The following is a 57,671-nucleotide window of genomic DNA, read 5'->3' on the forward strand; positions in this document are numbered from 1 at the left end:
ACTAAAGGGCAGAAATTCAAAATACTGTCAAATATAATATTTTTCAAAATAGGATGTACCCTATCAAAAAGACCCGCTAAATAATTTTAAATTATTCATTGGCTTTCCGCTCTCTTTCAACAAAAATATATTCATTTGGAATTACAATCTGTTTTTCAATATTTTTAACTTTATAAGAGACTAAAGTATTTTTCCCAATACCCTGAAACAATACTTTTATATCCTTAAAAATAAAGATTTGGTACTGACTTAGCTCTTTAGTTGTTGTTTTTGGTAAATCAATTAAATTGGCATAAGGCGCTTTAATATACAATGTTGCTTTTTCTACACTTACACCTGTTTTTTGCATAGTAAAGTCTAAGAATACTTTCCCAATATCTCCAATAAAAAACATGGGCACAAGAGGAACAAGAATAAGAAAAAAAGCTATTTGTAAACTATCTTTAATATGAATTTCTAATCTCTTTAATTTGATACTTGCGAATTTTTTAATATTTTCACTCGCATCAGGATCATCAATGATATCTTTTAAGTTTTCAAATTTGTTATTAAACTCCTTAATCTTCTGCCAATTGATGTAAAAAGCATAAGAAAAAAGGGATATAAAGGCTGAAGTAAGAGCTACATAAAGCCTGATTTTCCAATCTAATAACAGCAGACTACGAATAGTATATAAAAGATAGAGGGATGAGCCTAATGTAAGAATACTAATCTTTGGAAAAGGAAGTTTTTTGCCTATCCTTATATCTGGTGGCAAATACATATCTACAGTACTAAAAATCCAGTAGACCACAGGCCGTAATGATATCCCAAAGAAAAAAAGCACCATGCTTAAACCAGCATAAACAATAGAACAAGCGACAAAAATCAATAAGAAAATAAGTGTATCGCCAAAGCTAATCTCTGAAGGGATATAGCCAATTGTTAAAAGATAGGCAACTAAGCATAATATCCCAATCGCAATAATAGTTTTTATTATTGTCAGCCCGATTTCATGCCACTGACTAAATCTATTTAAAAATCTTGCTATTAAATCATTCATAAATAATTGAACCAAATTTGTTTAATGTTATTTAAATAATTTATTTCTTAAGCCCCACACTCTATCCCCTATTTGAGATAAAAAAACTAGATTTAAAATAAGAAATTCTACTACTTTGATGTAGCAAAATGGACGATTAAAGAAATAAATGAGCAAGAATTAGCTGAATAGGAAATCCAAGACCTATTTGGAGACGAATTTATTCACGAGAAAGAAAATAGAAATCTATCAATTGCAAAGGATGTTCTAAAAGAGTTTCGTAAACTAATTGAAGGTAAAGTTGTCTAAATACAATCAGAAGAAGTGTAGTGTAGATCATACGAAGATGAAGAATATGAAGATCATCAAACATACTAAAAATATTTTTAAATTTTCAAAAATCCATACTGTTACCACTTCTTGAGGTTCTTTCCAAATCTCGCCAGAAGTTATTACAGTATCATCAACTGGAATACAAAAAAGGCTTAAATTTTTTAATTTAAGCCTTTTTTGTTTATAGCCAGTTTAACAATATAATCAGGTTGCTGACTCTAAACGATAATAATGATATTCCACATCTTTCTCTTTATAGACGGCATAGCTGTTTTGGCGAAAATCCGAGATCCACTCTGAACCTGTATAGCCTGCTATATGTCCGTAAGTATGGTTACTGGTCGCATCAATAATATAAATATCGCCTTTCTTTGGTTTATTAAACGCAGGTTTAATTTGCTTATAACCATTTTTCTCTAAGGTACGCCCCCAGTTTGCTGCTGCAATTGGGTGGTTAGATACATTCGCCCCTGCAGTTTGCAAGGCAATACGTACATTACGCGCACATTTTTCCGAACTTCGTCTTGCTGAAATGCTTTCAAGTTTATTAGAAAACTTGGACAGATTAATACTTTGCGCCGTTAAATCTACGTTATGAGCAATATGATGCTTTGTCATTTTAACATGATGTACTTTATGCTGCGGCTGAACATGCTGTGGTTTTTTAGCGGCGCCATGTGCATGTCGAACGTGAACCTGAACAGAATGTGCATGGGTGTCATGCGCGTGAACCGCATGGTGAGCATGGATCATGACAAAAACCTATTTTTTCCATCAAAACTTCAACAGCGTGCCATTGTAGAAGGAAATGTTTTCAGATGTACTACAGGGTTGTAACAAATTTTAGACAGCTCTAGGTTTTACACAGCACTTATTGCATAAGTTGAGTGGCTATATTTTTGATTTAAAAACGATATAACGTATCAATTAGGGTTTTAAACACCTATTTTCAACTGACTACTTTTTAATCAAAGAATTACCCCTAAGGTCTAATTCAAGCTGTTTTTAGATATACTTTATAGAAAAGTATAATATTCATTTTTTAACCACAAAATATACCGTTTATCACAAATTATGCCTATTTTATTGATAAAAATGTTTTTAACCTAATCAGCAATAACGGCATGCCAATATGTTAAAAACTAAAAAGGATGATGACTTGTTATGAAAATATGGCTTAAAAAATATGATCGGATTTTTTTGAGTGCTGGCGTGCTCAAAGTGAGCTTGTTATTGGCGATTGTGCTTTCAGGTGGACACATGCGTCCAGACTTATAAATCGAAAAAGCTGAACCTCTTTGGAGATTCAGCTTTTTTTGTGCTTAAGCCGTAACAGGGTTTGAGGTTACGCGTTGTTTAATCACCGCATAACTAATTCCTGTCACAAAACTACCAATCGCAATCGCCAGCAGGTATTGCAAAGGATGGTTAATGGCATTTGGAATAATCAAGGCAATAATTCCGCCGTGTGGTGTCACCAATTGACATTTAAACATGGCAACCAGTGCCCCTGTCACTGCCCCCCCTGCAATGGTACATGGAATCACTCGAATCGGGTCTTTGGCTGCAAAAGGGATCGCCCCTTCCGAAATAAAACACAAGCCCAAGACAACCGCAGCTTTACCTGCATCTTGCTCAGCTTTCGCAAATTTATTTTTTGCCAAAAAGGTCGCAATCGCCATACCCAAAGGTGGCACCATGCCTGCGGCCATGGTAATTGCCATCGGCTCATAGGTTTGCGAAGTCAACAACCCCACCGTAAATGCATACGCGGCTTTATTGATCGGTCCACCCAAATCGATACACATCATGCTGCCCAAGACCACGCCCATAATCATGGCATTGGTTGTTCCCATATTCGCTAGAAATATTTTTAATAATTCAAAGAGATGAGCAACAGGTTGCCCCACAACATAAATCATGATCAGACCCACTGCCAGACTGGCAAGTAAAGGAATAATCAGAATGGGTTTTAAGGCTTCTAGGCTCGATGGCAGTTTGACTTTTTTGGCAAGGAACAGCGCGATATAACCCGCCAAAAAGCCTGCCACAAGCCCACCTAAAAAGCCTGCCTGTAACTGCGCTGCCAGTAAACCACCAATCAAACCAGGGGTTAAACCTGGGCGATCGGCAATCGAGTAGGCAATATAACCTGCAAGCATCGGAACCATCAGGGTAAATGCAGCCACTCCAATTTGTTTCAGCGATGCGGCAAAACTGCCATCAACAGGATTTAGACCAAAAATAAATGAAATTGCAATGATCAGACCGCCCGCCACGACCATTGGCAACATGTAGGACACACCTGTCAGCAAGTGTTTATAGATCCCAACTTTTTCTTTTTTCTCGGCAGATTCACTCGCGCCTGCCTGTTGTTTTCCTGACTCTAGAACTTTGGCTTCCTGAATCGCACTGGCAAAGGCTTTATCAGTCTGCTTCAATGCAAAGCCTGTACCACAACGATACACGCGCTTGCCGACAAAACGGTCAGTATTGACTTCAATATCGGTGGCTAAAATCACGATATCCGCGTCAGCAATCGCCTCAGGCGACAAAATATTTTTCGCCCCAACCGAACCTTGAGTTTCGACATGAATCTCATAGCCCAGTTTATCAGCGCCATGTTGTAAGGCTTCAGCCGCCATAAAAGTATGGGCAACACCTGTTGGGCAAGCCGTAATCGCCACAAATTTGCGTGCTTCTGTCGAAGTTTGTGTAGGTTGTTGTGACCATTGTGCTGGTGTTTTGGCTGAATCTAGCGCTTGTTGTAAGGCTTGCGCCGTATTCTGTTGTGCTTGTTCTAAAGACAGCAAAGCGACTTTCTGTGCTGCAATACTGTGTAATGCAGGGAGTTTATCACCCAGTACAACCAATAAATCTGTGGAAATGCTGAGTGCTGACTCAAAATTTTCTACAACTTGGACTTGATACCCTGTTTGACCTGCAACCTGTGCGAGTTTTTTTGCCAAAATCAACGCATTGATCGAATGTTCAGGGCTATGCGGAACAAATAAAATCTGGTGAATTTCTGACATCATATTAACTCAATGAATTGATGACGATTTGTTGCTTCAAATCTTCAATAACAGATAAATCTGGTACATGAAAACCAATCTGGGTCACGGCATGGCTGGCAATCGCAGTTGCTGTTTTTAGCGTTTCTTCAGGGCTATTGTTACTCAACAAGCCATGAATCATACCCGCAACCAGTGAATCACCTGCACCTACAGTGCTTTTGACTTGAACGCGTGGCGCTTGGGCATGCAATGGGTGTGTTGGGTGCAACCAGTTCACACCTTGCTCTCCCATTGACACAATAATATGCTGAATCTGCATATGACCCAGTGATTGAAACAATTGCTGCTGTTCAGCAAAACTGTTTGCCGGCAAATGATAAGTTTCTGTTAACTCATCACTGTTGGGCTTGATCAGCCACGGGTTGGCTGCAATTGCAGCGCGCAATGCAGAACCACTGGTATCTACTGCGACTTTTTTACCCTCTCGATTGAGAAACTCAATTAAGGCTCGTAGTTCGCTTGCATCAAAACCTTGTGGCAAACTGCCAGCAATCACAACCATATCAATATCGGCAATCATGGCTTGGATTTTTTCGCGCAACTGCTGCTTAGCGTTGGCATCAATATAAAGACCCTGACCATTAATATCGGTCATGCGACCCGAAGCTTCCGCAATTTTAATATTTTGGCGAGTTTCACCCTGAATATAAACAAACTGGTTTTCAAAGTATTCTTTGGCAAAATGCGCATCAAAAATCTGACGATTCGCCTCACCTAAAAAACCTGTCACCACCACATCATGTCCCAAATCTTTGAGTACTTGTGCGACATTTAAGCCTTTACCCGCAGCATGGGTTTGCACAGCATGATGGCGGTTGACTTCACCTACATGCAGCACGTCAAGTTGCAACGTAACATCAATTGCGGGGTTGAGCGTCACTGTTAAAATTTTTGCCATAGAACTTACTCAACTAAATCACGGACTGCGGTCGCACTGTCACACAACAATGCACGTTGTGCCAATTGCTGACAATCGGCAAAATTTAACTGGCGTATTTGTGCTTTGACTAATGGAATACGCGTGCTTGACATGCTCAGCTCGTCCACTCCAAGTCCCATTAAAACAGGAACAGCTTTCGGATCACCTGCCAATTCACCACAAATGCCGACCCATTTGCCATGCTGATGCGCTGCGCGTACGGTCTGATCAATCAACAATAAAATACTTGGGTGCAAACCATCTGCCTCGGCAGACAACACAGGATGACCACGGTCAATCGCCATGGTGTACTGGGTCAGGTCATTGGTTCCAATACTGAAAAAATCAACTTCCTGCGCCAAAATTGGTGAAAGCAATGCTGCGGCAGGAACTTCGACCATGATGCCCACTTCTAAATGTTCACACGGATGCTGTGCACGCACTTCATCCAAAATGGCTTTGGCTTCGCGCCATTCTTCTACACGCCCAATCATCGGGAACATAATCCGTAATGGGCGGTTATCCGCAGCTTTAAGCAATGCCACCAGTTGCTGACGTAGCAATTCGGGTTGACGTAAGGTCAAACGAATACCACGTAAACCCAAGAACGGGTTTTCTTCAGGTTCCATCGGCAAATACGGCAATGGCTTGTCGCCACCAACATCGAGCGTACGCACCACCAGTGGGCGACCTGCTAGGGCATCAAACACCACACGGTAATCCGCCTCTTGAACGGCTTCATTTGGTGCGCTGTTATGCGACATAAACACCAGTTCAGTTCGCAATAAACCAATCGCTTCCGCGCCTTGTTCTACAGCTTTTGCTGTGGCGTGGACCTTACCAATATTCGCTGCAATCTCGACTGCGTGCTGATCTAGAGTAATCGCAGGTTCCAGACAATGTTGCTCCGCTTGCTCACGAAGTTGACGCTGACGCTCCCGCTCGGCCATTGCCTGTTCAATGCGCTGCGCTTCGGGTTTCACCACAAACTCACCCGTATCGCCATTGATCAACACCACACTATGATTGGGAATATTCAGCACTGCCGCCCCTGCACCGACCACCGCAGGAATGCCCAAGGCACGTGCCACAATCGCGCTATGTGCGCTGGCACCACCCACAGCCGTCAAAATACCTGCAACACGGTCTTTATTTAAGCGTGCCACATCACTTGGTCCAACGTCGTGCATCACTAGAATATAGGGTTCTTGTGGTTCGACAATTTCTGGTGCGCCACATAACACTGCCAATACACGCTCACCAATATCGCGTAAGTCAGCCGCGCGTTCTGCCAACAAACGATCATTTAAAGATTCTTGGGCTTTGGCAGCTGCTTCAATGTGTTCATGCCACGCGGCTGCGGCAGATAAGTTCTGCTTCAACCCACGTTGTACACTCTGGATCAGATCAGGGTCATCCAGCATTTCCAGATGCGCCATAAAAATCTGTTTAATCGCATCAATTGAACTTTGGGCAATAAACTGGCGAATACTGTTTTTGACCTGATGAATGGCGATATCGAACTTTTCGCTTTCGACTTTAACGCTCGAACCAAAACGTTCATATTGGAACTGGCGCGGCTTGACCACATGTGCAGGGCCAAATGCCAGACCTGATGAGGCAGCAATACCCTGACTTTGATCTGGGACAGTCAGCGTTTCCGATAGCATTGGATGTGTAGGTTCAGGTGCAACAACGGTGTCCGCCTCGTCTTGAATAGGTTCAACCTCTTCACCCAAACCTTGTTTCACTGCGGCAATCACTGCACTTAAACCAGCGACGGCATCGGTTTCAGGTTCTGCAATAAAGGTCAGGGTTTGACCACGTTTACACCCCAGCGACAACAGCTTGGTTAAGCTTTTGGCAGATACGAATTGCCCACCATCGACAGACACCTGTATCTCACCTTGAAATGCTTTACAGGTATTGACTAACTGTGTGGCAGGTCGAGCATGCAAACCGTGCGCATTGGCCAGAATCACGCGCTGTGATGCCCAGTCAGGAATCACATCTGCACCAATCAACTGGGCCAGATGTTGCGCATCTTGCTGTTGGCTCAGCGCTTGTAACTGCTCAGGATCAAAGAAAATATCCATAAGTCGGTTAAACTGTGACATGTCCAGCTGCGGATTGCTGGCAATACATAATAATGTACCCAGTTTTTGATCTTGATACTGGATCGGCTGCTCAGCTTTAATGATACTCACCGCAGGGCTGAGTACATGCTGATTGGCGCTGATAGACCAGATATCTTCACCCAGATGAATCATGTTTTTGAGTTGTAACTGGCTGAGAAAACCAGATTCTACCATTTTTTGTTGTTTCAACAATTGGCTGGCTTGCCAGAGAAAATCATCAATATCAGTAACCACGGCTTGTGTTGTAATCAGATTTTCATGCAAATTCAAAGAAGGTGGCTGTGCTTGTAATAATTCAATAATTTGCTGGGCAGATTGCGCATTTTGCACACGCTCAGAAACATCATCGAGCAATGCCCGAGTCAGAATTTGTAAAACTTGTAAATGTTCATCTGACTTTGCAGCAATAACCACTGCTAAATAAATCTTGTTTTCACCATCCCAGACCACACCCTCAGGGAAGTGAGCCAAACGCACACCAGTTTCTAAAATGTACTGGCGTGACTGTGGTGTCCCATGAGGAATCGCAATCCCCTGTCCTAAATAAGTTGCGCTTTGCTGTTCACGCCCAATCAGACCCTGAATATATTCAGGTTGAACCAGTTGATCTTCAACCAAAATATCCACTAGACATTGCAACGCCTGAGCCTTATCGACAGCATGCTGATTCATCCGAACATGTTGTGTATCTAGCGCTAACATAAGAATTCCTTGAAAAACATCATAAGTCGAGTTGAGGCGGTGCCTTTCTAGAAAAAAAAGAAAGGCGGATTCTACTCGGGTTTGCACTGAAAATCAGTTTTTTGATCATCATAACTTGGGTTTTTTGTGGCGCAAAATCATAGCTTTTAAATATTAATTGAGAATTAAGCTATTACGTCTAAAGATTAGACAAATCGGAAACTTACAAATAGCAGAGTCATTGCACATTTATTCAGCAAACCCACAAATATCATCGGCTTCGTACAGCAGTATCATGCCTAAAAAGCTCTTATAATACCTGTTGTATATTTGCATCAGAGATGGATATGACCCCTGCCTGTAAGTTGCTTCAATCGAAAAAAATTTCATTTAGCCTGCATGAATATGAACATGATGCCAATGCCAAAAGTTTCGGACTAGAAGCCGCAGAAAAACTCAATCTGGCTGTACATGAAGTCTTTAAAACCTTATTGGTTACAGATGATAAAAATCATTATGTTGCGGTGCTTCCTGTTAACCATCAGTTAAACCTGAAAAAAGTCGCGACTGCTTTGGGCTGTAAAAAGCTACACATGGCAGACCCGAAAGATGCCGAACGCCTGACAGGTTATCTGGTCGGTGGCATTAGCCCACTAGGGCAAAAAAAACGCCTGAAAACCGTGATTGATGCAAGCGCAGAAACTTTGGCAAAAATCTATGTCAGTGGTGGCAAACGCGGACTGGATGTCGGTTTATCGCCGCAAGATTTGGCACAACTACTCGGTGCTCACTTTGCCGATATCATTGATGTATAAAACCTGATGCTTCAAATAAAAAAAGACCTCACATGGAGGTCTTTTTTTATGCAAATCGGCAGATTAAACGAACTGCAAGAACAGCCAGTAAAGCGATGCTGAAAGTACCATCGCACATGGCAAGGTCAATACCCATGCCATCAAAATGCTTTTCACGGTTGCCCACTGCAACCCTGATTTATTCGCAGTCATGGTACCCGCTACCGCACTATTTAATACATGTGTAGTACTGACAGGTAAACCAAATTTATCTGCGGCAATAATCGTTCCCATTGCAACAAGTTCTGCTGACATACCTTGACCATAAGTCAGATGGGTCTTCCCGATACGCTCACCGACAGTCACGACAATACGCTTCCAGCCGACCATGGTTCCTAAACCCAAAGCCAATGCAACCGCGACTTTAACCCAAGTTGGAATATACTGAGTCGCTTTGTCGAGGTTTTGGCGATAATCGTCTACAGTCGCTTTTTGTGCAGGTGACAACTGTGTTAAATGATTGCCTTTATCCAACTCTTTTAAACTTGCATTGCTCAAGTACATGTCATTACGCAAATTGACGGTAGCTTTTTCAGGTACTTTTGCCATGCTGCCATAACTGGCAACAGCATCACCCAAATGATTGGACAAACTTGCGACTGCTGGCATCACTTGCTGATTGTATTTGTGGGTTTGAATAAACTTCGTTAACACATCGCGTGCTTGTAATTCAGGCATCACTGGCTGATGATCAACCGCCAAGATATGCGCAGTTTTCTCAGACAAGGCTGCAAAAGACTGTACTTGCGCAGGATCCATAGTTTTATTTAAAGAATAAGCCAATGGCACAATCCCGATCAAAATCAGCATGATCAACCCCATACCTTTTTGACCGTCATTTGAACCGTGGGCAAAACTCACCCCTGTACAGGTACAAATCAACAAAGTACGTACCAAAAATGAAGGTGGCTTATTGCCTTCTGGGGCAGCAAACAATTCTTTTTGACGCTTTTTCATCACCAGTTTTAACAACAGGAATGCAGCAGCAGCCAAACCAAAACCAATCAAGGGTGAAAAGAACAAGGCTTTGGCAACTTTTAGAACCTGCCCCATATCCACACCGCTAACCCCATCGGTTGCCGAGTGTAGCAACTGGTTCATGATGCCCACCCCAATAATTGAACCAATCATGGTGTGTGAACTGGATGCGGGAATACCAAAAAACCATGTTCCCAAATTCCAGAGAATCGCCGCAAGTAACAAGGCAAACACCATTGCAAACCCTGCACCACTGTCAACATGTAAAATCAGCTCGACAGGTAATAACGCAATAATGCCGTAAGCTACCGCACCGCTGGCAGTCAGAACACCCAAAAAGTTAAAAAAGCCCGACCACATCACTGCAACAGGGGCAGGCATGGCATTGGTATAAATCACCGTGGCGACAGCATTGGCTGTGTCATGAAAACCGTTCACGAACTCAAACCCCAAAGCGATCACCAATGCCATTCCCAGCATGATGAAAGAAAACGCACTCAGCGGTGGCACTTGTGACAAATCAAAAGTCAGTTGCACGCCAATATAAGTTAAAGATGCCAATACCACTAAGGCAAAGACATATTTAAACCACTGTGGCGCTGGAAGATGAATATTTTTAGAAGAAGAATTTGTTGTGTTTTGGGCAATTGCTGGCGCTGGATGCGCTTCAGTAACAATCGATGCCTGATGATTCATGCGATTTGCGACATATCATAAAATTGTGCAAATTTTGCGACTAATTTATGACAATTATATGACATTTTAAATTTAGGTTCGTTCATCTACGCTTGGCAGTTTTACAGCGTCAAAAACGACTGACCTCAAATATAAATCAGCCGAGTCCTATCAGAATTTTTAAAAAACTGGATACCAGAAATCGCCATCTATAACTATTTGAGTAAAAAAATATTTTAAGATGCTGTTTATGCAATATTTTTATCAAATATAACCTTGAGTCATCGTTTTTATCGGGTTCAGGTTAAACACAAGACTACCTGAAGCTTCTTAATTATTGAGACTTTAAAAACCCTTAACCTTGTTACATAGCACGCTAAAAACAATGAAACATCGTGTCAATCTGCAACCTATCTCTCTATTTTTTAACCCAGTTGATGGAAAAACTAACTTGTTACAATCATCTTGATTGTTTTAGTCAGCCTCTCATTTTTAAATGCTTTAATTGGGTCGATGATGAAGATTTTAATACGCCTTTCTCAGTGCTAAATGATCGATCTCCACCACATTTCCCTATAAACAAACAAAATAAACCAAAAAAAATTTGCTCAAGCATCATGTCAAGAGTCTTTAGATTTCCATTTCGCCTAAAAAGTAAATAAAATTAAATAAACACCATCTTACCTAAAAAAAACTCAATCAGGTTTCATTATGCTCGATAGCAAACAATGCCAAGCGTTTCTCGCTGTCGCGGAAACTGGCAGCTTTGAACATGCCAGTTTACAGTTACATTTAACCGCTTCGGCAGTATCACTTCGTGTACAGGCACTCGAGCGGCAGCTTGGGCAAATGCTATTGATTCGCGGGCGACCTTGCCAGACCACACCCGCAGGTGAGCAATTGCTGCAATATTTGCAGCGGCAGCGCTTTATGGAACAGAATTTTCTACAAAATCTACAGGGCAAACAGGCAAATTCCGAGTTTATTAAAGTAGTGATCGCCAGTAATGCCGACTCACTCGCCACATGGTTACTCCCTAGCCTGCAACATACGGTTATTCAACAACAAATCGCTCTAGAAATTCGCATAGATGACCAGTCTTTGACCCATGCTCTGCTCGAAGCGGGACAGGCTCATGCCTGTATTTCAGTAGAAGCGCAACCTTTACGGGGATGTGCTGCCAAAGCCTTGGGCTATATGCGTTACAAAATGGTAGCAACACCCACTTTTATTGCCCGCTGGTTTAAGCACGGCGTCTCTCGCCAAAGTCTGATGCAGGCACCTGCGGTTATTTTCAATCAAAAAGATCACATGCATCAAAATGTATTGCTGAAACTGCATGGTTTGACTGCAAACAGTTACCCCTATCACTTCATTCCATCGTCCGAAGCCTTTGTACACGCCATTCATCGTAGTTTAGGTTATGGTCTTGTACCTGATTTACAGCTCGGCGCAGCGTTGGAGCTCGGCGAATTAGTTGAAATTTTACCTGAAGCACAAACCGATATTTTGCTGTACTGGCATCATTGGCAACAACAATCTACACCATTACAACAGCTCACCCAGCAGATTTGCCAGAACAGCCAGCGGTTTTTACATCCCGTTTAAAGATCAGTCAAGATGAGCTGTATGGCGCCTTGTACACTATGCAACAAAACATCTCAATACCTTCATTTTTACCGCGTTATCCTATTGTATTGTAGGCGCGGGTCATAAGGAGAGGTCTATGAACAAAGTAAAAGTGATCTTGGGAAGCGTAGCGATTCTTTCAATATTAAGCTTGTCGGGTTGTTGCCTATATGATCCTTTCTGGTGGGGGGATGGCCCTCATCATGAAGGTGGGCACTACGAACGAGGCGGTTATGGCGAAGGTCATGGCGGCCGTCATGGCGGTTGGTAAACCCTTCTCACCTGCAGTCGCTACTAGGTATGCATCACAGCTTACCCAATAGCGACTCATTTTCGACAGCAGTAGAGCCTCGATCTGGTTTTTAGTATTTTTGGATAAAATTTTTAGTATTTTTAAAATGAATTATTGTGAACAATCCTGAAATAAAAAATAATCCACCAAATTATAAATATAAGATATTGAAATATATAAATTTAATTAAATTATAAAATTTAATTTCCCATCCATAAACCCATATTTTTTTTAAGCCTTTAGTGCCAATTTTCACAATAGCTTTGCACATTGGCTCTTTCTCTATATCTAAAAATGGCTCTCGTTTCTTTGCTCTCCAAACGACAAATTAAAGTTACTGGAAGTATGCATACACGACTGCTGCTATTGATGTTGTTGTAACAAAAGCCGATTCGAGTTGAGTTCGACACACGATCAAGCAGCATTTTTGCAGGACATTTGCACATCAAGCTGCATTTGAAAATGCAAAATCCCAAGTCATGAATTAAGGAAAATCGTATGGCAACACATCAGGCTGTTTATGTGCATACCGCTCAAAGCGGTCGCCATTTTAGTGGTCTCAGTCTTCGTGACCCAAAGATCATTTTTTTCAATAAAAGGGGAAATTGGCATCAGCCATGTATCAGGCGGATCCAATACGGCTGTCAGAGCTACTTTTCTTAGCGTATTCAGCACACCTAAAAGCAATCCTTTTCGTCTTACTTGCAGAGTAGCTCGGCTTGTCCTTGCTGCGGAAGGCGCACGCTTTTTTTCAGGCATGGCGCGCTCAATTAGATTCATTTTTTCTTTTTTGTGAAGGTTTTTTATGACGCAGACCCATGAGAGCAACTCCTCCTCTCACGATTTAAAACACGGACTTAAGTCACGTCATCTTACAATGATCTCAATTGCAGGTGTGATTGGAGGGTCATTATTTATAGGTTCAGGAAGTGTTATTTACTCTGCTGGTCCAGCCGCAATTTTAGCGTATGGATTGGGTGGCTTACTGATTCTGTTTATTATGCGTATGCTGGGTGAGATGGCTGTACTCAACCCAGATAGTGGTTCATTTTCCACCTATGCTGACCGTGCAATTGGACGCTGGGCTGGCTTTACCATTGGCTGGTTGTACTGGTGTTCCTGGGCATTACTCATGGGCTGGGAAGCGTATGTTGCGGGTAAAATTTTAAATAGCTGGTTTCCGCTGATTCCAATCTGGATCTATATGCTCGCGGTAATTACGGCGCTAGTCTTGGTGAACCTGCAAAACGTGAAGAATTACGGTGAATTTGAGTTCTGGTTTGCTCTAATCAAAGTGATCGCGATTATTATTTTCCTAGTGATTGGTAGTTTAGCCATTTTACATGTCTGGCCGTGGGCTACACCGTCGGCTCAGGGCTTTACCAACCTGACATCTCAAGGCTTTATGCCAAATGGTTTTTCATCCATCATCACGGCTTTACTTGGGGTGATGTTTGCCTATATCGGTGCGGAAATTGTTACGGTTGCTGCGGCTGAATCAGACAACCCTTCACGAGAAATTCGTAAAGCATCCAATTCGATTGTTTGGCGAATCATGCTGTTTTATGTGGGTTCCATATTCGTTACCGTGTGCCTGATTCCACACAACGATCCACTTTTAAAAGATGCAACTTGGGGAACATACAGTGTGACTTTAACGGCGCTAGGCATCCCTGAAGCACGTCACATTGTGAACTTTGTGGTACTCACTTCGGTATGTAGCTGCTTTAACTCGGCACTCTACACCTGCTCGCGCATGTTGTTCTCTCTGTCAAAACGTGGTGATGCACCAAAAAGCTTTGGTTCAATCAACAGTAAAGGTAGCCCTTGGATGGGTGTCTTAGTCTCTTGTAGCTTTGCCGTCTTCGCTGCCATTTTGACTGCAACAGGCAGTATGGATGTCTATGATATTTTCATGCTGGCAACAGGTACAGCAGCACTGTATGTTTATCTCACCATTGCTTGCTCACAACTTCGCTTACGCAAGAAACTTGAAGCAGAAGGTCAAAAAATTGACTTTAAAATGTGGCTTTTCCCTGGCTTAACCTATGCAGTGATTTTCACCATCATCGGTGCGATTATTGTGATGCTGATTGAAGGTACTTACTTCAAAGAAGTTATCTACACATCAGGTTTGGCGCTGTTTATTGTCGTTCTTGGTTTATGTGCTCAGAAATTTAACTGGGGCAAAGAACAACAACCTGAACTTGATCAAGAAAAAATACCTGGTTAATTCATCATTCATGCTCCTGAAAAACCCACCTAGTGTGGGTTTTTTTATTGATCCAATCATGCTGTTCTCGCCAACTTAGCAAGCTTGTTTAAAGCTGATGCTTCCTGATGTTTATCTTTACGACTCAGTTGCGCTAGTGAGCTCGGAATTAAAATCAAGAGAAAAATACCGCGCTTAAATGTGCTTCTCCAATATCAGCCTCCCCCGTCAGACAGCCAAATGCTGTTTTTGGAATCGCTGTTTTAATATTTCGCATCTCTTGACCAAATATAGAGAGATACGAATCGCTTATTTTGTATATTCCTAAAAACCCCAAGTCATAATTGTAAAAAAAGTGATTTTAGCTGACGGGTAAATGTCATATTTCTGCAAAAAAAATTTCGTATTTTGAGATGTGTTTTTATTCGATTTTTACAGATAATTAAACGCACAATATAGCGTGATCAGTTCTATATATTCACATGAAAAATATAAGAATAAAAAAAACCATTTGATAAAAATATGCGATAAATATCACATTTTATTTTAAATAAGTCTCTCATTTTTCAATTAAATTACACAATTGGCTCTTTCCGCATGTCAGGAAATGGCTCTCGTTTATTGGTTGGTGACCCATCAAATTAAAGTTACTGGAAGTATGCATATACAAATGGTGTTGTTTCCCAGATTGCTTTTTTCTCCATGCAATCTGGTGGCAACTCAAGAAATTTGTAGGGCATTTGTATTTGATTGTGCAATGCCCTAAGTCATGAATTAAGGAAAATCATATGGCAACACATCAAGCTGTTTATGTGCATGCCGCCTCAAGCGGCCGCCATCATACCGCTACTGACCGTCGCAGTCAGACAGCTTCTTTTTCACATTTTGGGGTCATTGGTATTTTTGCCAATGCAGTTGCGATGCCTGATTTGGGCAAAGCACATTTACTCTCTCTTTCCTTGCAGAGTAGTTAGGTTCGTCCTTGCTGCGTAACCCACAGTGCCTTCGGGCAAATGCGGGTTCGGTATAAATCCATTTTTTCTTTTTTGAAGGTTTTTTATGACGCAAGCAAATCAAGCCTCACTCTCTCAAGGCTTAAAAAACCGCCATGTCACCATGCTGTCTATTGCAGGTGCCATCGGGGCAGGTTTATTCGTCGGTTCAGGGCATGCCATCGCTTCAGCTGGCCCTGCTGCTATTTTAGCTTATTTCATCGCAGGGACACTGGTGGTTCTGGTCATGCGTATGCTCGGTGAAATGGCCGTTTCTCAACCTGACAGTGGTTCATTTTCAACCTATGCCGATCGTTCGATTGGTAAATGGGCTGGGTTTACCATCGGCTGGTTGTATTGGTGGTTCTGGGTCTTGGTTATTCCATTTGAAGCCAATGCCGCAGCTGCCATTATTAACTCTTGGATTCCTGGCGCACCAGTTTGGTTGCTCGCCTTCCTCATTACCGCCGCACTGACTGTAACCAACCTGTTTAGCGTAAAAAATTACGGTGAATTCGAGTTCTGGTTTGCATTAATCAAAGTAGTGTCGATTATCGCGTTCATTATTTTTGGTTGTGCTGCTGTGTTTGGTTTCTCTCCAAACCCAGAAGTTAGCGGGGTTAAACACCTATGGGATCATGGTGGTTTTATGCCAAATGGTTGGGGGCCAGTCTTGGCTGCGTTACTAACCACCATGTTCTCATTTATGGGTTCTGAAATTGTCACGATTGCTGCAAGTGAGTCAAAAGACCCTGAACATCAGATTACCAAAGCAACCAACTCGGTGATTTGGCGTATCGCATTGTTCTATATCGTGTCAATCTTCATTGTGATTGCGCTTGTGCCTTGGAATGATCCGAACTTGCCAAATATGGGTTCATATCAAACCGTATTGTCTGCACTGCACGTCCCACATGCAAAATTGATGGTTGATATTGTGGTATTGACCTCTGTGGCTAGCTGTTTGAACTCGGCGCTCTATACCGCTTCACGTATGGTGTATTCTTTAGGCGTCCGTGGTGATGCACCTTCATTTACCAAAAAAGTAAACTCGCAACATACACCTGTATATGCAGTTTTACTGTCAACCGCAGTGGCTTTTATCTGTACTTTTGCCAACTATGCTGCACCAAAAGCAGTCTTTAACTTCCTGCTTGACAGCTCTGGTGCGATTGCGTTGCTGGTTTATCTGGTGATTGCATTCTCGCAACTGGCAATGCGCAAAAAACTGGTGGCTGAAGGTAAACAGCTCAGCATGAAAATGTGGTGCTTCCCGTACCTGACTTGGGCCGTGATTGTCTTTATCATCGCAGCACTCGTCATCATGGCATTTGATCCAGCGCATACGCATGAAATCACTTCAACGGCGATTCTCAGTGTGTTCGTGGTTATCTCTGGTCTGATCGTGACTAAGCGCCGCAGTGAAAAAGCACCTTCAGCCATCGCTGAAAGCAAATAATCAAATTCAATACAGGCATCAACCTATGCCTGTATTCACAGGTTGATGCTGAAGAAAAAGTAAATTGGTCAGGTTATTTAGATTACTGTGTCTGGCATGGGCATACTAATACTACTCTCCCAAATCCCTGACTTTGTGAGCGCTAACACAGTTTACTTTTTCGACAGCATCACGCTGGTCTAGCGACCAAAGGAAACAAGGAGATTTGGCGATCTCCTTGTTTTTTTATTGTCGGATTTTAATTGAGTGTTGGCACACCCGCTTCGCGTAAGCACTGCAACAGCACGCCAAATGCCATCACCATGTCTTTTTCATCGACACAGGCAAAACCCATCAATAAACCACGCTGTGCACGTGCATGCGAATGCATATAGTATTGTGACAATGGACGCACCTTCACTCCGCGTTCTAGTGCCTTGGTGGCAATTGCCACATCATCACAGTAGGTTGGCAGTTTCATCACCAGATGCAAGCCTGAAGCTTCATCGTATTCATGCAAAAAGTCTTTGCCCAAATAACGGTAAATCAGATCGATCAGGAAAGAACGACGCTTGCCGTAGAGTAAGCGCATACGGCGAATATGTGCTTCATAATGCCCTTCACGAATAAACTCTGCCAATGCCTTTTGCACCAGTAAATGCCCACCGCGATACAGCTCAGCTGCGACAATACGTAGCGGTGAGAACAATGGTTTTGGCACCACCAGATAACCAATACGTAGCGCCGGGTAAATGGTTTTACTAAAGGTTCCCATGTAGATTACAGGTGCTTCGGGTTCTAAACCTTGCAAAGATGGATATGGCTGTCCTGAAAAACGGAACTCACTGTCGTAGTCATCTTCAATAATCCAACTGCCATGCTGACGTGCGATATTTAATAATTGTTTACGACGTGCCAGACTCAAATGCGAACCGAGCGGATATTGATGCGATGGAGTCACAAAAATCAGTTTGGGTGCTTGTTTGGGGTTATCTTCTGGAATAATCCCTTCAATATCCACAGGCATTGGGCGCAAATGCAGCCCGTTAATCCGCAAAGTATTGCGCATACCCCAGTAGGCAGGATCTTCAATCCAGACATGATCACCAATATCACTTAGCGCGCGCGACACCAAATCTATGCCTTGGTGAATGCCTTCGGTAATAATAATCTGATCAACATCACATTGGACTGAACGTGCTACACGCAAATAATCTGCCAGAGCGCTGCGCAGTTCAACACAACCGCCCGCATTGCTATAAATCAGGCGATTAATGTCTGGTTCACGGCTTAAACGCGACTGAATTCGACTAAAAATATGATGTGGAAATTCAGTGACATCGGGTGCGCCTGGCACAAAAGCACCCCACTGATGTGGAGATGCGGCGGCATAGCCCATCAGACTCGCCCCACGATGCGACAACGTATAATCACGCCGTGGTGGCTGCAAATGTGGCTGAGCTTTCTTTTTCTGGCTATTTAAAAATGCTTCAGGCAGTTTCTCGGCAACCCATGTGCCATGCCCTGTACGCGCTTCAACATAACCTTCCGCTTGCAGCTGTTCATACGCCGTCAGTACCGTATTTCGCGATACATGAATTTCACCCGCCAGATCACGCGACGCAGGTAATCGGGTCTTCGGCTGTAATACTCCTTCCACAATGGCACTACGCAAACAACGAAATAACCGTTGATGTAGCGTACCCTCGGCGTCTTGTTGTAATCGTTGCAACAAATGATCTCCAAGCAGGCTACGCAATTGGCTCTCTCCTTCTGTATTAAAGTGGCTCTCGTTAGTTGCCGCCTAAAGCGCGAAATTATAGCGATACACAGTGATTGTAAACCATCATAATCCATGATGATGCTATACATACGTACAAGCTGTAACCGATGACAAAAATGAGGGATTAACATGAGCGATAAACATACTGCACTGAACGAGCGCAAACAGCAAGCAACACCACGTGGCGTAGGTGTAATGTGTCAGTGGTATGCAGAAAAAGCTGAAAATGCAACACTTTGGGATGCTGAAGGCAACCAATTTATCGACTTCGCTGGTGGTATCGCAGTATTGAATACTGGTCACCGTCACCCGAAAGTGATTGCGGCTGTGACTGAACAGTTAACTAAATTCACACACACTGCTTACCAAGTTGTCCCTTACGAAAGTTATGTGGCTTTGGCTGAACGTATCAATGAACGTGCTCCAATCGCAGGCCCTGCAAAAACGACATTCTTCTCTACAGGTGCAGAAGCTGTAGAAAATGCAGTAAAAATTGCACGCGCTTACACAGGTCGTCACGGCATCATTACTTTTGGTAACGGTTTCCACGGTCGTTCTTTCATGACTATGGCAATGACAGGTAAAACTGCACCTTACAAACGTGACTTCGGTGTTATGCCTGCTGGCGTATTCCACGCGCGTTACCCAGTTCCTGCAAAAGGCGTGTCAATTGAAGACGCGATCGAAAGCATCGAAAACATTTTCAGTGAAGACGTTGCAGCTCATGACGTTGCAGCAATCGTTCTTGAACCAGTTCAAGGTGAAGGCGGTTTCAACGTTGTTCCTGCTGAATTCTTAAAACGCCTTCGCGCGCTTTGTGACAAACACGGTATCTTGTTGGTTGCTGACGAAGTTCAATCTGGTTTCGCCCGTACTGGTAAATTATTTGCCATGAACTACTTTGAAACTAAAGCAGACTTGATCACTATGGCGAAAAGCTTAGGTGGCGGCTTCCCGATCTCAGGTGTTGTAGGCCGTGCTGAAGTCATGGACGCGCCAAACCCAGGCGGTCTAGGTGGTACTTATGCAGGTAGCCCAATTGCTGTTGCTGCTGCTCATGCCGTGATCGATGTCATCGAAGGTGAAAACCTGTGCGAACGTGCCAATGAATTGGGTGCTGAGCTTGTTGCAACTTTAGAAAGCATCAAAGCAGCTACTGGCGATGTTGTCACTCACATCCGTGCTTTAGGTTCTATGGTTGCTGTTGAACTTGAAACTGCTGAACAAGCAAAAACTGTACAACAACATGCAATGGACAACGGCCTATTGATCCTGACTTGTGGTAAATATGGTAACGTGATCCGTTTCTTGTATCCATTGACGATTCCTGTTGAACAATTCCGTCAAGGTCTAGACATCTTGAAACAAGGTTTTGCAACTTTAAATACAACTACAAATTCTGCGGAGCAGTCTGCATGATCCAAACCAACTTGCAGTATTTGCTAAAACACCCAGATATTACGTTTGAAGCACCTGCTTCAGACGACTATATCGAGGTGAATGACGCTGCTACAGGTGAAACGCTGGCGTGGGTAAAAACCTACGACAGCGCAGCTGTTGAAGCAGCCATTTTACGTTCTCAAAAAGCGCAGGCAGCTTGGAAAAAACAAACTGTGACTGCACGTGCCGACGTACTCTGGGCATGGTACAACCTCATGCTGGCTCACAAAGAAGATTTGGCACAAATCTTAACGGCGGAGCAAGGCAAACCACTGGCGGAAGCACGTGGTGAGATTGGTTACGCAGCCTCTTTCATTCGTTGGTTTGCAGAACAGGCACGTCGTATTGACGGTGAAGTTTTACCATCAGTGCAACCCCAACAACGCTTACTTGTGATTAAACAAGGCATTGGTGTGACTGCGGCGATTACCCCTTGGAACTTCCCAGCGGCAATGATCACCCGTAAAGCAGCACCAGCAATTGCAGCGGGTTGTTCAATGTTAGTTAAACCAGCAGAACAAACCCCGTTAACTGCTTATGCGCTTGAAGTACTTGCACTACAAGCAGGCTTGCCTGTTGATGTTCTCATTAACATCAGCGGTAATGCTGCAGAAGTCGGCAAAACTTTATGTGACAGTGACATCGTACGCAAACTCAGCTTCACAGGTTCAACCCAAGTGGGTCGTATCTTGATGCAACAATGTGCACCAACCATCAAGAAACTTTCTCTTGAACTGGGCGGTAACGCACCTGTCTTGATTTTTGATGACGCGAATCTGGATCAAGCGGTTCAAGGCATCATGGCAAGTAAATACCGTAACAGCGGTCAAACCTGTGTCTGCGCAAACCGTATTTATGTTCAGGACGGCATTTATGATGCAGTAGCTGAACGTCTGGTTGAAACTGTAGCGAAACAGTTGAAAGTCGGTGACGGTCGTCATGAAGGTTCAACTCAAGGGCCGTTGATTGACGAAAAAGCTGTGGCTAAAGTTCAATCACATATCGATGATGCTGTGGCAAAAGGTGCGCAAATCCGTATTGGTGGTAAGCGTTCTGAGCTAGGTGCAACATTCTTTGAACCAACTGTGTTGACTGGCGTGACACAAGACATGAAAGTTGCCAAAGAAGAAACATTTGGTCCGCTTGCTCCATTGTTCCGCTTCAAAACTGAAGACGAAGCTGTGGCAATGGCAAACGACACTGAGTTTGGCTTGGCAGCGTACTTGTTCACTCAAAACACAGCACGTCAATGGCGTGTCGGTGAAGCACTCGAATATGGTATGGTCGGCATCAACACTGGTGCGATCTCCAATGAAATTGCACCATTTGGTGGTGTAAAACAATCAGGTCTTGGACGTGAAGGTTCGAAGTTCGGCATCGAAGAGTATCTCGAAATGAAATACTTGTGTGTTGATCTTTCTGAATAATCATTCAGACAACCCATTAAAAAAACCAGTCTCGCCCATTCGATGACTGGTTTTTTTATGCCTGCTATTATCTTGGTTTTATGACTGATTTTTTTGGTGTTTTCGAGACGCCACCATGGCCCAGTAACTGGCGAGTGCAGGCCCTGAAATGTTATGCCACAAACTGAAAATAGCACTTGGCAATGCGGTTAATGGCGATGCAGCAAAATGCACGGCTGCCAAGGCAACTCCTAACCCTGAGTTTTGCATGCCCACCTCAATTGCCACCGCTTTACTGTCAAAATAAGACAATCCCAAAATACGGCTTGCCCAAAAACCCAATAAAAACCCAAAACCATTATGTAACGCCACAATCAGCAAGACCAATAGACCTGATTGCAACAATGCCGTTTTGCTAGCTGCAATAATCGCCGCCACAATCAGTACAATCGCCACCACAGAAACCAAAGGCATGATTTCAATATACGTATTAATTTTATTTTTCAGGAATATCCGCATCACCAAACCCAAAGCAATTGGACACAGCACCACCTGTAAAATCGACAGCAGCATGGAACTGGCATGAATCTCAATCCATTGACTGGCAAGCAGATAGAAAATCGCAGGGGTTAAAATGGGTGCAAGTAAAGTCGATACTGAAGTACAGGCGACCGATAATGCCGTATTGCCTTTTGCCATAAAGGTAATCACGTTAGAGGCTGTTCCTCCTGGGCAACAGCCCACTAAAATCACGCCAATCGCCAGTTCAGGCGGTAACTGAAACAGCTTACACAGCACATACGCCAGACTCGGCATCACCATAAAATGTGCAGCCACACCAATCAGCACCGCTTTGGGGTTGTGCGCCACACTTTTAAACTCATCCACTGTCATGGTCATGCCCATACCGAACATGATTACGCCAAGCATGAGTGGAATATAATGGGTTAGCCAAATAAACCCTTGTGGCAGATACAATGCAATTCCTGCAAACAGCACCACCCACAACGCAAAACTTTTCTGGACGAACTGAATCATCGATAAAAATAATTTCATGAAATCACACGTCAAATGAGGCTTACAGCAGCATCTCAAAAATGAATAAACCTGAACGAGATTAAAATATATTTTAATCGACGTGCAAGCCATCATGGTTTAATCCTGAAATACGAGCCAAAACAGCAAGGCTAATTCATTTATTTTTAACATCTTGAATAAAAATTTTGCCGACTTCTTAGTCTCGAAATATCCTTAAAGCTGGCTAGATTGTAAACGAATCACACCCAACGCCTGCATCGCCTCCCACGCCTGTTTTAAAGAGCCGTTAAGTCGATTGGCGCGGTCGCATCTTCAATCACATAGGTCTGAAAGCCTAATTTCACTGCATCCATCGCAGTCCATGCCACGCAAAAATCAGTCGCGATTCCAACGACATATACTGTGGTAATTCCAGCTTCTCTTAAATAGCCTGCCAAACCTGTTGTGGTGGTTTGATCTGCCTCTAAAAATGCCGAATAGCTGTCAATGTTGGTATGCCATCCTTTACGGATAATGAGCTGTGCATGTGGAATATTTAAATTGGGATGTAGTTCAGCATCGTGTGTACCCTGCACGCAATGGCTTGGCCAAAGCACTTGTGTGCCATAATCGAGCTGAATGGTCTCAAAAGCTTGTTTGCCCGCATGATTTTCAGCAAAAGAAATATGGTCGGCAGGATGCCAATCTTGAGTGAGCACCACATGCTGAAATTTTTGAGCCAATTGATTAACTAATGGAATAATCTGGTCGCTGTCTGCCACCGCCAAGTGACCGCCTGGAGTAAAACCATTTTGAATATCAACCACGATCAGGGCACTCTGCTCCAGATTCATTTTTATTCTCCTATCAATTTACCAATTGCCAATATCAGCTGAAAATTTACAAAAAAAAACCTGAATGATGCGGTTCAAGCCAATATTTTTTTTCAATTTATCAACTCAAAGTCTTTATAGCCAAGCTGTTTAAAAAATGCCTTAAAAGTTTTGACTGCTTTAACGAAAGTATATTGTTCTTCATACCATGTTCAGTCATAATTTGAGTAAGCAACATTCAACGTTACCACTAGATTACGTTGACTTTCCCGCTTAAATTCAAAATACAGTAACCATCCTTTTTAAAACTGTACGGATGGTCAAATAGGATATTTTTTCAAAATGACTCAGCAAGCTCAGAATATTCAAGGCTCAATTGTCGCACTAGTCACCCCTATGTTTGAAGATGGCAGCGTAGATTGGAAGAGCCTTGAAAAGCTCGTTGAGTGGCACGTTGAACAAGGTACTAATGCAATTGTTGCAGTCGGCACAACAGGTGAGCCTTCTACGCTGAGTATGTCTGAACATACACAAGTGATTAAAGAAATCATTCGTGTCGTGAACAAACGTATTCCTGTGATTGCTGGTACTGGTGCAAACTCAACCCACGAAGCGATCGAACTCACCCAAGAAGCTCAAACCCTTGGTGCAGATGCCGCGCTTTTAGTCACACCTTATTATAACAAGCCGACTCAAGAAGGTTTATACCAGCATTTTAAAGTCATCGCTGAAACTGTTGATTTACCGATTATTGTGTATAACGTCCCAGGACGTACAGGCGTTGACATGCTCAATGAAACCGTGCTTCGCCTTGCCGATATTCCTAATATCATTGCAGTAAAAGATGCAACTGGTAACACCGAACGGGGCAAAGAATTGATCGATGCCTTGAAGGGTCGCATGTCAGTTTTTTCTGGTGATGATGCCACTGCTGCTGAACTGATTCGTCTTGGCGCACAAGGTAATATTTCAGTGACTGCCAATGTCGTTCCAAAATTAATGAGCGAATTATGTGCTGCAGCGTTACAAGGCAACCAAGAAGTTGCTGAGCAAATTAATAATAAGATTGCAAATTTAAACAATATTTTGTTTTGCGAATCCAACCCGATTCCTGTGAAATGGGCATTGCATGAAATGGGGAAAATTGGTTCAGGCATTCGTCTGCCACTAACACCACTTGCAGAACAATATCGCACACCATTGCGTGACGCGCTAAAAGACGTAGGTATTATTTAAAGAGCACAACATTATGCAGTTACGTTTAGGTTTAACCCTTGCACTTTCAGTTTTAAGTTTGGCTGGTTGTAGCACCTTGAGTAATAAGCTCAGTATTAACAACGGTTCTTTAAACTATAAAAAGTCAACCGTCGACATTGATCCTTTAAAATATCCTGACGGTTCAACGGCTCGACCTGCAACGCCACTGTATCCTGCGCCGATTATCGACCCACTTGCATTACAACACGCGCCTGATTTTGAAAACCAAAAAGGTAATCGTTTTGCAATGCCTCGCCCAGATGAAGTCGTTCCAAACCGTGCTTTGGCTGAAGCCAATAATAATTATCCGAAACCTGTGGTTTTAGTTGACGGAAACCAAAATCCGTTACTGAAAGTTACTGGTAAATCTGATACAATTTGGCAGTACACGCTTGCAACACTAAGCAGTCTAAATTACAGCGTGATTAGCCAAAGTCAAACACGGTATGAAGCGACAATTAAAGTCGATGATCACACCTATGTCTTAAAGCTCTCCGCTGTTGGTAAAACCAATACCCTCGTTTTATTTAATCCTGATAACAGTTTTGCTGATCAGGCTAAAGCGAAAGCATTGTTAGACCAGATTTCTCAAAATTGGCCAGCCTAGTACCCTAGGTATATTTTTGAAAACAGGTTCATCCCATGTTAAAACAAACCTTGCTCTATACAGGTAAAGCAAAATCTGTTTATGAAACAGATAGTCCAGACCACTTGATTTTAGTCTTTCGTGACGATGCTTCGGCGTTCAACGGCGAAAAAATCGCACAACTAGATCGTAAAGGCAAGGTGAACAACCGTTTTAACGCCTTTATTATGGAAAAACTGGCTGCTGCTGGTATTGAAACCCATTTTGAGAAATTGCTTACTCCAACAGAAGTGTTGGTGAAAAAGCTAAAAATGATTCCTGTAGAGTGCGTGATTCGTAACTATGCAGCAGGTTCTTTATGCCGTCGTTTGGGTATTGAAGAAGGTAAAGAATTGAACCCGCCTACGTTCGAATTGTTCTTTAAAGATGATGCGCTTGGCGACCCAATGGTGAACGAATCTCAAGCAATTGCTTTAGGTTGGGCAACTGCTGAACAACTTGAAAGCATGAAAGAACTCACTTACAAGGTAAATGACGTTCTTAAAGATTTGTTCGACAAAGGCAATATGCTTTTGGTTGACTTCAAACTTGAGTTTGGCGTATTCCATGACCGTATCGTACTTGGTGATGAATTCTCTCCAGATGGTTGCCGTTTGTGGGACAAAGAAACCAAGAAAAAACTCGACAAAGACCGTTTCCGTCAAGGTTTAGGTGGTGTTGTTGAAGCTTATGAAGAAGTTGCAGCACGCTTAGGCATTAACTTAGACGATATCTAAGTTTTTTCCTTGTAAAAACCGAGTCATCTGGCTCGGTTTTTTATTATTCAAGATAAGTATAATTTTTAATTTTCATCGCTCTATAACGTTTGCATCACAATATTTTTTAAATCATTCATCTATAAAACAATGAAAACTTATTTTTTAAAATCCATCTGCCTAGGCCTCATCCCTTTCATTTGCCTGACAGGTTGTCAAAGCATTTCCAAAGCCACACACAAAGTAGGAAATATGGTTGGACTCAGTAAAGAAGAAATTCCTCAAGCCAACCCAAAAGGCATGCTCGATGTCAGTGATAGTAATATCAGCCAGTTAGAGCAGTTGGCTGAAAATTTACCTGCCGAGCAATGGTCTTATATTGAAAATAAAAAACAGGGTATTTATAGCCTGAAAAATAAGTCCAAAACAGGAGATATACTGTCACTCAAACTGAACTGCAATGTCTCAAGCCAAAAACCGACCTTCTCGATTGAAAATACTGACGGGCAAGTGCTACTCAAAGCTTATGATCAACAGGCAGGACAAATCCAGTTTCTGCTCGACAATAAAAACTATGGCAATATTTTTGAATTAGGTCAGGCAAAACAACTGGCTGCGTTTAAAACCCAAGTCACACATGCCAAAGTCATTAAAATTTATAATCGGGGCAAACTTTACAGTTTTAGCAACAACAAAGCCGAACTACTCAATAAATCCGTTTCCTGTAAAGCCAGCTAATTTAAAAATGATCGGTATCTACTGTCACTTTGCTTGGCAACTTGGCAGTAGATACCCTCGACTTCTATCACAAGTCCCTTTTGTATGATGCTCTCTATCGGAGAAAAATAAAGAGGTTGGGAACGATGAAAGAAGCCTCATCGATTCTATTTTATTGCTGTTGTTGTTCTTGCTGCCAACGACGCTGCTGTAAACGTTCGCCTTCTACTTCTCGTTTATTACGCGCTGACTCATACAACTTTGTGCCCTTGAGTTCAGGTGGTAGATAATCCTGCATGACAAAATGTTCAGGATAGTCATGTGGATAAAGATAGTCTACTCCATAACCCTGCTGTTTCATCAACTTGGTTGGCGCGTTGCGTAAATGCAAAGGTACAGATAAATTTGCGGTTTTCTCTGCCAGATCCATCGCACGGTTAATCGCCAAATAAGTGCTGTTACTTTTGGCACTGGTCGCCAAGTACACAGCACATTGTCCCAAAATAATGCGGGCTTCAGGCATACCAATCACCTGTACCGAGCGGAAGCATTCTCCTGCCAGTAACAGCGCATTCGGATTTGAATTTCCAATATCTTCAGAAGCAGCAATCAGCATGCGCCGTGCGATAAACAGCGGATCTTCCCCGCCTTTCAGCATACGTGCCATCCAGTACAGTGCCGCATCTGGGTCACTCCCGCGAATGGATTTAATAAATGCCGAAACCAAATCATAATGCTGCTCGCCTGACTTGTCATAACGGGCGATATTCTGCTGGGCAACACGTACCACCAGCGCATTGTTAACGTGATTGTCCTGTTCAGGCTCAAATGTACTGGCTATTAAATCCAGTAAATTAAGCGCCTTACGTGCATCACCTGCTGCAAACTGAATCAGTGCATCAAATTCGTCAATATAAATCTGACGTTCCTGTAAAAAGCGATCTTGCTGTAAGGCTTTGTTTAATAAACTTTCAATGGCTTCATTGGACAGCGCATTTAAGCTATACACCTGACAACGTGACAACAAGGCACTGTTGACCTCAAAAGACGGGTTTTCTGTGGTCGCACCAATTAAGGTAATTTTGCCTTTTTCTACCGCACCGAGTAAGGCATCTTGCTGAGACTTGTTAAAACGATGAATTTCATCAATAAAAACCACAGGTGTCAGTAAATCACCACTTTCTGCAATCACTTCACGCAGTTCTTTGACCCCAGTATTGAGTGCCGACAAACTGATAAAAGGTCGATCCACCGCTTGCGCCAACAACAAAGCAATCGTCGTTTTACCTACGCCAGGTGGCCCCCAAAAAATAATTGAGGGTAAATGACCCTGATCAATCATTTGCCGTAATGGCGCACCTTCTCCCAATAAATGTTCCTGTCCAATAATTTCAGACAGATCACGTGGGCGCAGGCGCTCGGGTAATGGAATTTGACTCTCTGACATGCGGTTTTAATTCATTGCTTTGGCTTAGCTATAGTCTACAAGATTGAAATGCCCATTCAATAGCGTTGTTCTGTGATTACATCTGTTGAATCAACGCATATAAGTCCGCTTTGGCATCTTCATCTCCCTGCTCGGCGGCTTTACCCAGCCACTTCATGGCTTGTTTTTTATCTGCGGCTACACCTTTGCCATCGCGATACAAACAACCCAAGTTATATTGCGCTGTCGGGTTGTCTAGCTCTGCTGCTTTTTGATAATAATCAAAGGCTTTTTTAAAGTTTTGTGCGACACCGCGACCATTAAAATACATGACCCCGATATTGTTCAAGGCTTCACGATGATTGAGCCGTGCGGCTTGGCTATACCAAGTAAAAGCTTTGGCGTAATTTGGCGGATCTTGTTCATATTCATAAGTATAGCCAAGATTATACATGGCATCAGCTGAACCATGTGTAGCCGCTTTGGTATAGTAAGCCAAGGCTTTTTTCGGATTCTGTTCTACGCCTTCACCATTGTCATACATCACACCCAAGCTATATTCAGCATCCGCATTGCCTTGCTGGGCAGCTTTTTCATACCAAAAACGTGCTTGATCAAAATCCTGTTCGGTGTCATTGCTGCCATAGTAGTACACATCACCAATTTTATACTGCGCTTCGGCCTGACCTTTTTCAGCAATTGCCAGAACCTGTACATCACTCATATCATCCAAGTTGGCAGCAAATGCAGGTGTGGTCATCGCACCCACCAATAAGCAAGTGGCCAATACATTACGAATTTTTTTCATAAATCATCCAATTTTTAAATAATACTATGCTTTATTTTTAAGTTGTTTTAAGTCAGTTTTTTATTCGACAATCAAAACATCTGCATCGGTTAAGTTTACTGCAATTTCAACAAAGCTGCATTCTCACCATCTTCAATCACCCATAAATCTCCCTGAGGTGTTTGCAATAATCCTCGTATGCGCTGCCCCATCTCAACCCGTTCCAGTTCTTTAATCGGTTGATGCTGAATATCCACCACAATAATTGACTCAGATGACAAACCGCCAATCAGTGCCTTACCTGTCCATTGAGGAATACGTTTACCCTGATAAATAATCAGGCTTGAAGGAGAAATTGCAGGTGTCCAACTTAGAGCAGGCGCTTGAAATCCTGGTTGGGTATCATGCTGTGGAATTTTTAAACCTGAATTTGAATAATGATCATCATTGGAAACCAAAGGGTAACCATAATTGCGACCTCTATAAATCTGATTCAACTCATCACCACCTTTAGGGCCCTGTTCTACTTCCCAAAGTTGCCCTTTGGTATCAAAAGCAATGCCTAAAGGGTTCCGATGCCCCCATGACCAAAGCTGAGCAGCAACGCCACCTTGGGCATAAAGTGGATTATCGGTGGGTGTCGTACCATCGGCATTCAGTCGTATCATTTTACCCAAATGGCTATGCAGATTTTGTGCGGGATTAACCTGCTGACGCTCACCAGAACTGATCCAGAGTTTGCCATCACGGTCAAATAGCAACCGATAAGCAAAATGCTTATTACCTTTTACTTTAGGTTGTTGTGTCCAGATTCTTTGACGATTCAGCAGTCTTGGCTGCCCAGCGTGTGAGAGATCCAGCTGGGCACGGTCAACGGCTGCACCTGTAGTGTTCTGCCCAGAAGCTTCTACATAGCTAAAATACACCCAGTGATTCTGATTAAAATCAGGATGCAAGACAATATCACCAAGACCGCCCTGCCCCGCATAGACCACTGGTGGTACACCTGCTACAGACCATGCCTGCTGACTCACAGGATCAAACAACTTGATTGCCCCTGCTTGCTCAGTAATCAGTAATCGCCCATCAGGTAATGCGACCAGCGCCCACGGTGAATGAAAAGTGCCGACTGTCTGAAAGTGTAATAGTGCAAATTTTGAGGTGCGTTGGTTCATAAACTGATCAAAATATTGCTCGATCTGTTTAGAAAAATCGGAAGAACTACAGGCAGTTAAGCCGAAAACTGACATTAATAACAAAAGAAGATGCTGAAATCTTCGCATAAACACACCATCCGTAACATTCATGCATCCTGAAAAGACAGGAGTTTATAGTTTTTTACCTTTTATTCCGCATCCAGCTGATGTAAGGTTTTTACAATATTACAATCCTGAATACAGGCTTGAGAATTACAACTTTGGCGTAGCTGCTGTAATTGCTGGCTAAATTTCTGCAATTGCTGGATTTTATCCTGAATATGTCCCAAATGGGCTTCCACCAGTGTATCCACAACAGCACAATTGTCTTGCGGATGCAGCATCAATTCATTCATCTCTTGAATTTCCTTAAGAGACATCCCCAATTCGCGGCAATGCCGAATAAAAATTAACTGTTGCAATGCCTGATCATCATAATAGCGATAATTATTATTCGCACGCTTTGGCGGCATGATGAGCTGTTTTTTCTCATAAAAACGGATGGTATCCGCAGAAATTTTGGATTTTTTAGCCAGTTCGCCAATCGAAAAAAACATATGCACCTCACTTGACCTTAGAGTAACTCTAAGCTTTTAAATCCGTGTATGCAAATTAAAACAGGATTTTCAAATGGCAGGTTGTCAATGTGAACATCACACATCAAATCATAACATTTCAAAAAAATTTCGTAATGCGCTGTGGATTGCCTTATTTCTCAATTTAAGTCTGTTTATTATTGAAGTGATTGCAGGGGCACATGCAGGCTCTGCTGCGCTTTGGGCAGACTCTCTTGACTTTGCTGGCGATGCTTTCAACTATGCCATTTCGATTATGGCATTGGGGCTCAGTTTATATTGGCGTGCCAGTATCGCCTTGGTTAAAGGCTATACCATGCTGTTTTTTGCGATTTTGATCTTGGTCAAAGTGATTTGGGCATATTGCACAGGCGTGCAACCCGAAGCCATGACGATGGGCGTGATTGGTATCATTGCCCTGATTGCCAATGTCATCAGTGCCCTTGTACTCTATACCTTCCGTGATGGAGATGCCAATATGACGTCGGTCTGGTTATGTAGCCGCAATGACGCGATTGGTAATATTGCAGTAATTTTGGCAGCGGTTGGCGTCTTTGGCACACAAAGTGCCATTCCTGACCTGATTGTCGCTGCGGTTATGGCAAGTCTAGGCTTTAGCTCAGGTTATCATGTGGTTCAAAAATCACGTGCTGAGCGTCAAGCCAATAAAACAGGACATTTAGCGTAACGCACCAATATAATGATGTGGCACTTCTTCTTTTTGCGCTGGGCTTGGCATATCCTCAAGAACAGGTGTCATTGCGCTTACTGGAGCAACAAACTTCACGCTTGCAATCTGGGTAGGTGCTGTACCATGAGACAGCACTGCATCCAGACGAGACCCTAAACGGTGCAATTCTGCATCGCCTGAAGTCAAGGCAAGCTTGACCACTTCTTGAGCGTACTCCTGATTATGTTCCAGATACACTACATCAATCACCCGCCCTGCCACACGTCTTAAACGAACATATAACTGTGTGGCGAGGTCAAAGATCTCTTTTTCAACTTTTTTATCTTTGCTCAACATCGTCTTCATACTTTTCTCCACAGTTGTGGTTCAAGCCCAGCTTGAACCAATTTTTTATACAACACATCAAGGTACATGCTCACCGTGTTGTGCTAAATCCAAACCAATTTGTTCCTGCTCTGCATCGACTCGCAGACCAATCACTTTATTAATCACAAATAAAATCACGACAGAAATGATCGCGCTGTAAAGGAAGGTCGTCACTGCACCTATCACTTGTATCAATAAGCTCGCATCCAAACCTGAAATATGTTTTTGAGCAAATACGCCTGTTAGAATTGCACCGACAATCCCGCCTACACCATGAATCCCGAAAACATCCAGTGAGTCATCAGCTTTGAGTAGAATTTTGAGCTGAGTTGCCCCCCAGTAACAACACACCCCAGCAATCAAGCCAATCAGCAAACCGCCTGTCATATCAACAAAACCGGATGCGGGGGTAATCGCAACCAAACCTGCAACCGCACCCGAACATGCACCAAGCAGCGTCACTTTACGACGGCTGATATATTCCACCAGTAACCATGTCAGTGCTGCCGATGCTGTTGCCAACTGGGTTACCAGCATTGCCATGCCCGCCCGCCCATCGGCTGCACCTGCTGAACCTGCGTTAAAACCAAACCAGCCTACCCACAGCAATGCCGCACCAATAAAGGTATAAATCAGGTTATTTGGAAAAAATGGTTCTTTACCATAACCGTTGCGCTGACCAAGCATATAAGCACATGCCAGACCTGCAGCACCTGCGTTAATATGCACAACTGTACCGCCTGCAAAGTCCAGAGCACCTTTGGCTGCCAACCAGCCTGTTGGTTCCCAGACCCAGTGTGCAACAGGGACATACACCAGTAAAATCCAGAAAAACATGAACCAGAACATCGCAGAAAAACGCATACGCTCAGCAAATGCGCCAGTAATTAAAGCAGGCGTAATAATGGCAAAAGTCATCTGAAACATAATCCAGACAGTCTCAGGAATAGTGGAAGCCATATGGCTCACGGAAATTTTGCCATCAATGGCATCGAACACCACACCTTGCAGCATGACACGGTCAAAACCACCAATAAATGCATTATTGGGTGTAAAAGCTAGGCTGTACCCGACTACAACCCACAGCACACTTGCCAAACATACAATCACTAAACTTTGTAAGGCGGTGGCAATTAAATTCTTTTTACGCACCATTCCTGAATAAAACAAAGCAATCCCCGGAATGGTCATCAGTAAAACCAGCGCGGTAGAGGTCAGCATCCACGCGGTGTTTCCGGTATTGATTTGCTCTAGATTGGTGATATAAGGTGCAGTTGCTGCACATGCCATACCCGAACTGGCAAAAAAACCAACTAAGATGAGTACAAGATTGTTGATATAGCTATTTTTATACATTCTCCCCCCCATGACACGATTGCTTAAAATAATTGAAATTTCACCCATTTTTTATGTGTAAAAATGAAGCAAAATTTAAGCCAAAAATGAAGGGAGTTATATTTTATTTTTATACTATTGTTTTTAAAAAATTTTTATCTTACCCAACGCACGATATATTCATCAATATCATCCTCACTCACAGATTCTTCTGAAATACAGCGTCCTGCCACCGATTTTTTGGCTTTAATCACGCTTTGCCGTGAGCCTGTATTTAAATAATGCCATGAGGGTAAGTTTTTGCCTTCATAAATACGTCGGTAGGCACAGCTTGATGGCAACCACTGAATTTTTTGTAAGCTTTCTAAAGTTAATTGAATACAATCAGGGACATGCTGCTGACGCTGACTGTAATCCGAGCATTGCCCTGTTGTACAGTTGAGTAACTTACACGCCACTTTTGTATAAGCCACTTCATGCGTGTCTTCATCTTCAAGTTTGAGTAAACAGCACAAGCCACAGCCATCGCACAAAGCTTCCCATTCTTCGCTTGAGAGTTGATCTAATGGATATTTTTTCCAGAATTGTGGACGCAGCGCCATGAATTTCTCAGTCTAAAAACAACAAGGTCGGCATTATAACATGCCCAACTCCAGCTTGATTTTTACAAACCGCACTTACATAGCTTGATGAAAGCGCTGCATAAAGTGCACATTTTATGCACAAAGCAAAAACAGTCGTGCCAATTTACAGTGCTAAACTTAACATCAAAATAAAAAATGCAGGAGAATCATCATGTTTCGTTGGGCGATTATTTTTGCAGTGATTGCACTCATTGCTAGCTTACTCGGATTCGGTGGCGTCGCTGGTCTATCACAACAATTTGCAGTGATCTTGCTAGTCGTTGCCTTGATTTTGGCCGTGATTGGTTTTTTTTCAAGAGGTCATTAACAGATTCTCAAACAAGAAGAGAAGCTTACGCTTCTCTTCTTTAGTATTTCCATGTTTGCAACCGATTTAACCAAACGCTCAGTTGCTGGTAACCTGCCGGGAAAAAACGCTGTAGCAAATCTAAAACCTTGGCATCAGTACCAATCAGGACTCGCCGCTGGTTTCGACGAATGGCTTTAAGAATTTTCTGTGCAGCTTTTTCAGGTGGAGTCCGCAGCAGCTTCTCAAAGTCCTGCTGTGTGCCATCGGTTTCAATCCCCAAACTTTGTAAACTTTGATTAGAACGCGCCGATTTGGCAATATTGGTTCGCACCCCTCCAGGATGTACACATAAGGCACTCACCCCACAGCGCTGAATATCCAGTTCCTGACGCAATGACTCGGTAAAACCACGTACTGCAAACTTACTGGCATTGTATGCGGACTGGGTTGGCTGTGCTGCAATTCCAAAAATACTGGAAATATTGACAATATGACCATCTTGGGTTTGCTTAATATAAGGTAAGAACTCTTTGGTTCCATACACCACGCCCCAAAAGTTGATATTGGTAATCCAAGTCAGATCTTCATAACTTGCACCTTCAACTGTCGATGCCAGTGCCACCCCCGCATTATTAAAAATCAGATTGACCTGACCATGTTCACGTACGGTCTGCTCTGCCCAATATTGCACCTGCTCACGCTCAGCAACATTCACCAAATGGGTCGAGACCCGCACTTTATATGCCTGAAGTAAGCTTTGCGTCTGTGCTAAACCTTGCAAATCAATATCACTCAAGGATAAATGGCAGCCCTGCCGTGCTAAAAGCAATGCCAACTGTTGCCCAATACCTGAGCCTGCTCCTGAAATTGCTGCGACTTTTCCTTGAAAACTTTTCATTACCATCTCGATCTTGCATCTTGACCACCATATGCGTCATCATTTAGTCATATGACGATCAAGATTTTGTCACAAATATTTTTTAAAATTGCAGATACCTAAATCTACTGCAATGATACTGTCATAATTAGTCTTTGTAATACTGGACTATAAACAAATAAAGCAGTGATAGGATTTGACCTTGTGAAAGAGGACTATATTTTAATCGTCGATGACGAATTACCCATTCGCGAGATGATTCATACTTCGCTCGATATGGCAGGTTTCCAATGTTTGCAAGCCGAAGATGCCAAACAAGCCCACCAAATGATTGTTGATCAACGTCCTTCGCTTATTTTACTCGATTGGATGCTTCCTGGTGGAATTAGTGGTGTTGATTTGTGCCGCCGCCTAAAACGCGATGAAAACCTTTCGGAAATTCCTGTGATCATGCTCACTGCACGTGGCGAAGAAGATCATAAAGTTCAAGGTCTTGACGCAGGTGCCGATGACTATATGACCAAACCGTTCTCAACGCGCGAACTGGTATCACGGATTAAAGCCGTCTTACGTCGTTCTAATGCCTTGAGTGGGGAAAAATCTATTGATGCCAATGGTTTAATTCTGGATCCTGTGAGTCAGCGCGTCAGCTTTGCCGACAATATTTTAGATATGGGCCCAACCGAATACCGCCTATTGGCATTTTTCATGACCCACCCAGAACGTGCCTATACGCGCGCACAACTGCTTGATCAGGTTTGGGGTGGCAATGTCTATATTGAAGACCGAACAATTGACGTCCATATCCGCCGCCTACGCAAAGTACTTGAACCCTTCGGAGTGGATCGTTTCGTACAGACTGTACGAGGTACAGGCTACCGTTTTTCAACGCGTGCCGATGCTTTAAGTTAGTTAGATCACCTTTATGTATGAACCTTACCCAACCCCGGAAATTAGCCTTGAACATAAGCGTTATCGTTATAGCAGCTTATGGGATTATGCCAAACAAGATCTACGGATCTTGTTATTTTTCATAACAATTGCTAGTTTAATTGGCTTGGGGATAGGTCATTTTTGGATTTGTATCGCAATTGCATTTGCTGTGTTTATGGTCATGCAACTGCGAGCACTGTATCTGGTCAACGACTGGATTGCCAATCGACCTTATGATGTACCGCCCAACCTGAACGGGATTTGGGGTGCACTGCTGTTTAATATTTATCGGTCACAACGTCAGGAACGTGTGGTTCAGGCCGAAATGGTCGGGCTCATTGACCGTGCCCAGTCGTCACTGGTCGCACTCGCTGAAGCTGTGATTTTGACTGATGAATTACATCAGATTGAATGGTGGAACCCTGCGGCAGAGAAACTGCTTGGCGTTCAGGAACTGGATCGTGGACGCAATATTTTGGGTATTTTGCGCCAGCCTGCTTTTGTTGAATATTTTAATAATATGGAACAGCAGCCTGACGGCATTAAACTAAAATCTTCGATTCATGAAGATCGCTATGTGCAAATCAAGCTGACACGCTTTGGTCTAGAAAGCCGCCTTGTCGTGGCATACGATGTAACTCGGGTTCATAATCTCGAACAGATGCGTAAAGACTTTGTCGATAATATCTCGCATGAATTACGCACACCTCTCACAGTGCTCAGCGGCTATCTGGAAACCTTTACGGATCAGGAAGATTTCAATCCACGCTGGAAACGCCCTTTTGAACAAATGCAGGCGCAAACTCGCCGCATGAATGCTCTGGTCAATGACCTGCTGCTATTATCACGCTTGGAAAATGACAAACAACTGGCAAAAAACCAGATTGTGGATATGCCGAGTCTGATGAACCAGTTGTTTGATGATGCACAAGCCTATAACTCCGAATACGGACATATTTTAAATCTCGACATTGACAGTCACTGTGACCTGCTTGGCTCGGACATGGAACTTGCCAGTGCTTTTGGCAATCTGATTACCAATGCCATTAAATACACGCCCAAAGGTGGCGTGATTACCATTGGCTGGCATGATGATCAGGAACATGGCTACTTTACCGTGCAGGACAATGGAATTGGGATTGACCCCAAACATTTACCACGCCTGACCGAACGCTTCTACCGCGTAGATAGCGCACGTAGCCGCCAAACAGGGGGAACAGGTCTAGGACTGGCAATTGTCAAACATGTGCTCATGCAACATGGGGCGCACTTAGAAGTTGAATCACAAATCAATCAAGGTTCATGCTTCAAAGCTGTCTTTCCAAAAGAACGCCTCTGTCAAGCAGAGGCCTAAAGCCCTACACTGCAGGCATGAAAAAACTTTATCTTATACTGAGCAGCCTGTGCGCTGCGTTGATTGTCTTTCTGATCGTGAAAGCACAGCAACCCGATACCGATGAAATTGCTCGGTATCAAGCCATCTTGTGTTTTGTGATTCGACAACCCGATGCACCACATAATGTTCAGCAACTTCGTGAAAAAATGCGACAAGTCCAGCAAGGCAGTATTCCTGACTATGCATTCAAGCAACCCCATTTTCGCGAAACCTTAGCCAATCAGTGGATTGAAGCCTATTTCAGTTTATCAACTGCTCAGCAAGTGCAGGCACGGCTATCCTACGAACAGTGTACTGAGGTATTTAACAAACACCCTCAATCAAAAAACGCAACCTGAAGGTTGCGTTTTTCATTAGATCAATCCGTAAGTTAAAGCACTTGCCCTAAACGCTCACCCATGACCACAACAGATTCCGCTTTGAACTTTGCATCCCAAGCCATCGTATTTGGTTCAAACAATACAATTGCCGTTGAACCCAAATAAAAACGCCCAAGCTCATCGCCTTTTTGCAGTTCAAGCTGATGTTGCTGTAAGTCTAGACGACCATTCGGTTTGACTTTACCTGTGGCAACTGTTTCGATCCCCGCCACAATCATGGCACCAACCAGCACCACTGCCATACGACCAATCTCGGTATCAAACAAACAAACCATACGCTCATTACGCGCAAACAGGTTCGGAACATTTTCTGCCGTGACCTGATTGACCGAAAATAATTCGCCTGGCACATATAGCGTTTCAGTCAATGTTCCTGAAAATGGCATGTGTACCCGATGGTAGTCACGGGGTGACAGATAAACCGTTGCAAATTGCCCCTGTTTAAATGGCGCAGCCAGTTTAGGATCACCCACCAACTGTTCAACAGAAAAGCTCTGTCCTTTCGCCTGAAATACTTCACCATCGGTAATTTGACCAATTTGTGAAATTGCACCATCGGCTGGGCTGACAATACTACGACTGTCGCTGTCAATCTGACGTACGCCCTGCTTTAAAGCACGAGTAAAGAATTCATTAAACGACTTGTATTGCAACGGATTATTTTGTTCGGCAACCGACAAGTCAATCTGATATTTGTTCTTAAATGCCTGAATGACAATGTTTTTAACAATCGGGTTTTCACTGGCAGCAACTTTACCCACCACACGACTCAGCTGATGTTGAGGTACGATACGTTGGGCTTGTAAAAAAAGTTGTTTCTTCAGTTGTGATGTGAGGCTCAAAACGGCTTCTCTCCCGTAACAATTGGACTCTCGGGGCGATTTCCCCACTCACTCCATGCACCATCGTATGCGCGAATATTCCAATTGAGCAAACGACCTAAAATATAAGCCAGACCTGAACGATGATGCGACTGGCAGTACACTACCACAGGCTGCTTAAAGTCTATCCCCAATTGTTGCAAACTTTGTTGTATGTGTTCTAAAGGGCGTAATTTTAAATGATTTTCACGATTAAGGGCAGTACTCCATTCGTAATGAATCGCATGGGGAATATGCCCACCCCGTCGCGCTGCCAACCGTAGCCCTGTATATTCATCCTCAGTACGGCAATCCCAAAGCTGGATGGCATTCTTTTTAACCAATTCCAGCAATTCGGGATATTCAATCCGTACTTTAGCGGCTTGATCAAGATTCACGGGAATCAGTTGATCTGTCACAGCCACATCTTGTACATCAACCGAAGTAGGTAAGCCTGCCCCCAGCCAAGCGTGAATACCGCCGTTGAGTAAGCTGGTTTGGGTAAAGCCCAAGCAATGCAGATTCCACAAGAGACGTCCTGCCCATGCCCCACCTTCATCATCATACGCCACCACATGATGTTGTGGTGAAAGCTGCAAGTATTCAACCAGTTGTTGTAAGCCCTCTACATCGGGCAGCATGCCTGATGCCAGCTCTTGCTGACGCACCAGCTGCTGGGGTTTAACATGCACTGCATGAGGAATATGCAACTGTTCGTACACCGATAGACGGCTCAAATCGACAATCCTTAGATTTGGATTGCCTAAATGCGGCACAAGATCTTCGGCATCGATTAATAATGGAAAATTTAATTCAGAAGTGGCTGTCATTTTTATTGGGCTCAAGACGTGCTGAAACTCGATCATGCTTGATCATAACATAGGCTTTTCATGCCGATTTATGATTTTTTACGCAAGCATTGTGCCAAAGATTCACAAGACAAAAACTAAAAACCGACTCTTATGAGTCGGTTTCGATTCAACTTAAACAGCTTCAACCTGAAACACCTGCCGTAAATAGGCAAGGAAAGTATCATTATCGGTCATGGTCTTACCTGGGCTGTCCGAGATTTTTGCCACAGACTGTCCATTACATTCCACCAGTTTCAGCACAATATTGAGAGGTTTCAAGCCCATATCATTGGTCAGATTGGTACCGATTCCGAAACTGACTTTGAAACGGTCTTTAAAGTACTGATGCAAATTCCACGCGCGCTCTAAATCCAGCCCATCACTAAAAGTTAACATTTTGGTTTTACTGTCAATTTTAAGCTTTTGGTAATGTGCATAGGCTTTATCGCCCCAGACATACGGGTCACCACTATCATGACGCAAACCATCAAACAGCTTGGCAAAGTACAGATCAAAATCCCGCAGGAAAGCATCCATCCCGACCACATCGGTCAGGGCGATGCCCAAATCTCCACGATATTCCTGTACCCATGCTTCAAGTGCTGCTTTCTGGAAGTTGCGCAAGCGTACATCCAGTGCCTGAAATGCCTGCAAAAACTCATGTGCCATCGTACCAATTGGGGTAATACCAAGTTCTTTTGCCAACATGACATTACTGGTACCGCGAAATACATCAGGAGCAGCGCGGTGAAATTCTTCCACGATATGCCGATGCCACGTCAAACTATAACGGCGACGCGTACCAAAATCAGACACCAAAAATGGATTTTCATCTGCTTGTTGCTGCTGTTCGTATTGTTTTAATAACTGCAATTTGGCTTGTAAACGGCGTTCACCTTCAGCAAGGACTTCTTCAGAATGAATACGTCTGAAATATAGCTCATTGACAATCGATAGCACAAAAATTTCAAACATCAGGGCTTGTACCATCGGCCCTTCAATATGAATATCGAGACGCCCCTGCTCATCAATGCTTGCACGAATAAAACGGCGTTTGAGCTGGAATAATTCTAAATAATCAACAAAGTCACTTTTGATAAAACGTAAATTGCGTAAATACTGCAATTCATCGTCCTGAAAACGCAGCTCACACAAGTAGTCCAGTTGCTGGTTCAGGTCATCCAGAATATCCGTCAATGGATACACAGTATCTTCAAGATTACGGCAGCGGAATTGATACACACTATGAGTTTGTGGAAACTTGTGTAACACCACTTGCAGCATCGTAAATTTATATAAATCCGTATCAAGCAAGGATCGTATGATTGGTTCCATATCGGTTAGATCTTTTTTAGCTCAAGGCATTAAACCATACTTTTATCCGCAACTCAGCGAGTGTTTTAGCAAATAATGATAAAAACCTATCCAAATTAGCAGTTTTTTGCTGAATTTATAACCACTGCATCTTCATGAAAAAGATTTTAAAGCCCGTCTGAAATGTTTATAGTCTGTACTTTTATGAGTAGTCTTAAACATGCGTGCCCTATTACAACGCGTAAAATCCGCCAAAGTTGTTGTAGATGAACAAATTACGGGTGAAATTCAACACGGTCTTTTGGTTTTTTTGGGTCTGGCACAGCAAGATGATCTTGCCATAGGCAAAAAACTGATCGACAAAATCCTGAAATACCGCATTTTTGATGATGAACAAGGCAAAATGGGCTGGAATGTCGCGCAAGCGCAAGGTGGAATTTTACTGGTTTCACAATTTACCCTGATGGCACAAACCCAAAAAGGTTTACGTCCTGACTTTGCCCCTGCCATGCCACCTGCTGCGGCAAAAGCATTGTACGAGCAACTGGTCGACTACACCAAAATTCAATATCCACAAGTAGAAACGGGCATTTTTGCTGCCGATATGCAAGTCCATCTGGTCAATGATGGGCCTGTCACGTTTAACCTTGAAGTGGTTTAAATAAAAAAAGCTCTCAGGATTGAGAGCTTTTTTATGGTCGAGAATTTACTTGCCTGTTTTTTGGCGAATAAACTGACGAACCTGTTTAACTTTGGCTTGTACTGGTTTTGGCAATTTCGGTGGCAATAAACGTGCAACCTTGTTGAACCAGACCAACAAACTAAAATCACCTTCCATTTTAATGCTGCCGTTTTGCATACCCGTCATAAATGCTGAAGGTTCACCTTTGATCAAGGTTTTTACAGCTTGGTTGCTATCAGCAAACTGCAAGGTAAAATCAGCAGGTTGAGGCGCACCAGCAACAGTATCCACTTTGCCATTATTGACCAGAATCTGACGGGCAAAACCTGCATCGGTTGCGATCTGGATGCGAATTTGGCGATCATGCGATAATTCAATAAATTTCGGTGAGGTTTTCGCAAGCTGTTTCATTCGTAAAACCATGCTGACCACCAACAAATCCAGTGGGTCTGTACTTACATTCAGCAAAGGTAACTTTACGACAGGAATAGCAGAAAGATTCATGTGCATTTAGCCTATTGTCATTTTATTCATCTTTAAAGCATCCTATCATAACTTGCCAAATGAATAACTAAGCTTTGTATAACAATTTTTAAGAAAAAAAAGTGCATTTTTCAATGCACCCGAGTTGAGTAACTGATGATTTAAACGGCTTTATTGTTCTTCTTCATAAACGGGTGTGTGTTCAATCAACTGCCGATTGGCAAGCGCCTTTTGCGCAACATGATCTGCTCTTAATAACAGCACGGTAATTCCCATCATGACAAGGCTAAGCGCAGTTAAATAACTATAGGTCATTGGCCAATGAAAGGCAGACTGCACACCCAAACGGATCGCCTCTACAACACCCCAAAATGCCATACCTGCAAACATAAACCCCAGCCAATGCCGAAAAGGTGAAAAGAAAACAGCGATAAGCGCAATGGCAATCAAGCCGATCCCCACCATAGTGGCAACATTTGCTGTTAACATAAAACCTCCGTCTATCACATTTTGTGACTGCAACACTGATCAATTTAAGCATGTTCTGATTCAGCGCTTACGTATTTTTCAGACGACTGTGTGCATGCTCATAATGGCATTATGCAAAGTTTTTTCAGAAAAAAAAGGGAGTTTTTCCAGCAAAGCGACACACTTTGTCGCCAAATACCAATGTCATTACAAAACGATTTTTTGTAAAAATTCGGCGAGTAAAGGAAATATATAGGATTGCGTGTCATTACAATGCACTTCAGCGCTTTTTATGCCTAAAATCATTTTTTTATAAAATTTTTTAATCCTGTAAAAAACGTAAATTCATTGAAACAAATATTTAATTGATATGAAAAAAGCACAATTTTTAAATTGTGCTTTTTTATTTAAAAACAAAAACTTAATGAGCAGGATGCATGTCTTTATCGTGTACGCCTAGCAAATACAAAACACCATCTAAACCAATGCTTGAAATTGCGTGATTAGCGTTTTGGCGTACCAGTGGTTTCGCTCTAAATGCAACACCTAAACCTGCAATTGAAAGCATTGGCAAGTCATTGGCACCATCGCCCACTGCGATCACTTGTTCAAGTGAAATGCCCATTTCATCGGCCAAGCGGCGAAGCAGTTCAGCTTTACGCGCACCATCGACAATCGTACCTTTGACTTCACCTGTCACAAAGCCATCTTGTACATCTAAAATATTGGCATGGACTTCATCAATCCCCAGTTTTTTCTGTAAATATTCAGCAAAATACTGGAAACCGCCCGATAAGATAGCTGTTCTATATCCCAAAAGCTTAAGCGTTGAGATCAGGCGTTCTGCACCTTCGGTAATGGTCAAACGTTCTGCAATTTTTGGCAACACTGAAGCGTCTAAACCTTTGAGCAAGGCAACGCGCGCACGGAAACTTTGCTGAAAATCCAGTTCGCCCTGCATGGCACGCTCTGTAATTTCTGCAACTTGTGCCCCAATCCCAGCTTCACGCGCTAACTCATCAATTACTTCCTGTTCAATCAGGGTTGAGTCCATATCAAAACAGACCAAACGGCGGTTTCGGCGGTAAACATTGTCTTCTTGTACTGCAATATCAATGTTCAGTTCAGTTGATAAGTGTAGGCATGCTGCACGCATTCCTTGTGCATCGAACATTTTCCCTTTTAAACCGAACTCTACGCAAGCACGACGATGCTCTGTATTAGGGGTGTCGAGCACCAAACGCTCTGATAAACGGGTCACTGTTTCAATGTTAAATCCCTGACCCGATACAATTTGTGTAACGGCTTGCAAATCTGCTGCCTTCAGTTCAGGTGCGAACGCCGTCACAATATAACGGGTTGCTCCACCTTCACTGACCCATTGATTATATTCTGCGTTAGAGATTGGTTTAAATCGCACAGTTAAGCCAATATCATGTGCTAAAATTAGAATCTCTTTCATTGCCAAAGCGGTTGCGGTCTGATCTTCAGATGCAACCACGATGCCAAGGGTCAGCTGATTATGAATCACGGCCTGACCCACATCTAAAATTTGCAATGAATGAGAGGACAAAACTTGCATCAATCGAGTGAACTGATTGGGTTGGTCGGGTCCTAAAAATGAAATAAGAATGATTTCTTGCATGGATTGACTCAGTTTGAGCTACAACTATGATTAGAATCATAATCGAAAATGAATCGAATTGCCTTGGAAGTTTACCTTGAATGCACCTAGACAAGGGCTATTTGCTAGCCTACTGATTGTAAGTTTTGCATTGCAGACCTTTTTACTGGTCATTGCAACCACGCATCAACTCAAAGAAAATCGTGCCAGCCAAGGTCAACTGCTGACCACACAACTGGTGACGGACAGCTTGCATGAATTAGACCCAGCAAATCGCGTGTCTTTGGCGCTTCTTGTCGATCGCTATAAAACCAATCCAAGTATTGCATCTATTCGCATTCTCGATGCCTCCAATCAGGTTCTGGCAACAGATGGCTTATATAAGACCCGCGAAGGTGAAGTCTTTAGCCGTGATGCACTACAAAACGAAAAGAAAGTCGGCAGTGTCGAAGTCACACTCATCAAACCGAGCATTGGCGAAATTTTGCGTAGTGAATGGCTTGCAATTTTAGCTTCTCTGATTTTGCATTTTCTTTTATGGATTGCCTATCGAGCGATTGCTCGCCCAAGCCGTAGCGAATATCTGGCACGCATTAACAAGGAAATGCACCTCAAGCATGAAATTCAGGCGCTCACTCAAGCCCTTGAACAGGAAAAGCACAACAGTGCCGTGGTGATCGCACAAGCTCAGCAGCAACCTAAAAAACAGGCGATTCCGAACCGATTGTTCAATAGCGATAAAACTGACGTGAATCCAAATCCACATGCTTTGGCACTCAATATTCAGTTTTATGATCCAAAACAACTCTTGAGCACGGTCAGCCAATCAGTTTCTGTACCCTACTTCAATTTGTGTCAGTTATTCTTGAAAAAAAGCATTGATTTATGTGTACAGCATTATCAGCTTTCTCAAGCAGATATTAACGTACAGCAAAGCTTCCAAGCCGATGGCGCGACCATTACCATCGATGCTGAACGCCCGAAAGCAGTCGAATGTCTGCTTATGGTTGGCATGGTATTTCAGTTACTCTCTGACGTGCTATATAAACGCTACCGTGAAGAAAAACGCTTTGTACTGCAAACTCGCTGCGCGATTGCCAACTCAGTTGAAGACATGCAACTCAATGCAGCACAAGCGGCAGCTCGCCTGACACATAACTTAACCGCGAAAGAAAGCGCGCTGTATTTGCAAGAACAATATCTGAAACTCATCAGTGAACATTTTCAGCTCGTGGCTTTACCTAACCCAAGCAATGTACTGACCCGTCACGCCTTTATGATCAACGGCATGAACAGTGAATGTGCTGAACTGGCGCAAAACCTGCGTACCGAGATCTTAAAAAGTAAAAAATCACGTTCTGAAACCACTTAAATGATTGCCTAGTTTTCAACCTCGCCTGAATGGCGAGGTTTTTTTATCATGATTTTGCCTTGACATCATCAGCTTTAGCAGCATTATAGAAATACACATCAGAAAAGCTGCTGTGGATCTTGAGGGAAACATAGGCAATACTGCCTAAAAATTGCTAATATAAACAACTGTGATAATCGATTGCATTGTAAATTCAGGGTTAAGGTAGGACAGGATGGCACTCAATACTGTTGAAGAGCTTGTCGAAGATATTCGTGCTGGCAAAATGGTCATCCTTATGGATGATGAAGATCGTGAAAATGAAGGTGACCTCATCATGGCAGCAACTCATGTGCGTGCCGAAGACATCAATTTCATGATTACCCATGCCCGTGGTCTCGTTTGTCTGACTTTGAGCAAAGATCGCTGTCAACAACTGAACTTACCTCTCATGGTCGATCAGAATGGCGCACAGCATGGCACCAACTTTACCTTATCCATAGAAGCGGCTGATGGGATTACCACAGGCATTTCTGCGGCAGAGCGCGCGCATACCATTCGTACTGCGGTGGCAGCGGCAGCCAAACCGTCCGATATTGTACAGCCTGGGCATATTTTCCCGCTCATGGCACAACCTGGTGGTGTATTGCACCGAGCTGGACATACCGAAGCAGGCTCGGATCTCTCACGTTTAGCAGGTTTAGAACCTGCATCTGTGATCTGCGAGATCATTAAAGAAGACGGCACCATGGCACGTCGTCCAGATTTAGAAATATTTGCTGAAAAACATGGCTTAAAAATTGGTACAATTGCCGACTTAATTCATTACCGTATGACCAATGAACAAACGGTCGAGCGTTTAAGCCAGCAAAGCATTGAAACTGAATATGGCCCATTGCAACTGTATCGTTATCAGGAGCAAGGTAGCCCAGATATTCATTTGGCTTTGGTGAAAGGTGAACCGAAACAAGGTGTCACCACCGTTCGTGTTCATGGGTTCAACCCAACGCGTGATTTATTAAAATTGAAAAAACAATCGGGTGAATCTGCATGGACAATTGACCATGCACTACAAACGATTGCCAACAGTGAACGTGGTGTTCTGGTTTGGATTGGTCAAAAAAGCTTGCCTGACTTAGGCCCAGCTTTAGATGCATTAACTGCACCAACGCCAGTCAAATCCAATTCGGCATTGTCACATCAATATCAGACTATTGGGGTCGGCGCGCAAATTTTACGCGACTTGGGAGTGGAAAAAATGAAACTTCTCAGTTCGCCATTACGCTTCAATGCCCTTTCTGGTTTTAACTTAGAAGTGGTGGAATATATTTCTGCCGATCAATCTTTTGGAAAATAATCGAGGTTGCTATGGCGATTCGCCGTATAGAAGGTTTATTACATCTCGCGAGCGAAGGCCGTTACGCGATTTTGGTTGCTCGTTTCAATAGCTTTGTGGTTGAACATCTGCTTGAAGGCGCGATTGACACATTAAAACGTCATGGCGTTGCAGAAGAAAATATCACCGTTATTCATGCCCCTGGTGCATGGGAACTGCCTGTTGTTGCGAAAAAACTCGCGAATTCTGCACAGTTTGATGCGATTATTGCATTGGGTGCAGTCATTCGTGGTAGCACGCCACACTTTGACTTTGTTGCGGGTGAATGTGCCAAAGGTTTAGGTGTTGTTGGTTTAGAATCAAGTTTGCCTGTCATTAATGGCGTGTTAACGACCGACAGCATTGAACAAGCCATTGAACGCTCAGGCACCAAAGCGGGCAACAAAGGCAGTGAAGCTGCTTTGACGGCTATTGAAATGGTGAATTTGTTAAAGGCAATTTAATTCATGTCACAAACTTTACAAGCAATTTATGCAGCAAAACGCAAAGCACGTCGTTTTGCTGTACAAGGCGTCTATGAATGGCAAATGAGCCATAACCCTGTTCATGAAATCGAAGCGCGTACCCGTGCTGAAAATGCCATGCACAAGGTTGACCTAAACTACTACCACGAATTGTTAACCCAAATCGTGGCAGAGCATGAAACTCTGGATGAATTGCTCATTCCTGTACTTGACCGTGAAATTGATGCGCTTGACGGTGTCGAGCTCGCGACTTTACGTCTCGGTGCATACGAGTTACGCCATCATGCTGAAATTCCTTATCGTGTGGTACTTGATGAAGCCATTGAATTGGCTAAACACTTCGGTGGGGCAGACAGCCACAAATACATCAACGGTGTATTAGATCGTTTAGCACATGTGCTACGCGAAGCTGAAAAACAACAAGGCTAATTGTTGTCAAACGCTATGGCCGAATTCTCGATTATTGATCGCTATTTCAAAACTGCTGCATCTGCACAGGTCGACTTAGGTATTGGAGATGATTCGGCTATCGTTTCCCCACCCGTGGGGCAACAACTGGTCATCTGTACCGATACCCTCATCGCAGGGCGGCATTTCCCTCTTTCTACATCTGCACATGCCATCGGCTGGAAAAGCGTTGCGGTTAACCTTTCCGATCTGGCTGCCATGGGTGCAACCCCTCACAGTATCTTGCTGGCGCTAAGCCTGCCACAGGTCGATGAGGTCTGGTTACAGGATTTTAGCCAAGGCTTGTTTGACTGCTGTGCGCCTTATAATGTACACCTGATTGGTGGCGATACCACTCAAAGCCCACACCTGACCATCAGTGTCACGGCTCTCGGCTGGATTCCAACTGGTCAGGGTATTACGCGTTCTGGCGCACAAGTGGGTGACTACGTGGTCGTGAGTGGGCAGGTTGGCGATGCAGCATTTGCCCTACAGCATCTTGGGCATCCATTGCAACAACGCTTGGACTACCCTTCCCCACGCTGTGAACTTGGACAAAGTTTACGTGGTCTCGCATCGAGTATGATTGATGTTTCAGATGGTCTGGCTCAGGATTTAGGGCATATTCTTAAAGCCTCACATGTTGGCGCGACTTTATGGCTTGACCAACTGCCTATCGACCCTGCTTTACAGGTATTACCTCATGCTAAGCAATGGCAATACGCACTTGCAGGTGGCGATGACTATGAGCTGTGCTTTACCATTTCTAAAGACAACTATCAGCGCCTGTGTCAACTTAACCCAGTAACGCCATTTACGATTATTGGCTGTATTCAGGCGGATTTAAGTTTAAAATTTGAATATCAGGGCGAGCCCCAATTCTTACAGCTAAGCGGATATCAACACTTTGCATAAACCACCTATTAAATTCCAAGAAATGTCTTGGTTTGATCGTTGCGTCGTGTTTTGTGGCGTAGGCTTGGGCTCAGGTCTTGCACCCAAAGCGCCTGGCACATTCGGTTCAGCCTTTGCCTTATTATTTATTCCCATTTGGTTATTTCTGGGCTTTTATGCTTCAGTACTTGCCATTATTATTATGTCCTTAGTCGGGATCTGGATTTGTGGGCATACCGCCAAAGTGATTGGCGTACATGATGATGGGCGAATTGTCTGGGATGAGTTTGCAGGACAATCCATTACTTTATTGCCTTTAATCTTTTTTAATGTAATGCATATACAATGGGCACTGATTGGCTTTGGGTTATTCCGCCTGTTTGATATCTGGAAACCTTGGCCGATTCGTGTTGCTGACCAAAAGGTTGCAGGTGGCTTCGGTATCATGCTCGATGACATTATTGCAGGGCTTTGGGCTGCATTATGTATTACCATATATTTATTACTTTCAGGTGCTTAACGCCATTTAAGTAGGTTATTATGTCAACTACCGTGATTATTCTTGCAGCAGGTAAAGGCACGCGCATGCGCTCCAAGTTGCCAAAAGTGCTTCAACCACTCGCAGGACAACCTTTACTCGGTCATGTGATTCACACTGCTAAACAACTCCATGCTCAAAATATTATTACGATTTATGGGCATGGCGGTGATTTAGTCAAAAATTCATTCCAGCATGAACATATTCAATGGGTCGAGCAAGCTGAGCAACTTGGTACAGGTCATGCTGTTCAAGTCACTTTACCTGTATTAGCGCAAGATGGTATTTCCCTTATTTTATATGGTGATGTCCCTCTAGTCCGTCAGCAGACTCTTGAGCAACTGCTTGCGGCTTCTAGTGAAACAGGCATTGGCATGATTACCCTCACGGTAGACAATCCAACAGGTTACGGGCGGATTGTACGTGACAATGGTAAAATTCAAGCGATTGTTGAACATAAAGATGCCTCAGATGAGCAACGTCAGATTCAAGAAATTAACACAGGTATTTACTGTGTGAGCAATGCCAAACTGCATGAATGGCTACCAAAACTTTCCAACAATAATGCACAAGGCGAATATTACCTGACCGACATTGTGGCGATGGCAGTGGCTGAAGGTTTAGAAATTGCATCGATTCAACCTGAACAAGCCTTTGAAGTTGAAGGCGTAAATGACCGCATTCAACTGGCTGCTTTAGAACGTGAATTTCAGGCACAGCAAGCTTTAGAATTAATGCGTCAGGGTGTAACGCTGACAGATCCGAAACGTTTCGATTTGCGTGGCAACCTCAAAGTTGGACACGATGTTCGTATTGACATCAATGTCATTATTGAAGGTGACTGTGAACTTGGCGATGGCGTTGAAATTGGCGCAGGCTGCGTATTGAAAAATACCAAAATTGCCGCAGGAACTAAAGTTCAGCCTTACAGCATTTTCGATGGCGCAATTGTGGGTGAAGATACACAAATTGGTCCATTTGCCCGTTTACGTCCAGGTGCAAAACTCGCCAATGAAGTCCACATCGGTAACTTTGTTGAAGTCAAAAATACAAGTATTGGTTTAGGCTCTAAAGCCAATCACTTTACTTATTTAGGTGATGCTGAAGTGGGTGCAGGTTCGAACATCGGCGCAGGAACCATTACCTGTAACTATGATGGCGCAAACAAACACAAAACCATGATTGGCGATGCCGTATTTATTGGCTCAAACAGCTCACTGGTTGCTCCCGTCAAAGTCGGCAGTGGTGCAACCGTGGGTGCAGGTTCTGTAATTACTCGCGATGTTGCGGAAAATGCGCTGGCATTTGAACGCGCTCAGCAAGTCGAAAAAGCAAATTATCAACGTCCTCAAAAGACTAAGAAATAAAAGGTAAATTCTATGTGTGGTATTGTTGGTGGCGTTGCAGAACGAAATATCAGCGAGATTTTGATTGAAGGTCTCAAGCGTCTTGAATACCGTGGTTACGACTCGGCAGGACTTGCACTCATTAATCATGGCCAAGTCCTTCGCGAGCGTCGCGTTGGTAAAGTGGTTAACCTTGAAGAAGCAGTAAAAAGCCATCAGGTTGCAGGGACTTTGGGAATTGCACATACGCGCTGGGCAACCCATGGTAAGCCGACTGAAACCAATGCTCATCCGCATATTTCAGGCAAAGTGGCTGTGGTACATAACGGCATTATTGAAAACTATGCTGAACTCAAAGCCGATTTACAGGCACTAGGTTATGTATTTAGTTCTCAAACCGATACCGAAGTGGTCGCACACTTGGTGGCTGAAGCTCTAAAAACTGCCGATTCATTGTTAGTTGCTGTACAAAGCATCGTGTCAAAACTCAAAGGCGCTTATGCACTCGGGATTGTTCATGCAGACTATCCAGACGAGCTGATTACTGTACGTGAAGGCTCTCCACTGGTGATTGGTGTCGGAATTGGTGAAAACTTTATTGGTTCAGACCAGTTGGCATTGTTACCGATTACCAACCGCTTTATTTACCTTGAAGAGGGTGATATTGCTCGCCTGACCCGTACCAGCATTGAAATTTATGCGCATGGTACTCAAGCCGTTCAACGTCCAGTTAAAGAGCTTGATGCAACAGTGAGTAATTCATCTAAAGGTGAATACAAACACTACATGCTCAAAGAAATTTACGAGCAACCTGAAGCCTTGCAGCAAACCATTTCTCAGGCACTCAATGGCAATGCATTACGTGAAGATTTCCTTGCTGATGCAGAAGTTAACTTTCGTAATATTGAGCAAATCCAGATTATTGCCTGTGGTACCAGTTACCATGCAGGGATGATTGCTAAATACTGGGCAGAACAACTGATTGATGTGCCTTGCCAAGTTGAAATTGCCAGTGAATTCCGCTATCGCTCGCCTGTGATTATTAACCGTACCTTGTACGTGTGTATTTCACAGTCAGGTGAAACTGCAGATACACTTGCTGCACTACGCGACACGCAAAAACGCGCAGCAGCGAAAGGCTTAAATATTGCGACCATGACCATCTGTAACGTCGCCACTTCATCGATGGTACGTGAAACTGATCATCATTTATTGACGTTGGCAGGCCCTGAAATTGGTGTGGCTTCGACCAAGGCATTTACCACCCAGTTGGCAGCATTAATGTTGTTATTACTGAAAATTGGTCAGGTCAAACAACGGATTTCTGCTGAGCAGATGACTGAAATTACAGATGCACTTTGGCATTGTCCGAAAGTCATTCTGGATACTTTACAACATAACGCTGAAATTCTGCGCTTGTCTGAATTGTTTGTTGAAAAGCAGCACTGCCTGTTCTTGGGTCGCGGAACGCATTTCCCGATTGCATTGGAAGGCGCGCTAAAACTTAAAGAGATTTCCTATATTCATGCTGAAGGTTATGCCGCAGGTGAATTGAAACATGGCCCATTGGCGCTCGTTGACAATGATATGCCTGTGGTCATTCTTGCTCCGCAAGACGACATGCTCGACAAACTCAAATCCAATATGGAAGAAGTTCAGGCACGTGGTGGCGAGCTGTTTATTTTTGCCGATGAGCAAAGTGGAATTACTGAAAAAGACCGCCAGCATGTGGTCAATATTCCAAGTGTAAACACATGGTTAGCACCGATTGTCTACAGCATACCTGTACAATTGCTGTCGTACCATGTTGCGGTACTGCGTGGTACAGACGTTGACCAGCCACGTAACCTCGCCAAGAGTGTCACAGTCGAATAAGGTTTTTGTAAAAAGAGTAAAAAACTCTCTGTAACCATACCTCCAAACAGCCAGTGATTTAAAAATCACTGGCTGTTTTTCTTTATATTCAAAATAAAAATTTTTTAGCCACCCCAATATTTTTTTAGTTTTGCTGCTTTAAAAGTCTATAAAAATCATAATGCTGAAAATTTCACTTTCACCGAGTTGATCATGTCAGCATTTTTTTATGGTCTGGGTACTGGGTTTTCTTTGCTGCTCGCGATTGGTGCGCAAAATGCATTTGTCCTCAAGCAAGGGCTGAAACAGCAATATATGTTTTCGGTTGCGCTGATTTGTGCCCTCTCCGATTCTGTTTTGATTTTTCTTGGGGTTAAGGGTTTTTCACACGTGGTTGTTCAATTTCCACACATCCTGATCATTGCACAATACGTTGGCGCAATGTTTTTATTTGGCTATGGCTTACGCAGTTTTTATCAAGCCTTTTATAGCAATGCTGCCTTGGCTCCCAGTCAGCACGAACCTGAAAGTCCATTGAAAATTATTGGAATATGTCTGGCATTCACATGGCTCAACCCGCATGTATATTTAGATACCATGTTGCTGGTCGGTTCGGTTTCTACACAATTTACCCCCGAAACCCACTTGTTTGCCTGTGGTGCAATCCTCGCATCATGGCTGTTTTTCTTTAGTCTGGCTTATGGTGCCAAAATATTGCTGCCTATATTTCAGCGCCCGCAATCATGGAAAATTCTGGATGCAATGATTGGTTGTGTGATGTGGGGAATTGCGTTGCACTTAGCCACGGGCTAAAACCATAAAATTGGCTGCACATTCTGGCAATGTGTAGTTTTTTTAATGTGTTATTTATATTCAAGTGATGAGTGTACACATCACAGTGTTGCGCCCCTGCACGTTCATCCAAATAAAAAACTGATTTGATCCGATCTTTTAAGTATGATTCCTCGCAAATTCTAAACTTTTTAGATATTTACAATTACAACTAAACAATTAAAAACCATTTAAATTTATTTATATTTTTCATCAATTTATACATAAATATAGTTAATTTTTTAAAAAATTTGATCATTTTAAAAATAAACACAAATACAAGTGATTGAATATAAATATTTTTTAAATAAAAATAAATCGATCAATTATATTTAAAAAAACTTTCTATTAATATTTCTACACAATTGTTATACTAAAGTCTTATTTCGTTCGATCTCTGTTCTCGCTTCTTAAATATCCTGTTTTATTTTTTAGCACCTTTTGAACACTTTTTATGTCGATCTTTTTGCCGATTTTTCTGGCAAGTCATTTAATTTTTAAGGTCAATTGAATGCGTAAGTTTTTAAAAGTTTTATTAATACTGCTCTTGGTATTGATAATTCTTGCTGTGATATTTTTGTTTAGACCAATTGCGTCTAAAAAAATTAATACAACCCAAGGTGAACCTGTTGTGGATGTGGTGCTGATTGGTGGCGGCATCATGAGTGCGACACTTGGGACTTATCTGAATGAGCTACAGCCAAACTGGCAAATTCGTATGTATGAGCGCCTCGATAACGTTGCCCTCGAAAGCTCAAACGGCTTTAACAACGCAGGTACGGGTCACTCAGGCTTCATGGAAATGAACTATACCGAAGAAAAAGACGGTAAAATGGACATTTCTAAAGCAGAAAAAGTCGCGTCTCAGTTTGAAGTCGCAAAACAGTTCTGGGCATACCAAGTCAAACAAGGCGTTTTGGGCACACCAACCAACTTTATTAATCCTGTGCCACACCATGCTTTTGTGATGGATGACAACGTTCAATTCCTTGAAAAACGTTATGCAGCGATGATCAAAAGCCCATTCTTCCAAGGCATGAAATTTACTGAAGACCCAAATCAGATTAAGCAATGGGCACCTTTGGTGATGGAAGGACGTGATCCAAAACAGAAAGTTGCGGCAACCCGTATGGAAATTGGTTCTGATGTGAACTATGGTTCAATCACGCGCCAATTGGTCGGTCATTTGGAAAAATCGCCAAATTTCAAGTTGCAAACCTCGACTGAAGTGACGGGCATTAGCCAAAACGATGACAAAACTTGGTCTGTTGCATTTAAAGATTTAAAAACAGGCAAAGTCGATCATGTCAAAACTCGCTTTGTGTTTATTGGTGCGGGCGGTGCAGCGATTAAAATGTTGCAAATGACAGGTTTACCTGAAGCGAAACAATATGCCGGTTTCCCTGTTGGCGGTGAATTCCTGATTACAGACAATCCAAAAGTTGCAGCGCAACATACGGCGAAATTGTATGGTCGTGCCGACTTTGGTGCACCTCCAATGTCTGTACCGCATATCGATACCCGTTATATTGATGGTAAGAAATATGTGTTGTTTGGCCCATTTGCAACTTACTCGAACAAGTTCCTGAAAAATGGTTCCCAGCTTGATTTGATTGCCAATACCAACAAAAACAACGTTTTGCCAATGACTGCAATTGGTATGGAAAACATGGACTTGGTGAAATATCTGATTAGCCAAGTGATGATGTCGGACGAAGACCGTTTCCGTGAATTGAAACGCTACTATCCAAATGCCAACCCGAAAGACTGGCACTTAAGCCAAGGTGGTCAGCGCGTACAGATCATTAAGAAGGAACCAGGCAAACCTGCAAAATTGCAGTTTGGTACTGAAGTCTTTGTTTCCAAAGATCATGCCATTGCAGCATTAATGGGTGCATCTCCAGGCGCATCTACTTCTCCATACATCATTTTGAATGTTCTGGAAAAAGCCTTCCCGACACAAACCAAAGGTGAATGGAACGGCAAGTTGCATGAAATTATCCATTCTTATCAACAGGACTTGGGTGAAAACCCAGCCTTGTTAGATCAGGTACGTCAATACACCAGTTCAACACTGGGCTTACATTACACGCCTGTTGCCGAGCAAGCGCACAAGTAATTTAAAGCATTAAAAGCACAAGGGATGAAGCCATTCATCCCTTTTGTCATTTTAAGCCCGAACCTATTTTTTGATTTGCAAGATCTCTAATGTCTGACACGATTTCACCTTTTGCTGCACTGACTTGTCGCGATTTCTCATTGCTGACGATCAATCAGTGCTGTTTGACCTTAGCGATTTTGATTCAGGAAGTGCTGCTGAGTTTTTATTTATATCAACTCACTCATAATCCAATGATGCTCGGTTTGGTCGGACTAGCAGAGTTTGCTCCCTTTGTGCTGCTATCACTTTGGGGCGGTTATATTGCTGACCGTTTTAACCGACAACGCATTTTACAACTCAGTTTTAGCAGTTCGATTCCTTTATCGGCTCTGCTGTGGCTGTGTTTTTCCAGCCATCAACAACAGCTCTTATCCGATACACTGTTTTTAGTGAATGTTTACGGGATCATCTTTTTATTTGGCTGTATTCGGGGGATTTATAGCCCGTGTTTTAATTCGCTACGTCCATTTCTAGTTCCCGAAAAACTGTACAGCAATGCTGCCACATGGACGACGTTATGCTGGCAAATCAATGCGGTGCTTGCTCCTGTTTTGGCTGGATTACTGCTGGCGCATGCAGGTTTAAATACAACTTTTATGCTGATTGTACTGCTATTTATGCTCGGTAGTCTGGCACTTTGGCAGCTCAAAGCGCGAGATTTTCCACCGCTTGCCAATGGCTCAGTCTGGTCGAGTCTAAAAGATGCCGCGACATTTTTACTGCAAAGTCGGGTGTTGTTCTGGGCGATGTTACTGGATGTCAGCTCGGTATTTTTTGGTGGTGTGATTGCACTGCTGCCAATGTTTTCTCAAGATGTGCTGCATCTTGATGCCGACGGTTTTGGGCTGCTGCGTGCAGCCCCTGCCTGTGGTTCATTGCTGATAATGAGCGTGTTGGTGAAGTTCCCGCCCCAACAGCAACTTTGGCACAAAATGCTGTGTGCAGTTGCAGGTTTTGCCTGCTGTGGCTTTGCCTTTGCCCTGAGTCGACATTTATACCTTGCAGTGCTGATCTTGCTGCTGATGGGTGCATGTGACAGTTATAGCATCGTGATTCGGCAGACCTTATTACAACTAATTCCCCCCAAAGCCATGCTGGGGCGGATTGCTGCGATTAATGGGATTTTTGTGACCTCAGGCAATCAGCTTGGCGCGTTACACGCCAGTATTCTGGCGCGTTTACTTGGGGTTATTCCTGCGATGCTACTCGGTTCAAGTTTGTCTTTACTGACTGTGCTGCTGAGTTATCGACAAACCCGTGATCAGACCTCTGATCGTTCTTTTTCCAATGAAACCTAAGTGTATTTGCTGCCTATGTCTTGGTCAAAATTGAGTCTCTATCTTCTATATAGTTTATTTGGCTTGGTCATTTTACATGCCTGCTATATTGCAATTTTAGGCGGCACAGCGATTTTCTTTTGGCTCGACCTCAGCTTGGTTGTGGTTTATCAATTGCAACTCAAACAAAGTTTGTTACGCAGTTGTAGCTTGCTGATTTTACCGATTTGCCTGTTGTTATCGCTGTATCTGCATTTGCCTTTTATTGGGCTACTGTTACCGCATTTGAGTTTGTCCGCCTATTATTTTTCTCGCCGCTCTAAACAGCTCACTAAATGTCAACATTTACTCTTGGCGAGCCTGCTGAGTATATGTTTGCTGATTTGTTTGAGCTTGCAGATCACTTATTTACACCACTTGCAACAGCACTATGCTTCGTTTCAGACAGATGAGTCATGGCAACAGTTTGGCGCTTTATAAACGGTGAAGAATATCTGCTCAGCTTCATGATTTTACTGAATATGGTTATCAGAAACTCCATTAACCGACAAATAAGCTTTTGCGTATACTAGAGCGCTTTTCGTAAAACTTTAGAAGAATTGTATGATGAAAATTTTAGATGGTGGTGTAGGACGTGAATTGGCGCGTCGTGGTGCACCATTTCGTCAACCAGAGTGGTCTGCACTTGCCCTTTGGGAAGCTCCCGAAATTGTCAAAGATGTACATCTCGACTTTATTCAGTCAGGTGCAGAAGTCATTACTACCAATAACTATGCCGTTGTTCCTTTTCATATCGGTCAGGAACGTTTTGATGCAGAAGTTCGCCAACTGGTTCAAGTTGCGGTTGACCAAGCCAAACAGGCGGTTCAGGAAAGTGGTCGCAATGTGCAAATCGCAGGTTG

At 43.1% G+C, this 57,671-nt stretch carries 54 protein-coding genes and 4 pseudogenes (2 of these 58 cut by a window edge); 33 read left to right on the top strand and 25 right to left on the bottom strand.

The annotated features are described in order from the left end of the window. Position 1 (top strand): annotated as a pseudogene (locus tag P255_RS12490) (tyrosine-type recombinase/integrase) (its annotated part extends 167 nt beyond the left edge of the window); the annotation flags it as partial. A 90-nt stretch (positions 2 to 91) separates the two neighbouring features. On the opposite strand, the gene P255_RS12495 reads toward P255_RS12490, so the two are convergent. Beyond that, positions 92 to 1,042 (bottom strand): hypothetical protein, encoded by a 951-nt coding sequence (locus P255_RS12495; RefSeq protein WP_004902745.1) that lies wholly within the window; start codon positions 1,040 to 1,042, stop codon positions 92 to 94. Between the two features lie 174 nt (positions 1,043 to 1,216). Here P255_RS12495 and P255_RS15735 point away from each other — a divergent pair, with 174 nt between their 5' ends. Continuing rightward, the gene (locus tag P255_RS15735) at positions 1,217 to 1,330 is read left to right on the top strand and encodes a DUF6953 family protein (RefSeq protein ID WP_407637957.1); all 114 of its coding nucleotides are present in this window, start codon (positions 1,217 to 1,219) and stop codon (positions 1,328 to 1,330) included. Positions 1,331 to 1,558: 228 nt separating this feature from the next. Here P255_RS15735 and P255_RS12500 read toward each other — a convergent pair whose 3' ends face one another. From P255_RS12500 to fruB, 5 genes and pseudogenes are all read right to left on the bottom strand, one after another. Further along, the gene (locus tag P255_RS12500; protein WP_004902747.1) at positions 1,559 to 2,107 is read right to left on the bottom strand and encodes a peptidoglycan amidohydrolase family protein; all 549 of its coding nucleotides are present in this window, start codon (positions 2,105 to 2,107) and stop codon (positions 1,559 to 1,561) included. Between the two features lie 569 nt (positions 2,108 to 2,676). Continuing rightward, complete coding sequence (locus P255_RS12505) at positions 2,677 to 4,389, bottom strand: fructose-specific PTS transporter subunit EIIC (protein WP_035365582.1); 1,713 nt, start codon at positions 4,387 to 4,389, stop codon at positions 2,677 to 2,679. A gap of 4 nt (positions 4,390 to 4,393) precedes the next feature. Beyond that, a complete protein-coding gene (gene pfkB / locus P255_RS12510; protein WP_004902754.1) occupies positions 4,394 to 5,329 on the bottom strand; it encodes a 1-phosphofructokinase in 936 nt (311 codons plus the stop codon). Between the two features lie 5 nt (positions 5,330 to 5,334). Then, positions 5,335 to 6,984 (bottom strand): annotated as a pseudogene (gene ptsP, locus P255_RS15740) (phosphoenolpyruvate--protein phosphotransferase); the annotation flags it as partial. An 83-nt stretch (positions 6,985 to 7,067) separates the two neighbouring features. Beyond that, positions 7,068 to 8,190: pseudogene (gene fruB / locus P255_RS15745) on the bottom strand (fused PTS fructose transporter subunit IIA/HPr protein); the annotation flags it as partial. Positions 8,191 to 8,516: 326 nt separating this feature from the next. On the opposite strand from fruB, the gene ybaK reads away from it, so the two are divergent. Beyond that, positions 8,517 to 8,984: a Cys-tRNA(Pro) deacylase gene (gene ybaK, locus P255_RS12520; protein ID WP_004902758.1), complete on the top strand. Its 468-nt coding sequence runs from the start codon at positions 8,517 to 8,519 to the stop codon at positions 8,982 to 8,984. Between the two features lie 63 nt (positions 8,985 to 9,047). Here the strand turns inward: ybaK and P255_RS12525 are convergent, their stop codons facing one another. Further along, positions 9,048 to 10,697 carry an inorganic phosphate transporter gene (locus P255_RS12525; RefSeq protein WP_004902760.1) on the bottom strand — a complete coding sequence of 550 codons (1,650 nt, stop codon included), beginning with the start codon at positions 10,695 to 10,697 and terminating at the stop codon, positions 9,048 to 9,050. Between the two features lie 690 nt (positions 10,698 to 11,387). Between P255_RS12525 and P255_RS12530 the strand changes: the two genes are divergently transcribed. Next, positions 11,388 to 12,284, top strand: a complete 897-nt coding sequence (locus tag P255_RS12530) for a LysR family transcriptional regulator ArgP (RefSeq protein WP_004902762.1) — start codon at positions 11,388 to 11,390, stop codon at positions 12,282 to 12,284. A gap of 118 nt (positions 12,285 to 12,402) precedes the next feature. Beyond that, positions 12,403 to 12,576: a hypothetical protein gene (locus P255_RS15510; RefSeq protein ID WP_004902764.1), complete on the top strand. Its 174-nt coding sequence runs from the start codon at positions 12,403 to 12,405 to the stop codon at positions 12,574 to 12,576. A gap of 498 nt (positions 12,577 to 13,074) precedes the next feature. Here the strand turns inward: P255_RS15510 and P255_RS12535 are convergent, their stop codons facing one another. After that, positions 13,075 to 13,356, bottom strand: a complete 282-nt coding sequence (locus tag P255_RS12535) for a hypothetical protein (RefSeq protein WP_035365539.1) — start codon at positions 13,354 to 13,356, stop codon at positions 13,075 to 13,077. A gap of 46 nt (positions 13,357 to 13,402) precedes the next feature. Between P255_RS12535 and P255_RS12540 the strand changes: the two genes are divergently transcribed. The 3 genes from P255_RS12540 (at position 13,403) to gabP (ending at position 17,260) form a co-directional block, all read left to right on the top strand. After that, positions 13,403 to 14,830 (top strand): amino acid permease, encoded by a 1,428-nt coding sequence (locus P255_RS12540; protein ID WP_004902766.1) that lies wholly within the window; start codon positions 13,403 to 13,405, stop codon positions 14,828 to 14,830. A 767-nt stretch (positions 14,831 to 15,597) separates the two neighbouring features. Then, on the top strand, positions 15,598 to 15,783 hold the full coding sequence (locus P255_RS12545) for a hypothetical protein (protein ID WP_004902768.1): 186 nt from the start codon (positions 15,598 to 15,600) through the stop codon (positions 15,781 to 15,783). 85 nt (positions 15,784 to 15,868) lie between these two features. Beyond that, positions 15,869 to 17,260 carry a GABA permease gene (gabP, locus tag P255_RS12550; RefSeq protein ID WP_004902770.1) on the top strand — a complete coding sequence of 464 codons (1,392 nt, stop codon included), beginning with the start codon at positions 15,869 to 15,871 and terminating at the stop codon, positions 17,258 to 17,260. Between the two features lie 238 nt (positions 17,261 to 17,498). On the opposite strand, the gene pdxR is transcribed toward gabP, so the two are convergent. Then, positions 17,499 to 18,998: a MocR-like pyridoxine biosynthesis transcription factor PdxR gene (gene pdxR, locus P255_RS12555; RefSeq protein WP_004902772.1), complete on the bottom strand. Its 1,500-nt coding sequence runs from the start codon at positions 18,996 to 18,998 to the stop codon at positions 17,499 to 17,501. A gap of 153 nt (positions 18,999 to 19,151) precedes the next feature. On the opposite strand from pdxR, the gene gabT reads away from it, so the two are divergent. Together gabT and P255_RS12565 are read left to right on the top strand one after the other, a co-directional pair. Then, positions 19,152 to 20,441 carry a 4-aminobutyrate--2-oxoglutarate transaminase gene (gabT, locus tag P255_RS12560; protein ID WP_004902774.1) on the top strand — a complete coding sequence of 430 codons (1,290 nt, stop codon included), beginning with the start codon at positions 19,152 to 19,154 and terminating at the stop codon, positions 20,439 to 20,441. After that, entirely contained in the window at positions 20,438 to 21,889 is a 1,452-nt protein-coding gene (locus tag P255_RS12565) for an NAD-dependent succinate-semialdehyde dehydrogenase (protein ID WP_004902776.1), read from the top strand. The genes gabT and P255_RS12565 overlap by 4 nt, the downstream gene beginning before the upstream one ends. 78 nt (positions 21,890 to 21,967) lie before the next feature. On the opposite strand, the gene P255_RS12570 is transcribed toward P255_RS12565, so the two are convergent. Both P255_RS12570 and pncA read right to left on the bottom strand, forming a co-directional pair. Continuing rightward, positions 21,968 to 22,924, bottom strand: coding sequence for a bile acid:sodium symporter family protein (locus tag P255_RS12570; protein WP_035365543.1), 957 nt, complete (start codon positions 22,922 to 22,924; stop codon positions 21,968 to 21,970). Positions 22,925 to 23,119: 195 nt separating this feature from the next. Then, a pseudogene (pncA, locus tag P255_RS12575) lies at positions 23,120 to 23,739 on the bottom strand (bifunctional nicotinamidase/pyrazinamidase). 321 nt (positions 23,740 to 24,060) lie between these two features. Here pncA and dapA point away from each other — a divergent pair. The 4 genes from dapA to P255_RS12595 all read left to right on the top strand — a co-directional run bounded on the left by dapA (position 24,061) and on the right by P255_RS12595 (position 27,054). Beyond that, a complete protein-coding gene (gene dapA / locus P255_RS12580; protein ID WP_004902782.1) occupies positions 24,061 to 24,954 on the top strand; it encodes a 4-hydroxy-tetrahydrodipicolinate synthase in 894 nt (297 codons plus the stop codon). Positions 24,955 to 24,967: 13 nt separating this feature from the next. Continuing rightward, on the top strand, positions 24,968 to 25,582 hold the full coding sequence (locus P255_RS12585) for a hypothetical protein (protein ID WP_004902785.1): 615 nt from the start codon (positions 24,968 to 24,970) through the stop codon (positions 25,580 to 25,582). Positions 25,583 to 25,617: 35 nt separating this feature from the next. Next, entirely contained in the window at positions 25,618 to 26,337 is a 720-nt protein-coding gene (gene purC / locus P255_RS12590; protein WP_004902787.1) for a phosphoribosylaminoimidazolesuccinocarboxamide synthase, read from the top strand. Between the two features lie 231 nt (positions 26,338 to 26,568). Further along, on the top strand, positions 26,569 to 27,054 hold the full coding sequence (locus P255_RS12595; RefSeq protein ID WP_004902789.1) for a YfjT/YkfB family phage-associated protein: 486 nt from the start codon (positions 26,569 to 26,571) through the stop codon (positions 27,052 to 27,054). Between the two features lie 151 nt (positions 27,055 to 27,205). Here the strand turns inward: P255_RS12595 and P255_RS12600 are convergent, their stop codons facing one another. The 4 genes from P255_RS12600 to P255_RS12615 form a co-directional block, all read right to left on the bottom strand. Next, on the bottom strand, positions 27,206 to 28,480 hold the full coding sequence (locus tag P255_RS12600) for a replication-associated recombination protein A (protein WP_004902790.1): 1,275 nt from the start codon (positions 28,478 to 28,480) through the stop codon (positions 27,206 to 27,208). Positions 28,481 to 28,556: 76 nt separating this feature from the next. Beyond that, positions 28,557 to 29,267 carry a tetratricopeptide repeat protein gene (locus tag P255_RS12605; RefSeq protein ID WP_004902791.1) on the bottom strand — a complete coding sequence of 237 codons (711 nt, stop codon included), beginning with the start codon at positions 29,265 to 29,267 and terminating at the stop codon, positions 28,557 to 28,559. Between the two features lie 95 nt (positions 29,268 to 29,362). After that, complete coding sequence (locus P255_RS12610; RefSeq protein WP_004902792.1) at positions 29,363 to 30,529, bottom strand: PQQ-dependent sugar dehydrogenase; 1,167 nt, start codon at positions 30,527 to 30,529, stop codon at positions 29,363 to 29,365. A gap of 62 nt (positions 30,530 to 30,591) precedes the next feature. Then, positions 30,592 to 30,999, bottom strand: a complete 408-nt coding sequence (locus tag P255_RS12615) for a MerR family transcriptional regulator (protein WP_004902793.1) — start codon at positions 30,997 to 30,999, stop codon at positions 30,592 to 30,594. Between the two features lie 73 nt (positions 31,000 to 31,072). Between P255_RS12615 and P255_RS12620 the strand changes: the two genes are divergently transcribed. After that, positions 31,073 to 31,705 carry a cation efflux transmembrane domain-containing protein gene (locus P255_RS12620; RefSeq protein ID WP_004902794.1) on the top strand — a complete coding sequence of 211 codons (633 nt, stop codon included), beginning with the start codon at positions 31,073 to 31,075 and terminating at the stop codon, positions 31,703 to 31,705. Here P255_RS12620 and P255_RS12625 read toward each other — a convergent pair. The 3 genes from P255_RS12625 to P255_RS12635 all read right to left on the bottom strand — a co-directional run bounded on the left by P255_RS12625 (position 31,697) and on the right by P255_RS12635 (position 34,011). Beyond that, the gene (locus P255_RS12625) at positions 31,697 to 32,053 is read right to left on the bottom strand and encodes a hypothetical protein (RefSeq protein WP_004902795.1); all 357 of its coding nucleotides are present in this window, start codon (positions 32,051 to 32,053) and stop codon (positions 31,697 to 31,699) included. The genes P255_RS12620 and P255_RS12625 overlap by 9 nt on opposite strands. Positions 32,054 to 32,110: 57 nt before the next feature. Continuing rightward, entirely contained in the window at positions 32,111 to 33,364 is a 1,254-nt protein-coding gene (locus tag P255_RS12630) for an ammonium transporter (RefSeq protein ID WP_303620874.1), read from the bottom strand. Between the two features lie 200 nt (positions 33,365 to 33,564). After that, a complete protein-coding gene (locus P255_RS12635) occupies positions 33,565 to 34,011 on the bottom strand; it encodes a YcgN family cysteine cluster protein (protein WP_004902797.1) in 447 nt (148 codons plus the stop codon). Positions 34,012 to 34,204: 193 nt separating this feature from the next. Here P255_RS12635 and P255_RS15240 point away from each other — a divergent pair, with 193 nt between their 5' ends. After that, positions 34,205 to 34,360 (top strand): DUF1328 domain-containing protein, encoded by a 156-nt coding sequence (locus tag P255_RS15240; RefSeq protein WP_004902798.1) that lies wholly within the window; start codon positions 34,205 to 34,207, stop codon positions 34,358 to 34,360. A gap of 40 nt (positions 34,361 to 34,400) precedes the next feature. On the opposite strand, the gene P255_RS12645 is transcribed toward P255_RS15240, so the two are convergent. Then, positions 34,401 to 35,240, bottom strand: a complete 840-nt coding sequence (locus P255_RS12645; protein WP_004902799.1) for an SDR family NAD(P)-dependent oxidoreductase — start codon at positions 35,238 to 35,240, stop codon at positions 34,401 to 34,403. A 183-nt stretch (positions 35,241 to 35,423) separates the two neighbouring features. Between P255_RS12645 and phoB the strand changes: the two genes are divergently transcribed. From phoB to P255_RS12660, 3 genes are read left to right on the top strand one after another with little or no spacing between them, the layout of a single operon-like run. Continuing rightward, a complete protein-coding gene (phoB, locus tag P255_RS12650; RefSeq protein WP_004750165.1) occupies positions 35,424 to 36,131 on the top strand; it encodes a phosphate regulon transcriptional regulator PhoB in 708 nt (235 codons plus the stop codon). Positions 36,132 to 36,144: 13 nt separating this feature from the next. After that, positions 36,145 to 37,506 (top strand): phosphate regulon sensor histidine kinase PhoR, encoded by a 1,362-nt coding sequence (phoR, locus tag P255_RS12655; protein ID WP_004902800.1) that lies wholly within the window; start codon positions 36,145 to 36,147, stop codon positions 37,504 to 37,506. A 17-nt stretch (positions 37,507 to 37,523) separates the two neighbouring features. After that, positions 37,524 to 37,886 carry a hypothetical protein gene (locus tag P255_RS12660; RefSeq protein ID WP_004902802.1) on the top strand — a complete coding sequence of 121 codons (363 nt, stop codon included), beginning with the start codon at positions 37,524 to 37,526 and terminating at the stop codon, positions 37,884 to 37,886. Between the two features lie 32 nt (positions 37,887 to 37,918). Here the strand turns inward: P255_RS12660 and asd are convergent, their stop codons facing one another. The 3 genes from asd to pncB form a co-directional block, all read right to left on the bottom strand. Further along, on the bottom strand, positions 37,919 to 38,770 hold the full coding sequence (gene asd / locus P255_RS12665; protein WP_004902804.1) for an archaetidylserine decarboxylase: 852 nt from the start codon (positions 38,768 to 38,770) through the stop codon (positions 37,919 to 37,921). Continuing rightward, positions 38,767 to 39,618, bottom strand: a complete 852-nt coding sequence (locus P255_RS12670) for a sulfurtransferase (RefSeq protein ID WP_004902806.1) — start codon at positions 39,616 to 39,618, stop codon at positions 38,767 to 38,769. The genes asd and P255_RS12670 overlap by 4 nt, the downstream gene beginning before the upstream one ends. 153 nt (positions 39,619 to 39,771) lie before the next feature. Next, positions 39,772 to 40,974: a nicotinate phosphoribosyltransferase gene (gene pncB, locus P255_RS12675; protein WP_004902808.1), complete on the bottom strand. Its 1,203-nt coding sequence runs from the start codon at positions 40,972 to 40,974 to the stop codon at positions 39,772 to 39,774. A gap of 199 nt (positions 40,975 to 41,173) precedes the next feature. On the opposite strand from pncB, the gene dtd reads away from it, so the two are divergent. Next, positions 41,174 to 41,614, top strand: a complete 441-nt coding sequence (gene dtd, locus P255_RS12680; RefSeq protein WP_004902810.1) for a D-aminoacyl-tRNA deacylase — start codon at positions 41,174 to 41,176, stop codon at positions 41,612 to 41,614. Between the two features lie 45 nt (positions 41,615 to 41,659). Here dtd and P255_RS12685 read toward each other — a convergent pair whose 3' ends face one another. The 3 genes from P255_RS12685 to serB all read right to left on the bottom strand — a co-directional run bounded on the left by P255_RS12685 (position 41,660) and on the right by serB (position 44,231). After that, positions 41,660 to 42,139: an SCP2 sterol-binding domain-containing protein gene (locus tag P255_RS12685; protein ID WP_004902812.1), complete on the bottom strand. Its 480-nt coding sequence runs from the start codon at positions 42,137 to 42,139 to the stop codon at positions 41,660 to 41,662. A gap of 150 nt (positions 42,140 to 42,289) precedes the next feature. Next, positions 42,290 to 42,607, bottom strand: a complete 318-nt coding sequence (gene aciT, locus P255_RS12690) for an AciT family ciprofloxacin tolerance protein (RefSeq protein WP_004902814.1) — start codon at positions 42,605 to 42,607, stop codon at positions 42,290 to 42,292. A gap of 400 nt (positions 42,608 to 43,007) precedes the next feature. Continuing rightward, positions 43,008 to 44,231 carry a phosphoserine phosphatase SerB gene (gene serB, locus P255_RS12695; protein ID WP_004902816.1) on the bottom strand — a complete coding sequence of 408 codons (1,224 nt, stop codon included), beginning with the start codon at positions 44,229 to 44,231 and terminating at the stop codon, positions 43,008 to 43,010. A 76-nt stretch (positions 44,232 to 44,307) separates the two neighbouring features. Between serB and P255_RS12700 the strand changes: the two genes are divergently transcribed. The 13 genes from P255_RS12700 to P255_RS12760 all read left to right on the top strand — a co-directional run. Beyond that, a complete protein-coding gene (locus P255_RS12700) occupies positions 44,308 to 45,582 on the top strand; it encodes a hypothetical protein (protein ID WP_004902818.1) in 1,275 nt (424 codons plus the stop codon). A 214-nt stretch (positions 45,583 to 45,796) separates the two neighbouring features. After that, the gene (gene ribBA, locus P255_RS12705; RefSeq protein ID WP_004902820.1) at positions 45,797 to 46,918 is read left to right on the top strand and encodes a bifunctional 3,4-dihydroxy-2-butanone-4-phosphate synthase/GTP cyclohydrolase II; all 1,122 of its coding nucleotides are present in this window, start codon (positions 45,797 to 45,799) and stop codon (positions 46,916 to 46,918) included. 11 nt (positions 46,919 to 46,929) lie between these two features. Beyond that, entirely contained in the window at positions 46,930 to 47,400 is a 471-nt protein-coding gene (gene ribH / locus P255_RS12710; protein ID WP_004750191.1) for a 6,7-dimethyl-8-ribityllumazine synthase, read from the top strand. Between the two features lie 3 nt (positions 47,401 to 47,403). Beyond that, on the top strand, positions 47,404 to 47,850 hold the full coding sequence (nusB, locus tag P255_RS12715) for a transcription antitermination factor NusB (RefSeq protein ID WP_004750194.1): 447 nt from the start codon (positions 47,404 to 47,406) through the stop codon (positions 47,848 to 47,850). Positions 47,851 to 47,865: 15 nt separating this feature from the next. After that, positions 47,866 to 48,783: a thiamine-phosphate kinase gene (thiL, locus tag P255_RS12720; protein ID WP_004902822.1), complete on the top strand. Its 918-nt coding sequence runs from the start codon at positions 47,866 to 47,868 to the stop codon at positions 48,781 to 48,783. 22 nt (positions 48,784 to 48,805) lie between these two features. Further along, positions 48,806 to 49,282, top strand: a complete 477-nt coding sequence (locus P255_RS12725) for a phosphatidylglycerophosphatase A family protein (protein ID WP_004902825.1) — start codon at positions 48,806 to 48,808, stop codon at positions 49,280 to 49,282. Positions 49,283 to 49,302: 20 nt separating this feature from the next. Next, complete coding sequence (gene glmU / locus P255_RS12730) at positions 49,303 to 50,667, top strand: bifunctional UDP-N-acetylglucosamine diphosphorylase/glucosamine-1-phosphate N-acetyltransferase GlmU (protein ID WP_004902826.1); 1,365 nt, start codon at positions 49,303 to 49,305, stop codon at positions 50,665 to 50,667. Between the two features lie 12 nt (positions 50,668 to 50,679). Further along, complete coding sequence (glmS, locus tag P255_RS12735; RefSeq protein ID WP_004902829.1) at positions 50,680 to 52,521, top strand: glutamine--fructose-6-phosphate transaminase (isomerizing); 1,842 nt, start codon at positions 50,680 to 50,682, stop codon at positions 52,519 to 52,521. Between the two features lie 192 nt (positions 52,522 to 52,713). Further along, positions 52,714 to 53,313, top strand: coding sequence for a LysE/ArgO family amino acid transporter (locus P255_RS12740; protein WP_004902830.1), 600 nt, complete (start codon positions 52,714 to 52,716; stop codon positions 53,311 to 53,313). Between the two features lie 529 nt (positions 53,314 to 53,842). Continuing rightward, positions 53,843 to 55,450: a malate dehydrogenase (quinone) gene (mqo, locus tag P255_RS12745; RefSeq protein WP_004902833.1), complete on the top strand. Its 1,608-nt coding sequence runs from the start codon at positions 53,843 to 53,845 to the stop codon at positions 55,448 to 55,450. 89 nt (positions 55,451 to 55,539) lie between these two features. Beyond that, the gene (locus P255_RS12750) at positions 55,540 to 56,790 is read left to right on the top strand and encodes an MFS transporter (protein ID WP_004902834.1); all 1,251 of its coding nucleotides are present in this window, start codon (positions 55,540 to 55,542) and stop codon (positions 56,788 to 56,790) included. Between the two features lie 15 nt (positions 56,791 to 56,805). Then, positions 56,806 to 57,249, top strand: a complete 444-nt coding sequence (locus tag P255_RS12755; protein WP_004902836.1) for a hypothetical protein — start codon at positions 56,806 to 56,808, stop codon at positions 57,247 to 57,249. A gap of 126 nt (positions 57,250 to 57,375) precedes the next feature. Further along, on the top strand, positions 57,376 to 57,671 hold the 5' portion of the coding sequence (locus P255_RS12760; protein WP_035365551.1) for a homocysteine S-methyltransferase family protein. 580 nt of this gene lie beyond the right edge of the window; 296 of the gene's 876 nt are visible here — the first part of the coding sequence; its start codon is at positions 57,376 to 57,378; the stop codon falls past the right edge of the window.

It is taken from the genome of Acinetobacter brisouii CIP 110357 (assembly GCF_000488275.1).
GTDB lineage: Bacteria > Pseudomonadota > Gammaproteobacteria > Pseudomonadales > Moraxellaceae > Acinetobacter > Acinetobacter brisouii.

Bases quoted from the DNA above. Each gene is read 5' to 3' on its own strand.
- P255_RS12495 (WP_004902745.1), bottom strand. From the start codon at position 1,042: ATGAATGATTTAATAGCAAGATTTTTAAATAGATTTAGTCAGTGGCAT.
- P255_RS12500 (WP_004902747.1), bottom strand. From the start codon at position 2,107: ATGATCCATGCTCACCATGCGGTTCACGCGCATGACACCCATGCACAT.
- P255_RS12505 (WP_035365582.1), bottom strand. From the start codon at position 4,389: ATGTCAGAAATTCACCAGATTTTATTTGTTCCGCATAGCCCTGAACAT.
- pfkB (WP_004902754.1), bottom strand. From the start codon at position 5,329: ATGGCAAAAATTTTAACAGTGACGCTCAACCCCGCAATTGATGTTACG.
- ybaK (WP_004902758.1), top strand. From the start codon at position 8,517: ATGACCCCTGCCTGTAAGTTGCTTCAATCGAAAAAAATTTCATTTAGC.
- P255_RS12525 (WP_004902760.1), bottom strand. From the start codon at position 10,697: ATGAATCATCAGGCATCGATTGTTACTGAAGCGCATCCAGCGCCAGCA.
- P255_RS12530 (WP_004902762.1), top strand. From the start codon at position 11,388: ATGCTCGATAGCAAACAATGCCAAGCGTTTCTCGCTGTCGCGGAAACT.
- P255_RS15510 (WP_004902764.1), top strand. From the start codon at position 12,403: ATGAACAAAGTAAAAGTGATCTTGGGAAGCGTAGCGATTCTTTCAATA.
- P255_RS12535 (WP_035365539.1), bottom strand. From the start codon at position 13,356: ATGCCTGAAAAAAAGCGTGCGCCTTCCGCAGCAAGGACAAGCCGAGCT.
- P255_RS12540 (WP_004902766.1), top strand. From the start codon at position 13,403: ATGACGCAGACCCATGAGAGCAACTCCTCCTCTCACGATTTAAAACAC.
- P255_RS12545 (WP_004902768.1), top strand. From the start codon at position 15,598: ATGGCAACACATCAAGCTGTTTATGTGCATGCCGCCTCAAGCGGCCGC.
- gabP (WP_004902770.1), top strand. From the start codon at position 15,869: ATGACGCAAGCAAATCAAGCCTCACTCTCTCAAGGCTTAAAAAACCGC.
- gabT (WP_004902774.1), top strand. From the start codon at position 19,152: ATGAGCGATAAACATACTGCACTGAACGAGCGCAAACAGCAAGCAACA.
- P255_RS12565 (WP_004902776.1), top strand. From the start codon at position 20,438: ATGATCCAAACCAACTTGCAGTATTTGCTAAAACACCCAGATATTACG.
- P255_RS12570 (WP_035365543.1), bottom strand. From the start codon at position 22,924: ATGAAATTATTTTTATCGATGATTCAGTTCGTCCAGAAAAGTTTTGCG.
- dapA (WP_004902782.1), top strand. From the start codon at position 24,061: ATGACTCAGCAAGCTCAGAATATTCAAGGCTCAATTGTCGCACTAGTC.
- P255_RS12585 (WP_004902785.1), top strand. From the start codon at position 24,968: ATGCAGTTACGTTTAGGTTTAACCCTTGCACTTTCAGTTTTAAGTTTG.
- purC (WP_004902787.1), top strand. From the start codon at position 25,618: ATGTTAAAACAAACCTTGCTCTATACAGGTAAAGCAAAATCTGTTTAT.
- P255_RS12595 (WP_004902789.1), top strand. From the start codon at position 26,569: ATGGTTGGACTCAGTAAAGAAGAAATTCCTCAAGCCAACCCAAAAGGC.
- P255_RS12600 (WP_004902790.1), bottom strand. From the start codon at position 28,480: ATGTCAGAGAGTCAAATTCCATTACCCGAGCGCCTGCGCCCACGTGAT.
- P255_RS12605 (WP_004902791.1), bottom strand. From the start codon at position 29,267: ATGAAAAAAATTCGTAATGTATTGGCCACTTGCTTATTGGTGGGTGCG.
- P255_RS12610 (WP_004902792.1), bottom strand. From the start codon at position 30,529: ATGCGAAGATTTCAGCATCTTCTTTTGTTATTAATGTCAGTTTTCGGC.
- P255_RS12615 (WP_004902793.1), bottom strand. From the start codon at position 30,999: ATGTTTTTTTCGATTGGCGAACTGGCTAAAAAATCCAAAATTTCTGCG.
- P255_RS12620 (WP_004902794.1), top strand. From the start codon at position 31,073: ATGGCAGGTTGTCAATGTGAACATCACACATCAAATCATAACATTTCA.
- P255_RS12625 (WP_004902795.1), bottom strand. From the start codon at position 32,053: ATGAAGACGATGTTGAGCAAAGATAAAAAAGTTGAAAAAGAGATCTTT.
- P255_RS12630 (WP_303620874.1), bottom strand. From the start codon at position 33,364: ATGGCATGTGCAGCAACTGCACCTTATATCACCAATCTAGAGCAAATC.
- P255_RS12635 (WP_004902797.1), bottom strand. From the start codon at position 34,011: ATGGCGCTGCGTCCACAATTCTGGAAAAAATATCCATTAGATCAACTC.
- P255_RS15240 (WP_004902798.1), top strand. From the start codon at position 34,205: ATGTTTCGTTGGGCGATTATTTTTGCAGTGATTGCACTCATTGCTAGC.
- P255_RS12645 (WP_004902799.1), bottom strand. From the start codon at position 35,240: ATGAAAAGTTTTCAAGGAAAAGTCGCAGCAATTTCAGGAGCAGGCTCA.
- phoR (WP_004902800.1), top strand. From the start codon at position 36,145: ATGTATGAACCTTACCCAACCCCGGAAATTAGCCTTGAACATAAGCGT.
- P255_RS12660 (WP_004902802.1), top strand. From the start codon at position 37,524: ATGAAAAAACTTTATCTTATACTGAGCAGCCTGTGCGCTGCGTTGATT.
- P255_RS12670 (WP_004902806.1), bottom strand. From the start codon at position 39,618: ATGACAGCCACTTCTGAATTAAATTTTCCATTATTAATCGATGCCGAA.
- pncB (WP_004902808.1), bottom strand. From the start codon at position 40,974: ATGGAACCAATCATACGATCCTTGCTTGATACGGATTTATATAAATTT.
- dtd (WP_004902810.1), top strand. From the start codon at position 41,174: ATGCGTGCCCTATTACAACGCGTAAAATCCGCCAAAGTTGTTGTAGAT.
- P255_RS12685 (WP_004902812.1), bottom strand. From the start codon at position 42,139: ATGAATCTTTCTGCTATTCCTGTCGTAAAGTTACCTTTGCTGAATGTA.
- aciT (WP_004902814.1), bottom strand. From the start codon at position 42,607: ATGTTAACAGCAAATGTTGCCACTATGGTGGGGATCGGCTTGATTGCC.
- serB (WP_004902816.1), bottom strand. From the start codon at position 44,231: ATGCAAGAAATCATTCTTATTTCATTTTTAGGACCCGACCAACCCAAT.
- ribBA (WP_004902820.1), top strand. From the start codon at position 45,797: ATGGCACTCAATACTGTTGAAGAGCTTGTCGAAGATATTCGTGCTGGC.
- ribH (WP_004750191.1), top strand. From the start codon at position 46,930: ATGGCGATTCGCCGTATAGAAGGTTTATTACATCTCGCGAGCGAAGGC.
- nusB (WP_004750194.1), top strand. From the start codon at position 47,404: ATGTCACAAACTTTACAAGCAATTTATGCAGCAAAACGCAAAGCACGT.
- thiL (WP_004902822.1), top strand. From the start codon at position 47,866: ATGGCCGAATTCTCGATTATTGATCGCTATTTCAAAACTGCTGCATCT.
- P255_RS12725 (WP_004902825.1), top strand. From the start codon at position 48,806: ATGTCTTGGTTTGATCGTTGCGTCGTGTTTTGTGGCGTAGGCTTGGGC.
- glmU (WP_004902826.1), top strand. From the start codon at position 49,303: ATGTCAACTACCGTGATTATTCTTGCAGCAGGTAAAGGCACGCGCATG.
- glmS (WP_004902829.1), top strand. From the start codon at position 50,680: ATGTGTGGTATTGTTGGTGGCGTTGCAGAACGAAATATCAGCGAGATT.
- P255_RS12740 (WP_004902830.1), top strand. From the start codon at position 52,714: ATGTCAGCATTTTTTTATGGTCTGGGTACTGGGTTTTCTTTGCTGCTC.
- mqo (WP_004902833.1), top strand. From the start codon at position 53,843: ATGCGTAAGTTTTTAAAAGTTTTATTAATACTGCTCTTGGTATTGATA.
- P255_RS12750 (WP_004902834.1), top strand. From the start codon at position 55,540: ATGTCTGACACGATTTCACCTTTTGCTGCACTGACTTGTCGCGATTTC.
- P255_RS12755 (WP_004902836.1), top strand. From the start codon at position 56,806: ATGTCTTGGTCAAAATTGAGTCTCTATCTTCTATATAGTTTATTTGGC.